Origin of the sequence: Anaerobiospirillum succiniciproducens DSM 6400 (assembly GCF_000482845.1) — a bacterium.
GTDB lineage: Bacteria > Pseudomonadota > Gammaproteobacteria > Enterobacterales > Succinivibrionaceae > Anaerobiospirillum > Anaerobiospirillum succiniciproducens.
Genome location: NZ_AXWV01000034.1, coordinates 1 through 42,503, shown reverse-complemented (window position 1 = coordinate 42,503; position 42,503 = coordinate 1). Strand labels below are relative to the sequence as shown.

General features: G+C 43.8%; 24 protein-coding genes and 1 tRNA gene. 18 read left to right on the top strand and 7 right to left on the bottom strand.

The window, feature by feature from the left end:
- Positions 1-1,095 precede the first annotated feature (1,095 nt).
- The 3 genes from H524_RS0106020 (at position 1,096) to H524_RS14535 (ending at position 6,724) form a co-directional block, all read left to right on the top strand.
- Positions 1,096-3,024 (top strand): aminopeptidase P family protein, encoded by a 1,929-nt coding sequence (locus tag H524_RS0106020; protein ID WP_027939571.1) that lies wholly within the window; start codon positions 1,096-1,098, stop codon positions 3,022-3,024.
- A 326-nt stretch (positions 3,025-3,350) separates the two neighbouring features.
- Positions 3,351-4,730, top strand: a complete 1,380-nt coding sequence (gene pssA / locus H524_RS0106015) for a CDP-diacylglycerol--serine O-phosphatidyltransferase (RefSeq protein ID WP_052338941.1) — start codon at positions 3,351-3,353, stop codon at positions 4,728-4,730.
- A 632-nt stretch (positions 4,731-5,362) separates the two neighbouring features.
- The gene (locus H524_RS14535; protein ID WP_052338940.1) at positions 5,363-6,724 is read left to right on the top strand and encodes an MFS transporter; all 1,362 of its coding nucleotides are present in this window, start codon (positions 5,363-5,365) and stop codon (positions 6,722-6,724) included.
- Between the two features lie 160 nt (positions 6,725-6,884).
- Here the strand turns inward: H524_RS14535 and H524_RS0105995 are convergent, their stop codons facing one another.
- Positions 6,885-7,826: a hypothetical protein gene (locus H524_RS0105995; protein WP_156907553.1), complete on the bottom strand. Its 942-nt coding sequence runs from the start codon at positions 7,824-7,826 to the stop codon at positions 6,885-6,887.
- Between the two features lie 380 nt (positions 7,827-8,206).
- Between H524_RS0105995 and H524_RS14530 the strand changes: the two genes are divergently transcribed.
- Positions 8,207-10,342 (top strand): ATP-dependent DNA helicase RecG, encoded by a 2,136-nt coding sequence (locus H524_RS14530; protein ID WP_044121601.1) that lies wholly within the window; start codon positions 8,207-8,209, stop codon positions 10,340-10,342.
- A gap of 254 nt (positions 10,343-10,596) precedes the next feature.
- A complete protein-coding gene (locus H524_RS0105985; RefSeq protein ID WP_044121600.1) occupies positions 10,597-14,208 on the top strand; it encodes a hypothetical protein in 3,612 nt (1,203 codons plus the stop codon).
- Positions 14,209-14,356: 148 nt separating this feature from the next.
- Here H524_RS0105985 and H524_RS14525 read toward each other — a convergent pair whose 3' ends face one another.
- The gene (locus H524_RS14525; RefSeq protein ID WP_052338938.1) at positions 14,357-15,331 is read right to left on the bottom strand and encodes a YihY family inner membrane protein; all 975 of its coding nucleotides are present in this window, start codon (positions 15,329-15,331) and stop codon (positions 14,357-14,359) included.
- 693 nt (positions 15,332-16,024) lie between these two features.
- Between H524_RS14525 and typA the strand changes: the two genes are divergently transcribed.
- From typA to H524_RS14505, 10 genes are all read left to right on the top strand, one after another.
- Positions 16,025-17,863: a translational GTPase TypA gene (gene typA / locus H524_RS0105975; RefSeq protein ID WP_027939567.1), complete on the top strand. Its 1,839-nt coding sequence runs from the start codon at positions 16,025-16,027 to the stop codon at positions 17,861-17,863.
- A gap of 1,070 nt (positions 17,864-18,933) precedes the next feature.
- The gene (gene glnL, locus H524_RS14520) at positions 18,934-20,055 is read left to right on the top strand and encodes a nitrogen regulation protein NR(II) (RefSeq protein ID WP_044121598.1); all 1,122 of its coding nucleotides are present in this window, start codon (positions 18,934-18,936) and stop codon (positions 20,053-20,055) included.
- A 389-nt stretch (positions 20,056-20,444) separates the two neighbouring features.
- Entirely contained in the window at positions 20,445-21,869 is a 1,425-nt protein-coding gene (locus tag H524_RS0105965) for a sigma 54-interacting transcriptional regulator (RefSeq protein WP_027939566.1), read from the top strand.
- 762 nt (positions 21,870-22,631) lie between these two features.
- Positions 22,632-23,249 carry a DUF3334 family protein gene (locus H524_RS14515; protein ID WP_052338937.1) on the top strand — a complete coding sequence of 206 codons (618 nt, stop codon included), beginning with the start codon at positions 22,632-22,634 and terminating at the stop codon, positions 23,247-23,249.
- A 301-nt stretch (positions 23,250-23,550) separates the two neighbouring features.
- Positions 23,551-24,210 (top strand): ribosome biogenesis GTP-binding protein YihA/YsxC, encoded by a 660-nt coding sequence (gene yihA, locus H524_RS0105955; RefSeq protein WP_027939565.1) that lies wholly within the window; start codon positions 23,551-23,553, stop codon positions 24,208-24,210.
- A 172-nt stretch (positions 24,211-24,382) separates the two neighbouring features.
- Positions 24,383-25,111, top strand: a complete 729-nt coding sequence (gene gmk / locus H524_RS14510; RefSeq protein WP_084281678.1) for a guanylate kinase — start codon at positions 24,383-24,385, stop codon at positions 25,109-25,111.
- Between the two features lie 554 nt (positions 25,112-25,665).
- Positions 25,666-25,953, top strand: coding sequence for a DNA-directed RNA polymerase subunit omega (rpoZ, locus tag H524_RS0105945; RefSeq protein WP_027939564.1), 288 nt, complete (start codon positions 25,666-25,668; stop codon positions 25,951-25,953).
- A gap of 777 nt (positions 25,954-26,730) precedes the next feature.
- Entirely contained in the window at positions 26,731-29,259 is a 2,529-nt protein-coding gene (spoT, locus tag H524_RS0105940) for a bifunctional GTP diphosphokinase/guanosine-3',5'-bis pyrophosphate 3'-pyrophosphohydrolase (RefSeq protein WP_245580445.1), read from the top strand.
- A 547-nt stretch (positions 29,260-29,806) separates the two neighbouring features.
- Positions 29,807-30,877: an alpha/beta fold hydrolase gene (locus H524_RS0105935; RefSeq protein ID WP_027939562.1), complete on the top strand. Its 1,071-nt coding sequence runs from the start codon at positions 29,807-29,809 to the stop codon at positions 30,875-30,877.
- Positions 30,878-31,173: 296 nt separating this feature from the next.
- Positions 31,174-32,355, top strand: a complete 1,182-nt coding sequence (locus H524_RS14505) for a CobW family GTP-binding protein (protein WP_044121597.1) — start codon at positions 31,174-31,176, stop codon at positions 32,353-32,355.
- A 299-nt stretch (positions 32,356-32,654) separates the two neighbouring features.
- On the opposite strand, the gene H524_RS0105925 is transcribed toward H524_RS14505, so the two are convergent.
- The 5 genes from H524_RS0105925 to H524_RS0105905 form a co-directional block, all read right to left on the bottom strand.
- Positions 32,655-33,035: a RidA family protein gene (locus H524_RS0105925; RefSeq protein ID WP_027939561.1), complete on the bottom strand. Its 381-nt coding sequence runs from the start codon at positions 33,033-33,035 to the stop codon at positions 32,655-32,657.
- A gap of 39 nt (positions 33,036-33,074) precedes the next feature.
- Positions 33,075-33,815, bottom strand: coding sequence for a helix-turn-helix transcriptional regulator (locus H524_RS14500; protein ID WP_052338936.1), 741 nt, complete (start codon positions 33,813-33,815; stop codon positions 33,075-33,077).
- Between the two features lie 1,279 nt (positions 33,816-35,094).
- On the bottom strand, positions 35,095-36,147 hold the full coding sequence (locus H524_RS0105915; protein WP_027939560.1) for an OmpA family protein: 1,053 nt from the start codon (positions 36,145-36,147) through the stop codon (positions 35,095-35,097).
- Positions 36,148-36,639: 492 nt separating this feature from the next.
- Positions 36,640-37,611, bottom strand: coding sequence for a trimeric intracellular cation channel family protein (locus tag H524_RS17020; RefSeq protein ID WP_084281676.1), 972 nt, complete (start codon positions 37,609-37,611; stop codon positions 36,640-36,642).
- Positions 37,612-38,251: 640 nt separating this feature from the next.
- Positions 38,252-38,327, bottom strand: a tRNA-Thr gene (locus tag H524_RS0105905).
- Between the two features lie 322 nt (positions 38,328-38,649).
- Here H524_RS0105905 and tusA point away from each other — a divergent pair.
- The 3 genes from tusA (at position 38,650) to glyS (ending at position 42,320) form a co-directional block, all read left to right on the top strand.
- Positions 38,650-38,886 carry a sulfurtransferase TusA gene (gene tusA, locus H524_RS0105900; protein WP_027939559.1) on the top strand — a complete coding sequence of 79 codons (237 nt, stop codon included), beginning with the start codon at positions 38,650-38,652 and terminating at the stop codon, positions 38,884-38,886.
- Between the two features lie 273 nt (positions 38,887-39,159).
- Positions 39,160-40,074, top strand: a complete 915-nt coding sequence (gene glyQ / locus H524_RS0105895; RefSeq protein WP_027939558.1) for a glycine--tRNA ligase subunit alpha — start codon at positions 39,160-39,162, stop codon at positions 40,072-40,074.
- A gap of 179 nt (positions 40,075-40,253) precedes the next feature.
- Positions 40,254-42,320: a glycine--tRNA ligase subunit beta gene (gene glyS, locus H524_RS0105890; RefSeq protein WP_027939557.1), complete on the top strand. Its 2,067-nt coding sequence runs from the start codon at positions 40,254-40,256 to the stop codon at positions 42,318-42,320.
- The last annotated feature ends 183 nt before the right edge of the window (positions 42,321-42,503 follow it).

Sequence of the window (42,503 nt, the reverse complement as noted above, 5' to 3'; positions counted from 1 at the left end):
CATACAAAATCTAGTGTAAAGAGCTAACAGCCCATACAAAACCTAGTGTATAGAGCCATCCACACGGTGCATTTAGCTTGTTGCAAGAATCCTTAACAAGCTAAATTTTCCATAGATTAACACCAAAGACTTAGTCTAGACAAAGACTCACGACAAATTTGCGGCACAGAACATCGGCCTTTGTACATATAAACCATCTGCAGCCTTTATTATATGCACAATGTTCTTTGCACTTAAAAGAAGGCTTTTGCAAGCTGATATTTAAATCATAAGTTAGCAAATTGGCTTACTTTCGGGCTTTGTGCTAAGATTGCGCTGTTTTGCCCATAGCAACTACTAACCTCAAGCGAAGCTTAGGCACTCTCTTAAGTGCTTCGTTTCAATCTGAGCTTTATAGTTGCTTAGCAAATAGTTTGCTGCTCTTATTTGCATGCAAAAGATGCTCTATACCTATGATTTTTTTACAATAAGGTAGATGCTTTTAGTGCAATTAAGATAATTTGGGAACATTCTAGGGATTAGCAGGGTCTTTTAGATAGGGTTACGGCACGTTAAACGTTGCCTCAATAAGTAATTTATCTTCACCATGTACAAAGTACCTTTGTGCTTTAAGGATTTAGCCCGCTACATTTCACTGGTCTACTAGCTTGCTAGCTTGGGTTAACCAAACTCATGTTGCTAATTGCCATTTTCCACTAGCTCATTTTGAGTATAGTCGCGGCATCAAGCAGCTTAAATTTATACATTAGCCTATCCTTCATACAGCCTATGCTTGAGTTTCTTAAGCTAATTTGAGGATAGGGCGATACCTTTTGACTTCTAGCTTGGACAACATGGCTAATGCGACTTATTAAGTTGCTACGCTCAGCGTGCGTAAATATAGTTGTGTACCCATAGCTAAGGGAATTCTAAGGCAAATGTAGTATCGTATTTAGGCTCTCAAGGCTCTATATATGCTCTCAGTTAATCGACTGTATAAGCTTGCTTAGGAGCCCCTTACATTTTGTCTATGTTGCATAGCATCTTGATGTGATGATATGAACGTCTTCTTTAAACTAGGCAGGATGTAGAAGATTAACAAGGATTTTTTTATATATGACTGACATTACTCAGGATGAGTCCTTAGATCTACTTGATGCATTAAAAGAGAAGCTCATTGAACACGAGCTCGATGCTATTCTCATCCCACATGATGATGAGTATCTCTCAGGAGATCTAACCCCTGACTGTGAGCGTATTGCCACCCTAACCGGTTTTACCGGATCTGCAGGTTATGTTTGCGTAACCGTAAAACAAAAGGGTGAGTTCCCTTTAGAAGCTACCAATCGCAAAGATGAAACGGTTCAGGTAAACATTGAACACGGCCAAGCTGTCTTTGTAGATGGCCGCTACAAGGTGCAGGTTAAAGAGCAAGTTGACGATGAGGTCTACGATACCTTTAACTTTGCTGAGGTAACTCCTTTTGACTACCTCATCGCTGTGTTACCAAAGAAAAGCCGTGTGGGTGTCGACCTCAAATGCATCAGCCGCACTTATCAGCAGAAGCTTGAAAAAGAGCTCAACATGGCTGGCATTGAGTTAGTGGCTACTGATGAAAACCTCTTTGATGTTATTTGGGAGGGTCGCCCTCATCCAGTGTGCTCAGCAGTTGAGCTCTATCCTGATGAGTACAACGGCTGCCCAAGTTTACAAAAGCGTAAGAACTTAGCTAAGGCCCTGAGAGATCGTGGTTTAGATGCCACTATCATTTCACGACCTGAGTCTGTTTGCTGGCTTTTAAACATCCGTGGCCGTGACCGCGATTACCTGCCAGTTATCAACTGTCGTTTAGTCGCTTATGCCAATGAGGCTATGGAGTGGTACTTAAACTTAGATCACCTTACTGACGAGATTCAGGCCAACTTAGAAGACCATATTGGCCACATCGATATCTTCCCTGAGGCAGGCTTTGACGATGTTTTAGAGCGTTTAAGCTCCTCAAACTGTAAGGTTTATGTGGATAGTGCTAGCACTAATGCCCATATTTTTGAGCAGCTTACCGTTAAGGGTGCTCAGGTAGTCGAAGGATTAGGTCTGTGCGAGATTCCAAAGGCTTGCAAAAACTCCATTGAGCTTGCCGGCGAGCATAAGGCCCACCTTAAGGATGGTGTAGCTTTATGCCGTTTCTTAGCTTGGCTTGATGACATCACTAAGGCTGACAATATCACCGATCTTGAGGCCTATCAGCGACGTATCGAAGACCTTGATGAGGCTGTTCTAGCAGAAAAGGCTGAGTACTTCCGTAAGATCGAGGGTGACTATATTGAGCCTTCCTTTGCGACCATTTCAGCTTTAGGCCCAAATGCCGCCATGTGTCACTACAACCATGCTGAGGTGTCAGAGGCACGTAAGTTTGGCAAGGATCCACTGTATTTAATTGACTCAGGTGCGCACTTTATTGAGGGTACTACCGATATTACACGTACTATCTTAGTTGGTCCGAACCTCACTGAGCATATGCAGACCTTGTATACCTTGGTATTAAAAGCTCACATTGCTCTGGCCTCTACTATCTTCCCTCATGGTACTTGCGGTATGCAGCTTGATGCGATCGCTCGTCGTCCGCTGTGGGAGCATGGCTATGACTATGAGCATGGCACTGGACATGGTGTAGGTCATCTGCTTGCTGTTCACGAGGGTCCTCACAACATCTCCACACGTAGCTCTACTGTACCTTTAGAAGTTGGTATGGTTGTCTCGATTGAGCCAGGCTACTACGAGACTGATGAGTTTGGTATTCGTCTTGAAAACCTCTATGAGGTAAGCCGCTGCAGCCAAGCTGGCTTTACCGATATGCTGTGTTTTGAGCCACTGACCTTAGTGCCTTTTGATACCCGTCTGATTATTCGTGAGATGCTCTCTCCTACCGAGCGTACTTGGTTAAATGAGTACCATCAAAACGTTCTGACCGTTATCAAGAACACTGCCACCACCCTCTCAGACCTTGAGGTAAGCTACTTAACCGAGGCTACTTGCGCGATCTAATAGCCACTAAGGATAGCAGCTAGGCCCATAAAAATAGGCTACATCCACCCTCACTTAAGAGGGTGATGCCACCCTCTTTAAGTGTCATGAGTGCCTAGTTGTAGGGTTATTGCCACCCTCTTAAAAGGGTGGCTAGAATACGCACCTGCATTTTTGTGAACGTGCATATCCTGCAAGCCTCTTCATAATGTGAAAAGAGCGATGGCAGTAGATATAGCTAGTGTTTGGCTATTGCATATATAATGGCCACAGTGTGGTGAAGATGGGCCTTACGGTGTGGGCTTGTTAATACTTTGTTTTAGCGCCTTTTGAGGTGAATTAATAAGATGTTTCTCTTTAAAAACAGTCTGCCAAATTCAATTTACAGCCAGACTCGTCTGCAGCAGATGCCGCAAATTGCGGTAAAAGCTTCAGGCTATAACATCCTCGAGCGGCCTGCAAACTTTCATCAGCGTGTCTTAGAACTGATTGCCTCAGCTAAGGTACGTATCATGATGACCATGCTTTATCTACAAGACGACGAAGCTGGTAGAGAGGTCATGGAAGCCCTGTATGAAGCTAAAAGACGTAATCCAAAGCTATATATTCGTGTCTACGTTGACTTTCACCGTGCACAGCGTGGCTTAATCGGAGCTACAGGAGATAGCCGCACCAATGCCGACATGTACCGTGACTTTGCACAGGATCAAGAGCTAGCCCCCCATGTCTATGGTGTACCAGTTAAACGTCGTGAAATCTTTGGCGTCATGCACCTTAAGGGCTTTGTCTTTGATGACACCGTACTCTACTCTGGTGCTTCTATTAACAATGTTTACGTTAACTATGCCAATCAAAAGTATCGTCTAGATCGCTACCACGAAATTCAATCCAAGGAATTAGCTAATTCCTTCTGCCGCTTCACTAATGAAGTGTTCCACATCAACTATGCAGTACAAGACTTCTCTCAAGGCAATATTCGTCCTGCCAAAGAGATGAAGAATGAAATTAAGATGCTACAGCGCTCTTTAACCAAAGCTCAATACACGGTTAAAGCAGCTCGAAAACTGCAAGATGATGAGGTCGGTATTACCCCACTGTCAGGTCTTAGCAAAAAGAACAATCAGCTCAACCGCTCTATTATTTGGGCACTTGATTCAGCTAGAAAGCACATCTTTATCTGCACTCCTTATTTCAACCCACCAAAGGAGCTACTTGAGCACTTAGAGATGGCGCTTGAACGTAATGTTGAGATCACTATTGTGGTTGGTGACAAGGTGGCAAATGACTTCTATATCTCACCAGATAAGCCATTTTCACCAATTGGAGCCATTCCATATGTCTATGAACAAAACTTAAAAGAGATGGTACAGCGCCATAAGCATCATATTGATGCTGGCAAGCTTAACATCCACTTGTGGCGAGACGGGATCAATACCTATCACCTCAAGGGTATGTTCATTGACCGCAATTTAGCTGTGATCACCGGTAATAACTTAAACCCACGTGCTTGGGCTTTAGACTTAGAAAACGGTTTATTTATCAACGATCCAAACCATCTTTTAAGTGAAAAGTTCATGCACGAAAAGCAGTATATTTTGCACCACACCACCAAGATTACCTCAGTAGATCAGCTCGACAGCTTTGATAGCTACCCTGAGCAGGTACAAAAGATCTTAAAGAAGGTGCGCCGCTTAAGAGCTTCATTCATCATCAAGAAGCTTCTCTAGGCTAAATGCTCATCTGCATCTTGAAGCCATGGTTGCCTTAGCTACCATGGCTTTATATTTCCCGCAGTGCCTTGCGATCTGGGCTTTAAATTTCCCGCAATGCCTTAGCAACCATGGCTTTATGTTGTCACCCAATGCCTTGCGATCTTGGCTTTAAACTGCCATCTATGCCTATCCACGCCTCAAAGCCAATTGCGCTCATCTTTTTAATGCACCTTACTTTGACTAAGCCATGGCTCAATTACGCAGAATCTCATTTGTCTTTGAGCTAAGAATGCCTTGTCTTTGCGCACTCCATGCAGATTTTCCAATAGTGTTAAGTAGGTTTTTGGAGTAGATCTCGTTTCTCACAACGGATATGACATTCAATCGCAACTAGCTTTCGACGTCTGCACTCAGATCTAAGATTAATCATACACAGTAGCAACAGCGCAACCTTCAACTTCCGTTAGACGATCGATCTTGCCCTTATCAATTCTCTAAGGCATTAGCTCTCATATGCGCCTAACCTAAGCTATCTTTAGTACGTGTCATGCACTAAAATTTTTAGAGCGTCCCAATACAGCATTTGTGACACTCTAGTACAAGCTGCGGTTGCATGCATTCAAACAAGATAGAACAAGGAGCTAACTATGCAAAATATGTCATGGAACTTAAGGCTTGGCCTCTACTCCTTTTGTATCTTCTTTACCTCCTCAAGCTATACCATGTGCGTGCCATTTTTACCGGTGTACTTGCTTGAGCTTGGCGCTCCTGAAGAGACTATTGAGCTGTGGTCGGCCTTAGTGTTTTCGTCATGTTTCTTAATTGCAGGCATCATGGCTCCGATCTGGGGAAAGATCTCAGATGTTAAGGGCAAAAAGAGTATGGCGCTCAGATCAGCTATCCTGCTCTTTATTAGCTATGGTGTGGGAGGCATTGTCACTGCGCCTATACAACTTTTAGGCATGCGTATCATTCAAGGCTTTGCTAACGGCTATTTGCCTGTCATTCTGTCAATGGTGTCTTCACAAAGCCCCAAAGAGAAAGTCGGTACCTCTCTTAGTTTTATTCAGTCATCCATGCTTGCTGGTACAGTATGCGGCCCACTCATTGGAGGTCTTTTAGCTGAAGCTTTTGGCTATCGAGCCTCATTCTTAATTGCCTCAGCATTCTTGGCATTTATCACTGTAGTTACTTACATCATTCCAGACTCAGGTGATAAGTCTGAGATTACTCAACAGCGAACCACCATCTTGCAGGATCTTAAGACCTGCTTTACTGACAAGGTCATTAGCGAGATTCTAGCTTTATATTTCATCTTCCATCTCATCATGATGGCCATTCAGCCGCTACTCTCGCTGTACGTAGGACAGCTTTTAGGCGGCTATAGCGATATCGCCATTTATGCTGGTATTGCCGTTTCTGTCCCTCCAATGGTAGGAGCTATAGCAGCTCCAATATGGGGATTTTTAGGTCAGCGTCATGGCTATTACAGATCAATGGCTGCAGCTTTTATGGGAGCTGGCTTCTTTCTTATCTTGCAGTCATTTGCCCCAACCTACACCGTCCTTATGATCTTAGCTGCCCTCATGGGACTGTTCATTGTAGGAGTTGTGCCAGCCTTAAATGCTTCTATCACCTTAGCAACTCCACCTGACTTTAAAGGCAGAGCTTTTGGTGCAGCTACTATGGCCACCCAATTTGGCTGTATGTTTGGCCCATTACTTGGCGCAGCGATCGCCAATCTTTTAGCCATACGCTATCAATTTGCTGTCTCAGGCACTTTGATGATTGTAATGAGTTTGTACACTGGCTATCGCTTCATCAAAAATCGCAAGGAGCGCATCGCTGCTACCGAGCATAAGGCCGAAGCCATGGCCAAAGACTATGACGAAACGATGTTCAATGACATTGACGGTTCTAGTCGCACAAATATTCTTGGCACACTAGGTGAGTATCATCCAAAAGAGTCAATTCAAAACTCTACAAATCCTAAGCAACCAAAGTCATGAGATGATTGCTGATGAATTGGGATCTGTACTGTTAATTGCTCCTAAGCGCCTTGCTAAAGTAATAAACGACATTAACACTTTGCTTTTACCTTCTTACAAAGAAGATGCGCTAACGATTTGAATGATCCCAAAGGTAAGTTTTAATGCAGTTTCCAGAGGCTTAATCGTTTATAAGCGACTCTAGCGTTACAGACGCATTCTCCTCTAATCTGTATTCTTCATCCTCAATTAAGTCACTAATGTTTATATAGTCAGCGTCTGATATTGCACAATTGATAATGTGGCCATAATAGTCAAGATCATCTAATGACTTACCCTTGAAGTATCTATCCTTGAACAAATCATACTTACCAGTGTAATCATAATTATTTACCAAGTAGACAAAATCTGTTGTACTTAATTGTTTTACTTTCTCAAAATCCTCTTTTGTTATGATGCACCATGCTGCCATAGCATGCTCTAAAGTCATAATAGTCTCTAGCTGAACATTGCCCTCATCAATCACCACAGGCTTAGCGGCTTTCTTATCCCAAAATCTATATGGAGGATTGATGCTATCCTCCACAATAGGGAAGCATATTTTAGTCTCAGTGCCTGAAAAGAAAGTCACAAATACCTGATCCTTAAAAGCTCCACTTGCGATTGAACGAATAGAGATTACGGTATCTGACAAACAATAGCCACCACTAGTTCCTAGTTGCAAAACCATAGCATAATCCTTGATTCCTGCGCTTTCTAAAGCCTGAGTCCATGCCACTTCTATTAATGAATCAAACCCTGAACTGTGATCCACCTGCAAACCATAAATGAATAAGGACTCGTAGCTTTTTTCACCAACTTCAACTAGCACACCATTTCTGCGTGACTTCACTTCTTCGTTGAAATATTCGCCATTAAAAGTGCCTCTAGCGACCATATTTAAAGGTGTATAAATAGTCTCATGCCAATTAAAGTCGTAAAGATCCATAGTGGAAACATTTGTATCACGAACTGGGTTTAACCTTAAGTGCTTATACCACCCTGCTATAGTGTTAAATCTAAGCTTGCTAAACAGCTTTTTCTGTTGCTCTTTAGTAGCATCAAAGAAAATTGCAATATTCATCGACATATTTCAACTAAATCCCTTTTTCACTTGAAAGCTAAGTGCGATCATACGAACTACTTCTAATTAACACTTAATCTTACATAAGATTAGCTTAAGTTGAGCCTGTATAGCAGATCAAGTCCAATAATACATGTTTAATGTATCTTCAAATATCATGTAAGCCTATGACAGCTAGTCCTATTGTTCGGCATTGTATAGGAATATAGCAGAGGGCAAAGTTCTAAAAACATCCGATGCTATAATGACCTATGCCTTGAGTGGCGATCTAGATTCTTTGCCATACAAGGAGCGCCTTACTAGCAGCACGGCCATCTAGCGTGAGCTTGAAAAGCTATGTGCATGGTTAGGCGATAATTGGTCAATGCGGAGCCGAGGCTATGCCAGGACAGGATGCACAATTTATAGCGACGCCACTGTCGAGCATCAATAGTGTTGCAACACAGACTATGGCTAAATTAGGTCGATTGGGCTTATCTAACATTTACGATTTGCTCATGAACCTACCTTTCCGCTATGAGGATCGCACCTATATTCGTTCAGTACAAAGCTCCCCTGAGGAGAATGTACCGTGCAATCTCTTGCTAACTATTACCTCAGCGCCACGTATCAAGCCAAAACTTACTGAGTTTTCCGCTCAAGATCATGAAGGCTCACATATCAAGATCATCTTCTTCCATGCAAGTAAGTATTTGCTACAAAAACTTACTGTAGGCACCACCGTACTTGCATGGGGTAGCGTACGTATGGACTTTTATGGTCCATCACCAAAGTACGTCATTACCCACCCAGAAGTTACTTTTATTGATAGCTCCGAAATCGAGCTCCCTGCTAGACTCTCGCCGGTTTATCATTTAACTGCAGGCATTACTCAATACCGCTTACGTGAGCTTACCCATTTAGCTTTAACTCTGTTAGCTCGCCACCCTCTTGAAGAGTATTTGCCCACCATGCTCAATCCATACGGCATGGACTTAACTCGTGCGCTCATGATTACCCATAATCCTGAGCCTAGAGAGGATCATGGTTTAGTTCTACTTGAAGCACTGCCTAGCTATCAGCGTATTTGCTACGAAGAGCTCGTGGCTTATAAGCTGAGTATTCTTGAGCTTAAAGCTCGCCAAGTAAGCAAAGCTGCTAAGAGCGTTGAACTTAATACTAAAAGCCATGAAAAGCTCTTAAAGAGCCTACCATTTACCCCAACTGATGCTCAAAGTCGTGTCTTTGATGAGATCATGGGTGACTGTAACAAGAACAAGGCAATGAGCCGCTTAGTTCACGGCGACGTAGGCTCGGGTAAAACCTTAGTCGCAGCTATGGTGATGGAGCAATTTGCTAGTGCCAATATGCAATGTGCTCTGCTTGCACCAACTGAGCTTTTGGCCAAACAACATCATCGCAAGATCTCTGAGCTCTTCGAGCCTATGGGCTTTGAAGTAGTCTGCGTGATTGGCTCTTTAAAGAAAAAAGAACGTGAGAGCGTCTTTGAAAAGGCTAAGTCAGGAAAGGCACTGATATTTGTTGGTACCCATGCGCTCTTCCAAAAGGACATAGTCTATAAGAACCTATCTTTAGTCATTGTCGATGAGCAACACCGCTTTGGTGTAGATCAACGAGAGGCATTGCTCAACAAGTCTCCTGAAGAATACGCAGCCCATGAGCTGCTCATGACAGCTACCCCGATTCCACGTTCATTACAACAAGCCCTCTATTCAGATACTGATGTATCCACCATTGACGTGCTTCCAGCGGGTCGTACCCCAATTACCACAGCCATCATTGGTCAAGATCGCATCGAGGAAGTGGCCGATCGTCTCAACCATCACTGTCATGAGGGCAATCAGGCCTATTGGGTATGCCCATTAGTTGAAGAAAATGAGCTTTTAGATGCCACTTCAGCTAAGAAGCGTCACAAAGAGCTTACCGAGCTACTGCCAGATCTGAAAATTGGACTTCTGCACGCTCAAATGAGCGAGAAGCAAAAGAACGAGACCATGGAGGCATTCATCTCAGGAGAGATCAATATTCTCGTCGCTACTACAATTGTGGAAGTTGGCGTGGATGTGCCAAATGCCACTGTAATCGTAATTGAAAACGCCGATCGTCTAGGTCTTGCACAGCTCCATCAGCTACGTGGTCGTGTAGGCCGAGGCTCTAAACCATCGTTCTGTTTATTACTCCACCAAAACAATACTCCAGCTAAAGATAATGAGCGTCGTGAGCGCGGCATTAAGCGTCTTGAGATCATGCGTAGTACCACCAATGGTTTTGCTATTGCTAATCAAGATCTTTTAATGCGTGGTCCTGGTGAGTTCTTTGGCACTAATCAGGCGGGTAAAGAAAACTTCCGTTTTGCCGATCTCAATCGAGATTACGATCTGATTGAAAATGCCACTCGCGCAGCATCTGCGATTTTCAATAACGATCCTGAGACTGCAGGCAACCTTATCATGCGCTGGTTCCCGCAAGTCTTAGATCTCGAAAACGGCCCTCTATCAGGTAAGGCAAAAAAATAGCGCCCGCCCATAAGTACTATTTAGCCATGATTTAAGCATGTAGATCATGGCTCAAACTACACTGTCTTAACGATCTTCAAGCGCTAATGAAGAAAAATAAGCCCTGAACATAAGTTTTTGATCACATCGGGGCTTGCATTAGGTACACTGTAGCGAAAGTATTGCAAGGCAAAACAATACCAGGCATTTTTGAATATCTGGTAATGCATTTTGCTTGTAATGTGGCATCTGTTAACAATCTACGGTGAATGAAGATGGTAGGCCTTTACCATAAAAGACGCGCTGAGCGTTCGCAAAGCAAAGTATTAAGCTGCATGATTCGCGCAGGCGCTGCTGCCGGTGCGTTCACTGTGGTTGGCTTTACCTTGGTCGCTATCTTCTTTAACGGTACAGCGATTAAAGGCCCTTTAGGCTCCTACCTGTCTAAGCAAACAGGTTTAGATGTCACTATTGAAGATGCCGAGTTCTCCCCTGTATACCCAGATGTTATCAAGCTCAACAACGTTAAGTTTGGCTCATCCACTGTAGGTGAACTGTACCTTGAGTACGATATTAGCTCTGCTTTGTCTGATGATGAGCTGAAGATCAACGATATCTACATCAACGATCTTAAGCTAAGCAAAGAAGATCTCGCCGCGCTCTCCTCGTCAAAAGCAGGCTATAAGTCTATTCGCGCTAATGCCGTTCGCTTCCATCACACTCCAATCAATACTCGCTTTTTGAAGACCAAGGATGCGACCATTCGCTTAAACCAGGTCTCCTTTAGCGACAAAGAAGGTCTTACCTTCAGATCAGGCTCCTTAGCCTCAGAAAAACTTAGCCTCTTTAAAGAGCAAGCTAAGAGCTTTGTGGTGGATTTTGAACAAGCACCAGATGGCATGCGCCTTAATAACTTTAGCGTACAAATGTATGGTGGCATCATCTCAGGTAAAGGCATGTACAACCAAAGCCTTGCCAATGCTAATAGCGCCAACGCCAATCAAGAGAACAAAGCTGATGGTGCTAACGGCACGCCGCAGGTTATCACCGATATCAAGCTTGATGAGCTCAGTCTTGCCAATGTCATCATCTACTCAGGCCTCACTAGCCCAGAGAACATCACTTTGACATCACAAAGCACTGTCTTAACCGATGTCATTCTCTCTGATGATGCTCCATCTGCCCGTAAGAGCAAGCCTCATAGCTCAAAGAACACTAATACTTTAGCAGCAGCTAAAGCAGCTGAAGATGCGCAAAATGCTGCAGACAAAGGTGGCAAGCAAGGCGCTAAGCAAAGCCATACTCCAAAAGCAGATGATGTGAACTTGAGTACTTATATTGTCCAAGGTATCAATGGCAATATTGAAGATCTCAAGATCACCTCTAATGGCATTCAAGGCACCTTTAACGGTAGCGCTGATGAAATCTCAATGCCTAATTTGCAAACCACTATGGAGAGCAATGAGGTAAGTGCTACTTTCTCCAAAGATGCTTTTACCTTTAAGTTGCAAGGTAATGTCTATGAGGGACGCTATCTTGCACAAGGTGAGCTTGACCATAAGAACAAAGAGCTCAACTTAGAAAAGCTCCTCATGAAAAAGGCCAAGCTAGCAATCAACACCCCACGCTTAAAGTTCTTAAGTGCAGGCCTTAACGAATACACCTTTAACCTCAAGCATGCTGGCTTTGAGTCTTTGGAGTTTTTGTCATACTTAAACTCACTGCCAATGTCGATCCAATCCATCACTGGCACTGCTGATAATCTTTCTATAAAGGGTCAAGCACAACAAAAAGACCAAGATGAGTTCTATCGTCTGCTCTCTAGCGTATCTGTCCTTAAAGACAATGTCTTTGCCAACACTGAGGCTAAAAAGGACAGTCAGGATAGTGCTGATGCGGATAAGACCGCTGTAGATAATAAGGTGGCTACAGCTGATGCTGTTGCAAAGAGCGCCAATACTGCCGCTATGGAGCTTGAGTTTAAGAACTTCTTATACTCCGATCTGCTAATTAGCAGCATGCACAGCAAGTGGCTCTTAGATGCAGATAAACTCTTAGTCGAAGTACCAAATGCCAAGTTCAAAGAATCATCAGCAGCTGCAGAGGCTCTCATTGCACTTAAGGCATTTGATAAGAGCCACCTTAAGCTCAATGCTCCTGACTTTGAGAGTGCAGACTTAAACTCCAACTTAGTAAGCCACATGCTTACTGGCAGGATGGATGTAAACTTAAGCTTAGAGTCTAAAGCCCAAGCTAAGACCTTTGAGAGCCTCATCAATGAAGCCAAAGGTAAGCTTAATGTTAACTCTGATGCCATGCTCATCTCAGACTTTGGCTTAGACCTCATTAACGGTGGTAAAGACAAGAACTACGAGCTGTCCTATACCGAGCTGCTCACTGGTGTACAAGGCGCTGTTGCCGGTATCTCCGCTCTTAAGAGCACCACCACCTTTAATCAAGGTGTAGCTCAAAATACTACCTCCATGGCTTTATCTACTGCCAACATGCGCTTATCAGTCAATGCAGACTATGAGCGTAATAAGATCTCAGGCAATAGCTTTTTCATCAGTCCTGCAAAGGATAGCTCTACTAAGGTAACCATCTTAGGTGATCTCGATGAACCACGCTTTGCAATTATCCCATTACGTCGTGGAGAGCAGCGCCCTGGTTTATATCTGCCTCAGTACGATGAGAACGCTAAGGCTAAAGAGCAGACTGATGCAGCTGCCGTCCTTAATGGCAAGGTAAAGATTGAAGAGCCGCAAAAGTCTGATGATGATAAGGACAAGCTACAAGAAACTAGTCATGATCCAAAGGTAAGTAGCGCTGCAGACTCTAGCTCACTATCTGACAAATCAAGCAGCACTGACAAAAAAGAAGAGTTAAAGCCTCAAGAGGATAAATCTAATGAGGCATCTTCAAGGCAAGACAATAGCGATGAGAGCTCAAACTCATCAAATGATAGTGCAGCGGAGGATGACAAGAGTGCTCAGCTAATAGATCAGGCAGCTAAGGATAAGAGCAAAGATGAAAAGCCTGGCGATAACAGAGCTCCTAAAACAGACAGCGCTCAAGAGCCAAAGGCAACACAAGATAGTAATGCCACTAAGTCAGATACTCACGATGAAGGCAATACATCATCAGCTAAAGTGAGTTCCGATGGCTCTGAGTCTTCAGACAAAGCTCCAGATAAAAAGACAGATACCAGCACTGACCGAGCTTTTGAGGCAACAGATAGTAAGTCCTCTGATAAGGACCAAGACTCTAGCGTCAAGACAAAAGATTCTTCAGCAAAAGACACTCCTGACTCCACTCAAGCCGCCTCATCTTTATCAGGTGATCCTACCGAAAACCTCTCCACTTCTCCTGCTCAAACCTCCTCAGTTTCCGACCAAAAGTCCACCAAGACAAATACCGCTGTAATTAACTCTACCCAAACCAGCGCCCCAGCCAAGGACGCAGACAGCACTGTAGCACCCAAAGACCAGGAAGAGACTAGTGCAGATGCTGCTAATGCTCAAGCCCAAGCCCAAGATACTAACCCACAAAGCGATGCAGAGGCTGTAGCTACCGAGATAGGTGAAGACAGTGCAAAGGCTGAAACTGTAGCTGCAGTGCCAGGTGAAGACACTGCAAAGGCTGAAACTACAAGTGAGGCAAGTGAGGTAGCTAAGGACGATGCACAATCTAAGAAGAGTGAGGCTGTAGCTGCTAGTGATAATAGTGCAGGAGGAGATGAGCCTAAGCAGACTGCCAATAAGAGCAATGAAGCAATAAGCGCTGAAGCTCAAGCTCAGGCAGATAAGACTGAGACCGATCTTCTCAAGAACGTACTTATAGACAGCTTCTTTGATAGCGAAGAGGGTGAAGAAGAGCTGATCTTCTAATTATCGACTTGCTAGACAAGGCCATGCTTAGAGCATGGCCTTGTACTTTTTAAGCTTAGGCAGGAGCGTGCGCAGTGTATCGTATGTTGGATATTGCCCGCTTGTAAGATTGGAAAAGAGCAGTGTTTAGATATGTAGCGTTGGTTTGCTATTTTTTATGCTCGACAGCGTTGTCGCGACGGACTGGAGATACATGAACCTTGATAGCTGAACGAGGAGCTGGCTCTTTTTCATAGGCAAGAGCATCGGAAATAATCTGCTCAGGCTTCTTAGTATCCTTACCCATAGTGTCAACTATGGAGTGAATCATTGATGGTACTTCTTTAGAGTGCTCAGAGCGAGCAATACCCAGAACAGCTGTAAGCTCAGCTCCTAAAAGCACCAGCCACCAGTTGATATAAATCCAAATCATCAGTACAGGCAGTGCAGCTAAAGCGCCATAGATAGCTTCATAATCTGAGAAATTGATAATAAAGGCGGCAAATACACGCTTAGAGATTTCAAATAAGAGAGCAACCACAACGGCACTTAATAAAGCATCGCGTGATTTAACGCGAGCTACTGGCAAGACTGTATAAAGAACAAAGATTAAGGCAGCTTGCACGAAGAAAGGCAGTACATATAAGACTGTGCGTACAGCTGTGGCCATCTCCATGTCCTGAAAAATCTGCAAAGCCACGATACTAGAGGTAGCCCAAACCGTAATACCCATAGCAAGAGGGCCCACTGTCAGCAAGGTCCAATAAATAGCGAAAGTAATGATCTTACGACGTTGAGAACCACGCCAAATACGGTTGATAGCCTTATCAATGGCTCGAATGAGCATCATACTGACGATAAACAGCACTAGAAGACCGGTTACCGTCATAGAACCTGCATGATCTACAAACTTTTGCAGTGACCCCATGATAGCGTCGGCAAACACAGGAACAAAATTATCCTGAATAAAGCTCATCATTGATTCTTTGACTGGCTCAAAGGATGGAACCATAGCAAAGATTGACAAGATGATAGTTAATGCAGGAACTAACGCTAGTATTGAGGTATAAGCAAGCGCTGCAGCTTCAATACCAATACCATCACGTTTGATACGCCGTATAAAATACTTTATAAGCTCCAACATTTACTTACTCCAGCTTAATGATTGTTCTGTATCTTAATTTTCTAAGCCCAATCTTGGGCCAGTAATCTGTAATTGTATTCGATCTTGATAATTGTGTATGCGCTTTGATGCAATCTGTAAGCCTTATATGTTTTAGTAGCTCTGTATAGTCGTTTTAGAGCACAAGTGTTGCTGTGAGGCCTGCCTCTTATGAGAAAGGCTTGCAATTAGAGTGAACCTCTTGCTAACAAAGATGATGTTTATCGTATTGATGACAGTTAACTCTAGTAAAAAGAGAAATTTTAAAATGCACACCGTTCTAGAGATTTTTGCGCTAAAATAGCGGGGCCGTTTTTTCAAGCTTACAAGTAACAAAGCGCGAAAGAGATCGCAAAATTGACTTTAGGTGCAGATTCGACACTGATAGATATGTCAGCTGAGCCTTAGCTAGAGACTATGCTCTTAGCTTAAAGTTTAGTTTTCTATGCACGTAAGAACAGTATTATCTTTTAGCTAACATCATTTCTTTTGTTCCTAAGGTAACGCCTTAGCAATCTTACAGACCATGATAGTAATGCTAAAGATCCTGTACCTTACAGTGCTCTACAGAGATGTTCTAGGCTCTGGTTCTTGTAGATTTTAAATGCACTGCCAAGTGCAGTTCATGCTCTTAAATACCCGTATAGCTCGGTATTCCACAATAGGTATTTCTCCATGGATGTTCAAAAGATCCGTAACATTGCCATCATTGCCCACGTTGATCATGGCAAGACTACTCTCGTAGACAAGTTATTGCGTCAATCAGGCACCCTTGATCGTAATGAAAGCGCTCAAGAGCGTGTGATGGACTCAAATGCCATTGAAAAAGAGCGTGGCATTACCATCCTTTCTAAGAATACCGCCATCAACTGGCAGGACTACCGCATCAACATCGTTGACACCCCAGGACACGCTGACTTTGGTGGTGAGGTTGAGCGCGTTATGTCCATGGTTGACTCAGTACTGCTGCTCGTTGACGCTGTAGATGGCCCAATGCCACAAACCCGCTTCGTAACTCAGAAGGCTTTTGCTCGTGGTCTGCGCCCAATCGTTGTAATTAACAAGTGCGATCGTCCAGGTGCACGTCCTGACTGGGTTATTGATCAGGTATTCGATCTGTTCGACAACTTAGGTGCAACCGATGAGCAGCTCGACTTCCCTGTTATTTATGCATCCGCATTATCAGGCTGGGCTTCTTTAGATCCAGAGAACCATGGCGACACCATGGAGCCTTTATTCAATGCCATCATTGAAAAGGTAAGCCCACCACAGGCTGATCCAGCAGGTCAGCTGCAAATGCAGATCTCATCATTAGACTTCACCTCATACGTCGGTGTTATCGGTGTTGGTCGTATCACCCGTGGTAGCGTTAAGACCAATCAGCCTGTAACCATCGTTGGTGCTGATGGCTCCACCCGTCAAGGTAAGATAGGTCAGGTTTTAGGTTACTTAGGTCTGCACCGTTCTGAGGTAGCTGAGGCTGGTGCTGGCGACATTATCGCTATTACTGGTTTAGGCGAGCTTAAGATTTCTGACACCATTTGCTCTCCACAAGCTGTTGAGGCTCTGCCTCCTTTATCTGTTGACGAGCCAACTGTGTCCATGACCTTCTGTGTTAACACCTCACCATTTGCAGGTAAGGAAGGCAAGTTCGTTACTTCACGTAACATTGAAGAGCGCTTACGTACTGAGCTGGTACACAACGTAGCTCTGCGCGTTGAGAACACTGATGACGCTGACAAGTTCCGTGTATCAGGCCGTGGTGAGCTGCACTTATCTGTTTTAATTGAGCAGATGCGTCGTGAGGGCTACGAGCTTGGCGTATCCCGTCCTGAAGTTATTCTTCACAAGGATGAGAACGGCAAGACCTTAGAGCCATACGAGGTATTAACCTTAGACCTCGAAGAAGGTGATCAGGGTGGCGTAATGGAAGAGCTCGGCCGTCGTAAGGGTGAGCTTAAGAACATGAGCCCAGATGGTAAGGGCCGTGTACGTTTAGACTACCGCATCCCAGCTCGTGGTCTTATCGGCTTCCAGAGCTTATACATGACCTTAACCTCTGGTACTGGTCTTATGTACCACACCTTCGACAGCTATGACGAGTATGTAGGTGGCTCTATCGGTGAGCGTGCTAACGGTGTTCTGATTTCTAACGACACTGGTAAGGCCGTTCCATACGCTTTATGGTTCTTACAAGAGCGTGGCCGTCTGTTCGTAGACGCAGGTGAAGAGGTTTACGAGGGTCAGGTTATCGGTCTGCACGTTCGCTCCAACGACTTAACCGTTAACTGCTTAAAGACCAAGAAGCTCACCAACGTTCGTGCAGCAGGTTCCGATGACAACATCATCTTAACTCCTGCTGTTCACATGAGCTTAGAGCAGGCATTAGAGTTCATTAACGAGGACGAGCTCGTTGAGGTTACTCCTAAGTCCATCCGTATCCGTAAGAAGTTCTTATCTGAGCTTGAGCGTGTACGTGCATTCCGTGCAGCTGGCGGTAAGGCTGAGAAGTAATCTCCCTTAACACAAAGCATCTTAGCTATCTCTAGCTAAGACACTTGCTCTAAAAAGCCCTCGCAAGTCTTACTTGCGGGGGCTTTTTTGTTTTGGTGCGATGTAGAGTGACAATGCTCACCTTTGGATCTAATGTTAAGAAATGGTTCTTTCAATGCAGAAACATGTGCTTGCATACGCCCTACATGAGTGCATGTAAAATATGCCTCAAAGCAGCTTAATATTCTATATTTGGCTTATAATTAAGGAATTGCAGTATTTTTTCGATTTTTTCTGCAAAAACATGTGTTCCTTTATGGGGAAATACGCGATGTGCTGAGCACTATATATGTGCAAATGAGAGATTTATACCATTTTTAAACATAGGCGCTCTAAAATGGATCACAAATCAAGGGCATATCACACTTTTTTTCTGTCAATGCACTGTAGAGTATCACTATTAGTTTGACACAAACTTACTGTGTAATGCTGTTGCTCTGTTTTTACTCATTAGCGCGCTTAAGTAGTAGTGCTTAAGCATAAGAAAGCCCTAAAGTTGAGCATTCTTATCTTGTTAGTGGGTTTTAGAACATCTTACTTCACTCAACTTAGCTCATCTATGAAATTAGATATAGTTGGGCTAAAGATAATATATGGACACTACATTTTGCAGTGTACATACAATAGTTAAAGATGCTCAGTACTAACTACTGTGCCCCATTTTGAGTGCTCGTAGTTTAGGTACTACATAAGGACATTGGTTAACTTGATTAAGTGCCAGCGTAAATCTCCATTAGTTATAAGAGATACGGGTACTTTCTCAGTTGGCAAACTCAAGATACATGGGACGTTATATCCCCAAAGAGCATATTAGAGCTTAAGGCCTGTGTCTCGTAGACCAAACGAAGCTACAAGTACCAGGCTAAGGCGCTACCTAATTTAGGTAATGGCCATTCGATCATAAAAAGATCCCTTGGTTAAGGCCTCATAAGCGAGTCTTAAGTTAGCTCAAATGCTTAAAGCAAACAGTATCACATTGTTCTATTGGATTTACTTTAGGCCTTTGTCAGGCTCAACTAAAGGTAGCTGCCATGCAATGCGACTCTAAAACCATTATCGAGAGTATCTCCACCTCAATATTGGTGATCGACTCTCAGTTAAAGGTTGCTTATGCCAACACTGCGGCCGAGCAGTTGTTTTCCATGTCTCGTACCAAGCTGCAGGGAATTAAGCTGCTTGATCTTATTGATAGCAATGAGAAGAGCTTGATTGAGTCCCTTCAGAACGCGAATTCACCATCTTTTCAAGGATTCACTGCTACTGATATCACTTTCACTCCAGAACACCAAAATCGCTTCCATGCCGACGTGTATATCTCACCATATACCGGCAGAGCACGTGGTCTGATGGTAGAAATTCACCGTCTTGATTATCAGCAAAAACTCAATGATGACCTGCAGCGCCGCAATCAACATATTGCAGCCCGCGATCTCATTAGAAACCTTGCTCATGAGATCAAGAACCCATTAGGTGGCATCCGTGGCGCAGCACAGCTTCTAGAGATGACCTACTCTAAAGACAATGATCTTAAGGAGTACACCAAGGTCATCATTGAGCAGTCAGACCGTCTTAAGGCATTAGTAGATCGTCTATTAGGCCCACAGCGACCAAATCCTCGCACCATGGCTAACATCCACTATGTCATTGAGAAAGTGCTGTCTTTAGAAAGCATGGCCACTAAGGGCACATGCCGCTTTGAAAAAGATTACGACCCATCGCTGCCAGAGCTGCTACTTGATGTAGATGCCATGCAGCAGGTCATGATTAACATCATTAGTAATGCCGTACAGGCATTAACTGAGGCCAATACTGTCTATCCGTCAGTTAAGATCCGCACCCGCGCTTTAATGGGAGCTTTAGTCAATGGCATTAAGTATTCAATGTCCATTGAGGTAGCCATTATCGATAACGGTCCTGGTATCCCGCCTCAGATTAAGGACATGTTGTTCTACCCAATGATTACCTCCCGTTCTGAGGGTCATGGATTAGGTTTATCCATTGCTCAGAATATTGTGGAGCATCATCGCGGCACTATTGAGTGCGAGAGCGAACCAGGGTGCACCGTGTTCAAGATCATTCTGCCTATCACCAATGACAACAATAACGCCAGTCAGTCTATGCACTCTGGTGTGATTCACAATTTGATGAATTAAGCATTCATTGAAGTTGTCACAAAAGACCACCACTTAGTGGTCCTAGGCAAGGATAAACAATAGCTTTAGATTTTTGACTAAAGCTATTGATAACAAAGATTTCATTAGGCCACTGTCTCTTTAGGAAAGCTTTTACTAGCTTTGCATAATGCAGCGGCTAACAACGACTACCAAAAGGTAGCTTGCGACCTATTTAGATTGCTTGTACTTGCTCTTATTGGCCGTACTCTGGGACGCACTACCTTAGGCTTAGGCCATAGCGTTTTACCACCCTTTACCTTTAAGGGATGGCAACGATTCTTTGCACATAGTGCAATAAGTTTATCGTAGCCAAACTTGTAATACCGTAGGTGACGCCTTAGCCGCAGACAACACAGCTTGAGGTTTTTATGGATCCGCTAATTTGGGTTATTGATGACGATGACTCCATCCGCTTCGTCTTCGATCGCGCTCTTGATGTCAACCAAATCAATCACCGTCTCTTTAGCAACGGTATTGAGGCTCTAGAGGCTCTTAAAAATGAGATTCCTGATGTAATCGTATCTGACATTAACATGCCAGGCGGTATCGATGGCTTATCTTTAATCAAGAGAGTCCATGAAGTCGATCCAAACATCCCATTCATCATCATTACCGCTAACTCTGACTTAAGCGCCGCTATCGATTCTTATGAGCACGGTTCTTTTGAGTACCTGCCTAAGCCATTTGATATTGAGCAGGCAGTTAAGGTTATCAGACGTGCTGCTGTACACCGTGTTAATCAGACCCGTAAGAAGGAAGAGAATCCAGCTCCTGCAACTGAAGGCGAGGATGTCGAGATTATCGGTAAGAGCCCTGCCATGCAGGAAGTATTCAAGTTCATCGGCCGTTTATCTAAGACTGATGTACCTGTATTCATCTTTGGCGAGAGCGGCACTGGCCGTGAAATCGTAGCTCAGGCACTGCACAACCACTCAGAGCGCTGCGATAAGGGTCGCTTTGTTTCTGTGAACATCTCATCACTGCCTCAAGAGACTGTTGAGCATGAGCTGTTCTCTAATGAAAATGGTGCTGTATGTGCTATTGAGCGAGCTAACAACGGTACTCTGTTCATCAATGAAATTGGTGACATGCCAATGGATGCACAGACTCGCTTAGTCACCGTTATCCGCGATCATGAGTATATGCCACTTGGCTTTAGCGCCACCCGTAAGGCTGACGTACGTGTGATTGCCTCTAGCTCTCACAACTTAGAAGAGTTAGTTAAAAATGGTAAGTTCCGTGCAGATCTGTACTACCGCCTCAATGTCATTCACATCAATATGCCACCACTGCGTGAGCGTAACAATGACATCCCAATGCTCGCTAAGCACTTCTTAGCCCAAGCTGCCCTTGAGAACAATCAAGAGCCTAAGAAGCTGACCTCTGAGGTATTAGTTTTCTTATGCCGTCAGCCATGGCCAGGCAACGTAAGACAGCTTAAGAACCTGTGTAAGTACTTAACCATCATGGTTACTGGTCGTGATATTCAGATGACCGACCTGCCATCAGAGTTTATGCAGGCTCGCAATCAGCAAGCTAAGATTACTACCTCCATCACTGGTACTTCTAAGGAACCTACCTCATGGCAAGAGCAGCTTAGAAATTGGGTAGATGGTCGTCTTCGCGCTGGTGAGCATGACATTCTTTCTGAGGCCACCCCTGAGTTTGAGCGTGTCATGTTAGAGGCTGCTTTAGCCTTTACTAGCAACCACAAGCAAGAGTCAGCTAAGCTCTTAGGTTGGGGCCGTAACACCCTGACCCGTAAGCTCAAAGAGCTCAACATCAATAGCTAAGCATCTTAAAACTCAGCCCATCGCCTAGCGATAAGCTGATTTGAGACTTGCGCCTGACAACGTCCGTCCTGCCTTGCAGCACGGACGTTGTCGTTTTCAGCAATCCTGAATGCAAATACTCCACATCTTAGGGCCCTCATCGCAAGGCAATCGAACCGAAGCTCCCTACATCGCAAGGTAATCGCACCTAAACGCCAATCATGACAATACAGCGCACCATGTGGCCCTTCTTAGCAAGGCTATCGCCTAGTAGCGCCCGCACTGATGGAGAAAAATAAGGCTATGCTTAGTTAAGACCATGCCTTTTCACAACGACATATCCTTATACCCCTCTGACAATTAAAATAGGTAGATAATCTGTAGCATCTGTAAACTAGCATAGTTGCCAAGCTCATGTACAAGCCACTTTGGCTAACATATTACACAGATGGCTAGCTAGTCACTTGTCATAAACTTGTATTAATCGGCGTCATAAACTTGTATTTGTGCCATTTTTCGTTAGAATGTGGCCATAGATTGTTATATCTAGTAAATACTTTTCGATCCTGTATCTATGCAGTTTCTGTAAGTTTGCTGCACAATAATCTCTAATGAGTCAGCGATGACTCAGATAGCAGATACAGCACATGCCGCCTCTATGCCAAACAAGCATCAAGTGAGTTCTTTTAGATAAGATTACTATTAGGCGTGTGATACGACAGGTCTCTTCTGTCATAGGGTTTTGTAAGCTTATAAGCTTGATTTTGTGAGACAGCCAGTTAAATGTTAATTTCAAAGCATCAGGTTATCACCTGCGACGACATCCTCTTATCCTTATGTGATAGTGTTACCGAAGTTTTAAGTTCTGCTACCGGTGATAAGGTTTCTTTCACCCCAATGATCCAGAAGATCAACAACACCACCTTACGTCCAGATATCGGTACTTTTGTTCTGTTCACTGGCACCTTCTCAGGCATGGTGGTTTTAAACTTCAGCAAAGAGACTGCCATGGAGTTATATAGCTCCTACATGAAGCGCATGGGCTTAGGTGATGCAGACTTAGTTAAGAACTACACCTCTGATGAAGTTTCTAACACCTTAGGCGAGCTCATGAATCAGATGGTTGGTAACTTCACTGCCAAGATGAGCACCTCCTTAAATGGTCACATCAATCAGTCACAGCCTAAGATGTTAGCCCTGCCTCACCAGGTTGAGATTAACATCAACATGACCTTAGACCACCCAGAGGTTTCTCGTATTACTTTCTTCACCGAGTCTAACAACGCTTTCTACCTTGAGCTTGCTATGGACCACACCGAGTTCAAGCTTGTTCGCGATCTTGATCCTAAGGAGCGTGAGTTAACTCCTGAGGAGATCATGGCTCAGGCTGGTATCGTTTAAGATACCCACCTTTAGATAAGCTAACGCCTCAAGCACAGCTTTAAACGCTGTAAACCCAGGCACTTATCTTTTAGCTTGAGGCCACAGCAGTCTTAAGCATTATCGACAACGCCGCACTTTAGCGGCGTTGTTCGTTTTTGCACGCTATAATCTATAGCCATTGCATCGCTATGCTTGCTTTGTAGCATCTTGTCTTTGATAAGCTATTTTTGCTTTGTTGCGATGTTTTTACCCAAAATGGGCTCGAAAAGCGTATACTTATGCGATTTTTCTAGTTTTCTAAGTTTTCAGGAGTAAGGCTATGGCTGAAGAAGCCCTCGATTTTAGAAAGACTCGCTTTATCACCAGTGCCCCTGATATAAAGCATTTACCAAAGGATCTTGGTGTTGAGATCGCCTTTGCTGGCCGCTCCAACTCCGGCAAGTCCTCTGCTATCAATGCTATTTGCGATCAAAAGCACTTAGCCAAAACCTCACGTACCCCAGGACGTACCCGTCTTATCAACCTCTTCCAGGTTGCACCAGGTCGTACCTTAGTTGATCTGCCAGGCTATGGCTATGCTGCAGTGTCTCGCTCCATGAAGATCGAGTGGCAAAAGTCCATGTCTGAGTACCTACAAAAGCGTCAGGCTTTACGCGGTCTCGTAGTCACTATGGATATTCGTCATCCACTTAAAGATCACGATCGCTTAGTGATTGACTGGTCTATTGCAGCCAACATCCCAGCGCTGATTTTGCTAACTAAGGCAGACAAGCTTGGAGTTAACCGCCGTAAAGAGGCAGTTGGTGAGGTTAAGCACCTGTTATCTGAGTTTGGTGGCAACTTCACTGTAGTTGCATTCTCTGCTTGGGAAAAGATCGGTCTTGATGAGATCCACTCCATCCTCAACAACTGGTTTACTATCCTTTACGATCCTGAGGAAATGGCTGAAGCTTCTGCTGATGCTGCCGATGGTGAGTAATTGACCTTTTCAGTTAAGCAGATCTTAAAATAGCTGCTAGCTTACAAGTGCATGCTCAATAAGCATGCATCTTAAAAACAATTGCTACTCATTAAAGAGCAATCTTAGCTACACTAAAGCTATTTTTATAACCGCTCTTTTGTTTCTTAATTCCTATCTTGGATGTAACGTTATGGCACAAGGAACTCTCTTCATCGTATCCGCTCCAAGCGGTGCTGGTAAGTCTTCTCTTATCAATGCTCTGTTAAAGAAGTTCAATACTGACGACTCAATGCGTCTGTCCATCTCTCACACTACCCGTGAACCACGCCCAGGTGAGGTTGATCATGAGAGCTATCACTTTGTATCCGTAGAGGAATTTGAATCCCTCATTGATCGCGGTGCTTTCTTTGAGCATGCTAAGGTGTTTGATAACTACTACGGCACCTCCAAAGAAATCGTGATGGATTGGATCAATGATGGAAAGGACGTGTTCTTTGACATCGACTGGCAGGGAGCCCGTCTTATCAAAGAGCAGATGCCTCAGGCAGTTAAGATCTTTATCATGCCGCCATCATTAAACACCTTACAAGAGCGTCTTATTAAGCGCGGTCAGGATACTCCTGAGGTGATTCGTAAGCGTATGGCTAAGGCCATGTCAGAGATCTCTCATTATGATGAGTACGACTACGTAATCATCAATGATGACTTTGATGAGAGCTTAATCAATCTGCGCAGCATTATTCTGAGCAAGCGTTGCAGCCTTAACAATGTTCAGACTAACAATAAAGAGCTCTTTGAAGATATGAAGCGTCAGGAACAAGAATACGAAGCAGCTTGGATGCCTTGTGCTAGCGCATTCCAAGAAGCTTTTGCCAAGGCTAAGGCTGAGGCTGCCGAGAAAGAAGCTACTAGCAAGTAATAACAAAGAGCAAGTTCTTGCTCTTTTATGCCCATAGCTATGGTCTTTCGTGTTTCAAGGTGCTGTATTTAATGTGCCCTTACGATAAGATCGCTATGGACCATGATCTGATCGCATCAGTAATGCACTTTTAGGTAGAATTTTTGTTAGAATAGAGAGCTTTGTGCATAATAGTGATTAATATGCACTTAGCACGCTATATGCGTTAATACCCAGAATTCATATAACTGCATTAGAGAACATAGGCCCACTACGGTTTTTTAAGCTGATTAGCCATAGGAAAAACCGCTCGTTGCAGTTTATGCCTTGAAGATCAAAAGCACTTAGCTTTTGTCTCTCACCTAGCTTATTAAGCTAGCCCAACAAGGCACTGTGTGCCCGATCTACGATACTCATTACGTGCAGTACATGCGCCTATGCATGCTCCTTGATATATCGATTTGATGAGTTTTCAGTTGCCCTTAGCAGCTTAACGTAGAGCATTGGCACTAAAAGATTTTTGTTGATTCACTGTCTGATCATTGCGATTAGACGCATCAGTTGAGGTAATCATCATGGCTAGAGTTACAGTTGAAGATGCTGTGGCTAAAGTTGGCAACCGCTTTGACTTAGTTCTCATTGCTGCACGTCGTGCTCGTCAGATTTCAATGAACGGCAGCAAGCCTTTAGTAGATGAGGAAAAGGATAAGCCTACCGTTATCGCTCTGCGCGAGATCGAGGCTGGCTTAATCTCTGAGGACTTCCTCGACAAGCAGGATCGTAAGGACTTCATGCGTGATAGCAGCGTTTTACCTGCTGATAACGAGTTCGCTCCTATCGACGGCGTTGAGATGTTCAACTAAGCATTAATGCTTTATTGATAGGCTTGTTTTTTACTGCTAGTGAACTTCTAAAGTAGCTAACTTTATCCTCAAGCCTATTTTTATCACTGCAAGATCACAGCTGTGCTCATGTAAATGAGCTTATGGCTCTATACAAGTAAGCTTATTAAATGAGTGAAGGCTTAAACATCTAAATGGTGTTTAGAGCTAACTTGTCTGACAATAGCAAAATGCTTAAGCGCATTTTTCTTGTATGACAGCATTGCGATGGTGCAAAGATCATAAGAGCTCTGAACAGAGTAGATGCGTATCTTTTTCAGTGATACTTTCTAAGCCAAGTGCAAACTATTAAGGATCTATGCATAAGAAAACATGTAGTTTTCGATGTTAGATGCCTTATGTTTCACTGCGGTGATGTTTTAAAAAAGAACCGATTTACTTGATGTTAAACACATTGAGTATCGGTTTTTTTCGTTTTGAGAGGTTGTGAAATCCAAAACGGGACATTGCAAAGCCATTGTCATCTGTTTTTGTAGTACACTTGAATGTCATATAGTGTTAACACACCCACGATCATTAGTTTATATCTTATACCCATCTAAGGATCTTGATGGTCATAAGCTATGGTGGTGACAACGACCTCATTACATACGTAAAACACTTAATCTTAATGCCTTGCAACTAAAGCTTAGATTCATATGCTTTAAAGCTCATCGTTGCTACTTTCTCTTAGCTAGTGTTTACGTAACTTAGTATCAGGATCTTCAGGCAACTTGTCGGCTTTGGTAAGGAGAATATATGGATAGCAAGACTGATATGCAATCTTCACATTCAGCTCCCCTTGCCGCATCGTCAGACAGCAAGGCATCTGTAGAGGGTATGTTACGTACTAACACCTCTCCTACAGGCCGTAATACCATGACTGGCTCATTATCTGTAGTCAGCACTGGCCCTGTAAGCACTGCCATTACTGCCACTAGTCCAACTGCATTATTGCATCAAGCATTCTTAGGCACTACTGCCTCTGATTTACAAGATTCTGTCGATGTTGATATCGACAACATCGTCCCGCTTAAAAAGCAAGGCAAGCTCAACTCTATGAGCGTTAATGCCCGTGATAATGGTGGCTTTAACGAAAGCATGGAGCTCTCTGAGCAGATCGCTCAGGACATGGCCAATCAGGTTAACCATATCCCTGCTGAGCCAAGTGCTGATGCTGTTGCCTCTGTAAACTTCCATTACTATCTTCCTTTGCATAATCTTGCATCCTCTTATCTATCAGCCGAAGCTATGGAAATGGTAGATAAGGCTTTCGTGATTGCAGATAAGGCACACGCCCCACAAAAGCGTGCCTCAGGTGAACCTTACATTATTCACCCGATCGCTGTAGCAACAATCATTGCGCAAATGCACTTAGATAAAGAGTCCATTGCAGCGGCCTTATTACACGATACCGTTGAGGATACATGCGTTACTCCAGAGGACATCAAACGTGAGTTTGGTGATGTGGTTGAAGATCTGGTAAACGGTGTAACTAAGCTCGATAAACTGCGCTTCCATGACTATCGTGAAGCCCAAGTTGAGAACTTTAGAAAGATGATCCTCGCGATGACTCGAGATATTCGTGTCATCTTGATCAAACTGGCTGACCGTACCCACAATATGAGAACCCTTGGTTCTCTGCGTCCAGATAAGCGCAAGCGTATTGCGCGTGAAACCTTAGAGATTTTTGCCCCTATTGCTAATCGTCTGGGTATTTCAGATATCAAGATCGAGCTTGAAGAGCTTGGTATTGCTGCTTTATATCCAATGCGTTACCGCGTGCTTAAAGCCGCTGTAACCAGAGCTCGTAACAATAGAAAGGAAGTTATCAACAATATCCTTGAGTCTATCAACAAGCGTCTTAACGAAGTTGGTATTGAGGCTCGAGTCTTAGGACGTGAAAAGCGTATCTACTCCATTTACAAGAAGATGGTGAAAAAGGAGCTGCAGTTCCGTGAGATCATGGACGTCTATGCATTCCGCGTCATCTTAAAGGATGTAGATACTTGTTACCGCGTCTTAGGTCAGATGCATAATCTGTATAAGCCACGCCCTTCAGGTTTTAAAGACTATATTGCCATTCCAAAGATCAATGGCTATCAGTCACTGCACACCTCCTTAGTCGGTCCTCATGGTGTGCCTATCGAAATTCAGATCCGTACTGAATTTATGGATCAGATGGCAGCACGAGGCGTAGCAGCTCACTGGTCATATAAAGAAAACGGCTCCGAACCTACTTCTACTACAGCGCAAAAGAATGCTCAGCAGTGGATTAAAAACATCATTGATCTGCAGCAAAGCGCCTCTAACTCCATGGAGTTTATTGAAGCGGTTAAGACAGACCTCTTCCCAGACTCCATCTTCGTCTTTACTCCAGATGGCAAGATTTTCGATCTGCCAGCCGGCTCAACTCCAGTGGACTTTGCCTACGCACTGCATACCGACATTGGCCAGCACTGTATCGGTGCTCGCGTCAACCATCGTATGTTCCCACTGAGCCGTCCGCTGCAATCTGGTCAGTCTGTAGAGATCATTACCTCACAAAATGCTGAGCCTAGTGCTATGTGGCTCACTTCTGTAGTGACCCCTCGCGCCCGCTCAAAGATCAGACAGTACTTAAAGGGACTCAAGCGCCAAGAGTGTGTCCTGATTGGTCGTCGTCTCATGCAGAATGTGCTTAAGGATGTGCATTTAGATGATATTCCTCAAGAGGTAATGAATGTAGTTCTTAAAGAATTCAAGCAGCCAGATCTCAACAGCCTTCTTATTGATGTGGCTTTAGGTAACATCCTTGCGGTGGTTGTAGCCAATAAGTTCAAGTCAGATCAATCTGACTCCGATAGCGGCAAGCCAATCTTAGGTACTGGAGGTCTTCCATATACCTTTGCTCAGTGCTGTATGCCTATTCCTGGTGATGAGATCATTGGCCACATTACTGCAAAGGGCCTCGTGATCCATAATGCCAATTGCTCTAACGTACGTGATGCAAACAAGGATCCTGAGAAGTTCATCAAGGTTGAATGGGATACCGTGGTTACCGCTAACCTCGACTTCCAAACCGGTCTGCGTATTGAGCTTGAAAACCGCCAAGGCATCTTAAGCGAGATCTCAAATGCTGTAGATATTGCAGGATCACAGATTGATGCCATTAACTCCGAGACTAAGGACGACGGCACCTACCTTATCAATCTCACTGTTACCGTACGCGATCGTTTACACCTTGCTGGCATCATGCGCCGCATCAAGACCGTACCTAACATCAAGAAGATCGCCCGTCGCCGCTAATACCCCCTTATATCCTCGCTGCAGCACCACAGCTACAGATACTTAGCTGCAGCACCACAGCTACAGGTACTTAGCTGTAGCACTCTAGCTGCAGGAACTTAGCTGCAGCTGTATCGCTGCAGCCATACAGCGCTGCTAACTTCCTTAGTTAAGATCATTGCTTTGTAAAAGATAAAAGAACGATCAATTCGATATAGTGATTGCTTTTAAGCCTAAAGATCGCGGCCGTGGGTTTATCTTTTGCTCTAATGTATGTGAACAGGGCTTAGCTTTTGCTATTTCTTTGCTAGATCATGCCTATTGCTATAGCGCAATTGTGCATTTTGCATTACATTAGATGATGTAAGCTCATGCAACTGATGCATGCTTACACCTTAAGCTATTTTTAGTTGTTGCAGCAATGCAGATCGCTTCGTTACCACACTATCTTTTTTATAAAAGATCGTGCTTATATAATCTGCAGTTGCTCGTATGCACGACAGCGTCCATGGATTCATCGCCATGGTCGCAAGGGACGTGTTCTCAGGACTTAACGAGGAGAGGGACCATGATCAATTTTCAAAACATTGGCAGTGAAGCTTTTTTATCCGAAAACCTCTCAGAGATCGAGAAGTTTTATGAGACTGATATCAAGCATCACAGAATCCATGCATCAGGTAATCTCTTCTTAAGTGCCATCGAGCTCCCTGCTCCTGAAGGTACTAGCGGCGTATCTGCCGATGATTCTTCTAATACCTTAGTTATCATTGCAGGACGTGCTGAAAGCGAGCATAAATATGCTGAGCTCTTATACAGCCTCAAGGATACTGGTATCCGCGTGATCGTGGCTTTTGTACGTGGTCAAGGTAAGTCTACTCCAGTGCTCTATGACTCCAACAAATGCCATGTCGAGCGCTTCTTACACTACCGTGCGGACTTTGAGAATATCTTGAGCTACTTAGACGTAGGCCCTAACTTCAAGCTTTTAGGCTTCTCTTTAGGTGGTCTGATTGCTCTTGAGTTCTGCTTCAATACCAATTATCCACACAAGCCAAAGTCTTTAGTACTGATTGCTCCTTTCCTCGGCATCAACTTCTTACTGCCTCCAAAGGTGGTCTATCCTATCTTAAAGACCCTGTGTAACTTCAGACCTTTTGCTCTGTCCTACACTACTTTTGGCAAAGAGTATGAGCGTATTCCTTTTGAAGAGAACATTCACTCTCACAGCCAATTACGCTACAAGATCTATCATGACTACTATGTCAAAAACCCAGAGTTAGCTCTTGCAGGACCTACCTACAAGTTTGTCCGTTGCTGTATGCAAGCTCAGCTGCGTTTAAACCGCATCAAGTGCAACTTTGATTTCCCAACTCTGTGCATGTCAGCTGGCGCAGATATGGTTGTTTCTACTACTGCAGCTAAGGAGTTCTGCGAGCATCATAAGAATGATCGTGTACCACCTAAGTTTGAGATCATCCCTCATGCTTACCACGACATCCTGAATGAGGCAGATAACTACCGTAACCCATCCTTGATTAAGGCTTTAAACTTCCTGTTCAATGGCACAACTGAGCCTGATGCAGAGGCCTTAATGGCACATACTCAATCAGAGCCTTTAGACGCTCCGATTGAGTCTTAGCTACCTTGATAGCTAGTCTTAATACTATTTTGCTGTTAATTGCTCTAGCTTGCTTGCAATAGAGCCTCTACGAGCTAGCAACCCTTTTAAAAAAGGCCTGAAAGTGATATTTTCAGGCCTTTTTATTTGTTTGAGAGTACAATCTAATCGGTGACGATAACTTTAGTTGCTGTGCACATACGATAACTTTTGTCCCTTTGTGCAAATAGGCAAACCTAAGCTTGCTGATATAATCAGCTCTTTAGGAAAAGCAGCTATCGTGCTTAGACCTCAATACCCATAACCGGAGATACGACATGTCAGATACAATAGAAGTTGATAACAGAATCCCTGTAAACATCATCACCGGTTTCCTTGGTAGCGGTAAAACCACCCTGCTAAACCAATGGGTCAACACCGAAGAGTTTAAAGACACTTTAGTGCTCATCAATGAATTTGGCGACGTTGGCTTAGACCACGAGCTCGTACAGGCTGTCGACGATACCGTTGTACTGCTTGGTTCTGGCTGTATTTGCTGCACCTTACAAGGTGAATTAGTTCAGTCCTTAGCTACTAACTTCATCAAGGCTCAAGAAGGTGATATTCCAAAGTTCAATCGTGTTCTGATTGAAACTACCGGTCTTGCCGATCCATCAGGTGTAATCGGCACCATCAATAACGATGAGTTCTGCATGGAGACTTTCCGCTACGACGGTACTATCACCGTGCTTGATGGTCAGTTTGTTCGTGAGCAGCTGCAAAAGCAGTATGAAGCAGTAAAGCAGATTGCGCTTGCAGATATCATTTTAGTCTCTAAGACTGACCTTATCGATGCCGATGAGATTGAGGCTATTAGTGAGGTAGCACGCTCTATCAATGGTTCTGCCCCAATCCACCCTATGATTAAGGGCCACATTACCCCTAAGATCATCCACGAAATTGGCCCGTACAAGGCTTTTGAAAACAAGGATGCATCCGAGGTCAAAGCTTGGCTCGACATTAAGGCACCTGCTCCAGGTTCCAATTTAGCCTCCCCAATTCGTCCTGCTGAGGCTAAATTTGATGCCGCTGTTGCTAAGCCAAAGATCATTGCTCACACCAATATCGAAAGTTTTGCTATCGAACGTGATAAGCCTATTAACTCACTGACTTTACTTGCTGCTGTTAACTTAGTGCAGCAACAGTATGGCGACTCTATTCTGCGTCTTAAGGGTATCTTAGATATCGAAGGCCAGGATAAGCCTGTCATTATCCACGGTGTACAAGGTCAGCTCTATCCAGTGGCTCAGCTTGATTCATGGCCAGAGGGTAAGAAGACCTCTAAGCTCGTATTCATCGTACGTGCTACCGTGATTGAGCAGATCAAACACATCTTCACTCAGGCTATAGACAATCCTGATGAGTCCACTATCGACTACTACCGTCAGATCATCAATGCTGCTGACAGTGGCTATGTTGAAGAGGAAATCGACTTAAGCGATACCTATTCTGACAAGTAGACTACAGGCCTCGTTTAGCCGCTACTAGAGCTCTATGAGCGCCCTAACAGGCTTGCTCTATGTGTGGCCAAACAGTTCTGCTCTATATGCAGCCAAACAGTCTAGCTCTATGTGCGGCCTAAGCCGCACTAGGCAAAAAAAACGCGCTATGCTCTTTCGAGGATAGCGCGTTTTTTTAATCACACATTAAAGAAACTTGCCTTCACCACCTGCCTAACATTTAAGTAGGCATGGACGGGCTCAAAAGAGCCTTAGCTACGCTACAGCCAAGTTGCTATAGCATTATTGGTAATCTTTGATTAGCGCACTGCGGTGCAATCGATAAGCACCTTTGCACCTTTTGGTAAACGGCTTACTTCTACACAGCAGCGTGCTGGATAAGGCTGAATGAAGTAACGCTTATAAACGCTGTTAACGGTATCAAAATCGTCCATATTAGTGATGAAAACCGTGGTCTTAACCACGTTATCCATGTGCAGACCTGCAGCTTCTAAAAGATGCTTAATGTTAATTAAACAGCGGGCAGCTTGCTCAATAACAGTCTCCGGCATGGAGCCATTTTCATCAATAGGAAGTTGACCTGAAAGGTATATAGTTCCATTAGCGTCTAAAGCACAGCTATAAGGACCAATAGCTGGCGGGGCCTTATCAGATTTTACAGGCTTGAACTTGGTTGACATAAAACTCCTTAACAGGTGCAACACCTTGTGCGTTTAAAACTACTTTTCGTCTACCTCATCAAAATCATCATAGCCTAAAAAGTCATCTTCAACAGCACCATTTTCAGTACTATTAAGTTCATTTTGTGACTGATTCTTCTTTATTGTTCTTAAATGCAAGTAAATTGCATCACGAGAGACGCCCAATAACTCTGAAATGATCTGAACTGAATTACGTAAGTTGAATAATCCAGCATCATTTAACTTACTGATAATCACCTTGTTCTTTTGACGCTGATTAATCTGATCGTCTGCCATTACCTCGTCACGGATCTTATTTACCGAGTTGGTTAACAGATCATTTAAGTCAGTAGCAAAGTACTCGTGATTGCCTTTACCTGCATCGATAGACTCAAAGTCGTTGAACATGAGATTGTAGGCTCTGCGCATTGGTGTTTGCAGGTCTACGTTAATGCACAGTAAACCAATGGCCTTACCCTTAGGGTTGGTGATGACATTGGTAATAGACTTCATCTCATGACCGTCGCGAGAAATGGTTCTATAAGGCCCATAGGAGGTCTTACCGGTTCTCTCGAACTCTTCAATAATTCTTAAAGCCTTATCGGTAACTGGAGAACCAATTGCGCGACCAGTTTTCTCGCCGTTATGAATGTAAATAATTGATTTTTCTAAATTGTGCAGCGAATGCAGCACAACTTCTACACTGTCTCTGAAGATCTGTCCGAGCATATCTACAATCAACTTGTATTGATTGAGGATTATTTCATTACCTTTACTCATTTGTGATACTCCAAAGACCGCAACTTACGCTCTTTTTTAACTAAGTTAACATAACAGCAATACTATGTTAGTCCTATCATGTACTAGGTTGAATTTTAGATAGAGTTGTTCAGGCCCTAAGTACACAAGAGCTTCGCGCTAGTTGATGTTTGTGATTGCCACTACTACGAGATAACTATACCTAGATTAGGCTGCAAAAGTTCATAGGATGTATGTATATGTGAGTTCACTCAAATATAATTGAGCCAAATCACAATATAATTTACATTTTTGCATATAGTCAAATGCGCATAAGATCAGATGCAGCCTAGTGTTGCGCGATTTGGCCAACTAAAATTTAACTCAACTTTTAATGGAATTTTTGATCCCTAAAAATTTGAGCTAAATTAGTTTTAATACAAATTTTTATACAGTAATTTTGAGCGAAAATAGTTAATTAAAAACCATCTAGTAGCCTATTAAACATTACAATGGCTTACATACAGCTAAACGGCTCGCTCATACCCTCTCAAGCTGCTCTAAAACTCGATAAATCTTACGATCGTAAATTTGATCGAGACATAAACCAAAACCAACAAATAAGCCCCTTAGACCCCATTAAAGTCTAGCAAGATCGCTACTTGATGATATTTTCTACCGATCAAATTATTATTCTTAATTATTTAGCAAACTAGAAAAGACTACAAGCCGCCACTCCCACACTCCAACTCTACCAACAAGACCACCACATAACTCACCAAATTAGAAGGTCACCAGCAGTTCTAGAGTAGATATAATCAAAATTCTAGAGAAGTTTATCCATCGTAAGGCAAAGCCCAAATAAATACATAACACCTTTCACAAAAGATGATCTAAATATACGTTCACCACCCTCCTTCACACGGGTCAAAATGACATAAATATGCCTTTTTCATAGGGTGCTAGAGAGGGTGGCAAAGAGGGTCAAGACACCCTATGGTATAGGGTTAGATAACATGCCAAACACCCACCAACATACCCAAATAACACTTAAACTGCACTACAAATATGGAGGCTTTTATAAAGTTAGCAGCCATCCTATAGAGTGTCTTTTGAAGGGATGAAGTAGCGCCTCAGACAGGGTTAGAAAATGCAGATCTGGGCTTCGAAGCTTGGACCACCACTCCCTTGAAAATAGCAAATTGCAATCAAAGTAAATATTGGGCAATAAAAAACCCCTGCAACCACGAGGGCTGTAGGGGTCTTTTTTAAGGCAACAACGAACAATCACTGCTGCCTAACTGAGATAGTAGCAAGTAGATTACTTAACTACAGTGGTGGTCTCAGTGGTGGTGTTAGAACCAGTTACGTTAACAACAACGCGACGATCTGGTGATAAGCACTTGATGAGCTCGTTACGTGATAAGCCATCACACTCAGTGCCAGTTACAGGCTCTGAAGAACCAACACCATTAGAAACGATAGCCTGAGCTGGTACGCCTAAAGCAACTAACTCGTCAGCAACAGCCTTAGCACGCTGCTCAGATAACTTCTGGTTGTAAGCTGCACGACCGATACGATCAGTGTGGCCAGTTACAACGTACTGAGCGTCAGCAAGCTTGCTCTCGTTAGCAGCGGTAACAACCTGAGCAACAGCATCCTTACCCTCAGGGCTTACCTTGCTTGAGTCGAAGGTAAAGAGGGTGTTAGCGTCTAAGGTGTAGGTGTTAGTAACGGTATTGGTTACAGTCTCTTCAACCTTAGGAGCTTCTGCAGGAGCTGCTGCAGGAGCGGAACGGCCCCAAACGTAGTTCAGACCGATGTAAGCCATGTCCATATCGAAGCCGATACCGGTGGTGTCTGCCTTATTGTCGTATACGTCAAAGTAACGATCGTAGCCAACACGCACGTCAAGGCTTGGGGAGAGGTCAACAGAAACGCCAACACCTACTAATGGAGCAAACTTGCTGTCGCTGCCTGAACCCATAGCGTACATACCGCCGCCACGTAAGAAGATGTCAGCGCCAGTCTCGTTTAATGGGAAAGCGAAACGAACAGCCAGCTCTGGGCCGTGTACGTTTACATCCTTGTACTCAGTGGTGCCAACGCGCTGAGCCTTGATACCATTGATGTGCTTGTAACCGCCCTCAAGGCCGAACCATGGGGTGAAGTTGTAACCAGCGTAGATACCAGGTGCAAAGCCGTCAGTGTTGTTTGACTGGTAGATGTCACCAGCTGATGGGGTATCCCAGTCAGCATTTACGTAGCCAGCCTGAACACCAATGTAACCAGTGTTGCCAACAGCAGCACTTGCGGTACCAGCAGCTGCTAATAAAGCAGCAGCAACAGATAAAGATAAGAAATTCTTCTTCATGATTTTTGATCCCCCGCAAAGGTAAAGACACACTACCTGTACTGAAAATCAGTGATAAAACCCTACGGAAATGGTTTTCCAGGTAAAGGTCCTAAGAGAGTGATAGCAAACAAAGAGGCTACCACTTACTCGTAACTCTAAATAGCTTGAAGTCGCTGCAAAAGTCCTCTTTTGCAGACCGTGATTGTGTCTGAACATTTGCTTCTACATCAGTAGTAAAGACACTTAGTATTTCGGCATCCGACAGCGTAGCCACCTTAGGCTAAACAGGGATCTCAGACATATACAAAAACGGATTTTTTCGGGCTCCATGGCCTTTACAAGCTATATTATTTACATCTATAAGTGTTTTGCAAGTAATTTCGCTTGATGAACAGCACTAATAAGAGTGCAAGGAACTGTGCTATTTCAAAACACTCTATATCTCATTTACTTTCATTATAACAGCACAATCTAAGGCCAATCTTAGCTAAATCTTGAATCACATAGATCTTAGCGATCTTTACCCTCTTCTTTAAGATCACGGCCTTTTGCTGATCTTGCCTCTTTTACATCGAGCCTAGCAAACTCATCTGATGCTTTATCATCCTCTAAACTTGATGTTTCTGCCTCTTGTCCATGTGCATCAGCTGCGTTATTAGCGCTTGCTATCGTCTTTGAACTAGCATTTGTAGCGTTAGCTACCATCTTGGAACTAGCATCTGCAGCTACTTGAGCGTCACTCTCTGCTCCATTAGAAGAATTGACTTCAATACGTGAAGTCCCCTGTGAGCCCTTACCGTCTACAGCATGCACTACGGCCTTGCCAGCAATCTTGGCTTTTTGTTCAGCAACTTCATCTTGAGGCAGAAAGCTAAATACGGGTAGAGCAAGATGGTAGCGAATTGCGATTAGACGGGTAATAAATCCAGAAACCAGACAGATGATGATGTTAACGTTTTCATTGATATAGAAGAACCTGTCTGAAATGAAGTCTATGGCTACAAACATTACGCCAATGAGCAATGAAATACTTGCGTAGAGTTCTTTTTGAAAGACTAGAGGGATACGGGCGCAAAAGATATCTCGTAAGATACCGCCAAATACGCCGGTAACTACTGCGCCGATAAGAGCAATCGAGCCGCTAGCATGGTACTCCATACCAATGCGTGCGCCTATAACAGAGAACACAGCCAAACCCAATGCATCAAGAACCAAGAAAGTTCTTTCAAAACGGCTAAAGAAATAAGGCATGCGAGTAGTAATCAAAGCTGCAGCACAAACAATGAATAGATAGTGTGGATTAGCTACCCAAGTTAAAGGATAGTGACCAAAAAGCATGTCACGTACTGAACCGCCGCCAATGGCTGTAGCGCAGGCAATAAACATGACGCCAAACAGATCCATTTTGCGTTTACCAGCAGCTAAAGCACCAGTGATACCTTCAGCAGTGATACCAATTATGTACAAAACGATTAAAAACATGTCACTAACCTGGAAGTACGCAGCCGCATGCTCATCATCTTGTCCTAAGAACCTGTTAGGGCCGCAAAAACTGACAAAAAAACTCTTAGTTAGACTACAAAAAACTCCGCCACAGCACTTATACAAGCTGTTCTCTTCCAAACACATCTAGAAAATGTAAAGCTTAAAGAGCAAGTCTTCTTGATGGTTTTTGCCGCTATTGTACCTAGTTGATGTGGCTTTACTAAGACGACCCTCACATGATGGGCAAAATTATCAGGCAAGTGTGAAATATGAGATCTGGAATCATATACACGGCAATATGTATAACCACAGCAATATCTCTAACCATGCCAAACAAAACACAAAAACCGATCTGTCTGCACTACTCTTGAAAAGACCACATATGCTCTATGCATGAAGCAAGATCTTCTTTACGAAGCACTATTTCAAAATGGTTAGTACAATTGATATGAGCGAAAGCTTAAAGAGAGGACGTGAATACGAAGTGAGATTAAGAAGAGAACAAAGATAAACAGCGACATCATCAATAAAACGCCGACTTACGTCGCCAAAAGGCTTATTTGTCGCATTTTGCAATGTTTACTAGATACAACATTACAAACATAAAAAAACAGGCTTAAGCCTGCTTCTTTATGGATGGTGCTGGTTGTAGGTCTCGAACCCACGACCCCCTGTTTACAAAACAGGTGCTCTACCAACTGAGCTAAACCAGCAAAACCGCAGCCATTATAGCAATAACTTTTTAAACGTCAACAGTCGAACTTAAAAATTTTTCAGCATATTCGCAAGCAAAGAGCCATCCCCAAGAATCTATGCATATGTACAGCCACAAAATAACGATATATATCGCGTGCGTGCATAATAATCTCGAGCTGGAACCTCAAAATATCCAATGCCTACTTAATTTCAAATACCACTCAAAACTAAGGCACCAAAACCATAGACCCGATCACTATATAGAAATGCATTGGCGATAGATCATAGGGTGTTGTACAGTACTAAACTTAGCCTACAAATCTAATTGAGGATTTTGTTATGGAAAACGAATCAGTCATAACCGTAGATGGTAGTGGTCTTACCTGCCCTGAACCTTTAATGCTGCTACGTAAATGTGTACGTAGCTGTGAAAAAGGTCAGCTAATTGAACTCATTTCTGAAGACCCTGTCTCTTTAAGAGATGTTCCAGCCTACTGCGAGTTTATGAATCATGAACTCGTAGCGATGCCTGATGAGGAACATCCAGCTCGCTATTTGATTCGTAAAGGCGGTTAACCACCTAAGCGCACATACAAAACTTCATATTTATCGTATTTTACGAAGAATAATCGGCAAAGATTCATTGCCTAAACTATTGATGCATTTGTAGCTGTTAAGACACATAGCAGGACTAGATTGCTTAATAGAGGTGCTCATTGAGCGCCTTTGGCTTTAGTAAGCCCTTTTGAGCGGCTTTTCTGATAGAATATATGCCGTTTTCGGTGACCTGACCTACATTAGGCTAGGCTAGGCACAGGCAGATTTAAAATTAGTGGTCGGACTTTAACAATGTCTAATACATATGATCTACAAACCTTCCAAGGTTTGATCTTCACTTTACAAGATTACTGGATGCGTCACGGATGCATGGTTGCACAGCCTTTTGACTTAGAGGTAGGTGCAGGTACTTCACACCCAATGACCTTCCTGCGTTCCTTAGGCCCAGAGCCAATCTCCTGCTGCTATGTTCAGCCTTCACGTCGTCCAACCGACGGCCGTTATGGTGAGAACCCTAACCGTTTACAACACTACTATCAGTTCCAGGTTATCTTAAAGCCATCCCCTGATAACATTCAGGATCTTTACTTAGGTTCCTTAAAGGAGCTTGGCTTTGACCCAACCGTAAATGACATCCGCTTCGTTGAGGACAACTGGGAAAACCCTACCTTAGGTGCATGGGGTCTTGGTTGGGAAGTTTGGCTCAACGGCATGGAAGTTTCACAGTTTACTTACTTCCAGCAGGTTGGTGGCTTATCTTGCTACCCAGTAACTGGCGAGCTGACCTATGGTTTAGAGCGTCTTGCCATGTACATTCAGGGCGTTAACTCCATTTACGACCTAGTTTGGGCAAAGACTGCTAACGGCGTTGTTACCTACGGCGATATCTATCATCAGAACGAAGTTGAGCAGTCTGCTTATAACTTCGAATATGCTGATACTGATTTCTTATTCAAGATGTTCGAGCAGATGGAACAAGAGAGCTCCAACCTCTTAAATCTTGAGAAGCCTCTCCCACTGCCAGCTTACGAGCGCATCTTAAAGGCAGCTCACTGCTTTAACCTTCTCGATGCCCGTCATGCTATCTCCGTAACTGAGAGACAGCGTTACATTCTGCGCATCCGCACCTTGTCCAAAGCTGTTGCTGAAGCCTACTACAAATCTCGTGAAGATCTTGGCTTCCCTATGTGCAAGCGCGGTAACTAATCACCGCCTAAAGGTCTCCTGATTGAGGCAATCAAATTACCTTGCACTCAGGATAGTAACAAAGCATCAGCAACTGAACATGAGTGTTGCCTTTCATCGAGTAGTACTCGCTAGAAACAATATGGATGATGCTCTAACACTCAACATTGTTTAGTTGCCCTGTAAATAACAGGTTCAAAATGGAAAAGTTAAACTTACTTTTAGAATTAGGTACTGAAGAGTTACCTCCAAAGGCTCTGCGTAAGCTTGCAGAGTCTTTACACGAGAATTTTGTAAAGCAGCTGCAGACTGAAGGCTTAGGCTTTTCTGCCTCTAAGTGGTACGCCACTCCACGTCGTTTAGGCTTAATCATCTCTGCTTTAGATGTAAAGCAGGCTGATCGTGAGGTTGAGGTAAAAGGTCCAGCTATCAAGGCTGCTTTCGACGCTGACGGTAACCCAACCAAGGCCGCCTCTGGCTGGGCTGCTGCCAACGGCATCAAGGTTGAAGATGCACAGCGCTTAAAGACCGACAAGGGTGAGTGGTTATATATCAAGACCACCAAACAAGGCACTGAGACTAAGAGCTTAGTTCGCGACATGTTCGACAAGTCCTTAGCAGCTCTGCCAATCCCTAAGCTCATGCACTGGGGCGATAAGAAAGACGAATTCGTTCGTCCAGTACACACTCTGTGCATGATGTTCGGCGATGAAATCATTGACGGTGAAATCTTAGGTGTAAAATCCTCCAACCTCATCAAGGGCCACCGTTTCATGGGTTCTCAAGAACTCACTATTAAGAATGCAGATACCTACGTTGAGCAGCTGCGCAATGAGGGTGCTGTAATCGCTGATTTTGAAGAACGTAAGGCTGACATCAAAGCTCAGGTAGAGAAGCTTGCTGCATCTGTAAACGGTGAGGCTGATCTTGATGATGCTCTGCTTGAGGAAGTTACCTCTTTAGTTGAGAACCCACATGTATTCTTAGCTTCATTTGAAGAGAGATTCTTAGAGGTTCCTTCTGAGGCTCTGGTATACACCATGAAGGGTGACCAGAAGTACTTCCCAATCTACGACAAGAACGGCAAATTACTGCCTAAGTTTGCTTTCGTATCCAACATCAACCCAAGCGACACCACCGCTCTTATCTCTGGTAACGAGCGTGTAGTACGCCCTCGTCTGTCTGATGCTGAGTTCTTCTTCAAGACCGATCGCAAGCAGTCTTTAGAGTCTTTCTACCCACGTCTTGAAACTATCGTTTACCAGCAGGATATCGGTACTATCGCTTACCGTTCATCCGTAGTAGGCAAGATCGCTGCAGCTATCGCTCCTAATGTTGGCGCTGATGTAGCTTTATGTGAGCGTGCTGCTCGTTTAGCTAAGTGCGACCTTGCATCTACTCTGGTTACTGAGTTCACTGATACTCAGGGCATCATGGGTATGCATTACGCTGAGCTTGATGGTGAAGATAAGGATGTTGCAGCTGCTATCTTTGAGCAGTACTGCCCACGCTTTGCTGGCGACCAAATCCCAACCCGTCCAGTACAGATTTCTGTAAGCTTAGCTGAGAAGTTAGCAACCTTAATCGGCATTATGGGCATCAACCTCATGCCAAAGGGTGACAAGGATCCATTCGGTCTGCGTCGTGCTGCCATCGGTGTAATTCGTATCGTTATTGAGAATAAGCTCGACCTTAACCTCGTTGAAATCATCAACAAGGGTGTTGAGTTCTTCGGCGACAAGTTAAAGTCAAAAGAGACCGCAACTAACGTAAGCGACTACATCTTTGCTCGTCTCAAGGCTTACTACCAGGATCAGGGTATTGGCGCTGAAATCTTCCAGGCTGTACTCTCAACCTCCCCTGTATCACTGCTCGACTTTGATAAGCGTGTTAAGGCTGTGGTTAACTTCAAGCAGCTCAAGGAAGCTGAAGACTTAGCAGCAGCATACAAGCGTGTTAACAACATCCAGTCTAAGTCTGGTCGCGTAACCGATGCTATCAATGATGCTCTGCTCAGCGATGAGGCTGAGAAGCAGTTAGTTCAGCACATCCGCGCTATCGAGCCAGCTATCAACGAGCTGTACAACGAAGGCCACTACGACAAGGCTATGACCAAGCTTGCTGAGCTGCGTGATGATGTAGATAACTTCTTCGAGAAGGTTATGGTTAACGACAAGGATGAGGCTGTTAAGAACAACCGCTTAGCTATCCTCAATCAGTTAAGCCTGCTCTTCTCTAAGACTGCAGACATCTCTGTGCTCTACTAATAGAGCAGTTCATAACTAATTCGACCGCACAAAGGCGAGCCAAAGGCTCGCCTTTTTCATATACCAAAACCATTGCTCCACGCCAAAACTAAAATGTTCCACGTGGAACATTAATTCCTTTAGTTGCTATCTTTGCTTCACTAGCTTCAAATCACAACTAAACCTTAACCAAAAAGATCAGCC

Bases quoted from the DNA above. Each gene is read 5' to 3' on its own strand.
- tusA (WP_027939559.1), top strand. From the start codon at position 38,650: ATGGAAAACGAATCAGTCATAACCGTAGATGGTAGTGGTCTTACCTGC.
- H524_RS14530 (WP_044121601.1), top strand. From the start codon at position 8,207: ATGCCAGGACAGGATGCACAATTTATAGCGACGCCACTGTCGAGCATC.
- spoT (WP_245580445.1), top strand. From the start codon at position 26,731: ATGGATAGCAAGACTGATATGCAATCTTCACATTCAGCTCCCCTTGCC.
- gmk (WP_084281678.1), top strand. From the start codon at position 24,383: ATGGCACAAGGAACTCTCTTCATCGTATCCGCTCCAAGCGGTGCTGGT.
- H524_RS0105915 (WP_027939560.1), bottom strand. From the start codon at position 36,147: ATGAAGAAGAATTTCTTATCTTTATCTGTTGCTGCTGCTTTATTAGCA.
- yihA (WP_027939565.1), top strand. From the start codon at position 23,551: ATGGCTGAAGAAGCCCTCGATTTTAGAAAGACTCGCTTTATCACCAGT.
- pssA (WP_052338941.1), top strand. From the start codon at position 3,351: ATGTTTCTCTTTAAAAACAGTCTGCCAAATTCAATTTACAGCCAGACT.
- H524_RS0105935 (WP_027939562.1), top strand. From the start codon at position 29,807: ATGATCAATTTTCAAAACATTGGCAGTGAAGCTTTTTTATCCGAAAAC.
- rpoZ (WP_027939564.1), top strand. From the start codon at position 25,666: ATGGCTAGAGTTACAGTTGAAGATGCTGTGGCTAAAGTTGGCAACCGC.
- H524_RS0106020 (WP_027939571.1), top strand. From the start codon at position 1,096: ATGACTGACATTACTCAGGATGAGTCCTTAGATCTACTTGATGCATTA.
- H524_RS14500 (WP_052338936.1), bottom strand. From the start codon at position 33,815: ATGAGTAAAGGTAATGAAATAATCCTCAATCAATACAAGTTGATTGTA.
- H524_RS14525 (WP_052338938.1), bottom strand. From the start codon at position 15,331: ATGTTGGAGCTTATAAAGTATTTTATACGGCGTATCAAACGTGATGGT.
- H524_RS0105965 (WP_027939566.1), top strand. From the start codon at position 20,445: ATGGATCCGCTAATTTGGGTTATTGATGACGATGACTCCATCCGCTTC.
- H524_RS14535 (WP_052338940.1), top strand. From the start codon at position 5,363: ATGCAAAATATGTCATGGAACTTAAGGCTTGGCCTCTACTCCTTTTGT.
- H524_RS14505 (WP_044121597.1), top strand. From the start codon at position 31,174: ATGTCAGATACAATAGAAGTTGATAACAGAATCCCTGTAAACATCATC.
- H524_RS0105925 (WP_027939561.1), bottom strand. From the start codon at position 33,035: ATGTCAACCAAGTTCAAGCCTGTAAAATCTGATAAGGCCCCGCCAGCT.
- typA (WP_027939567.1), top strand. From the start codon at position 16,025: ATGGATGTTCAAAAGATCCGTAACATTGCCATCATTGCCCACGTTGAT.
- H524_RS0105995 (WP_156907553.1), bottom strand. From the start codon at position 7,826: ATGAATATTGCAATTTTCTTTGATGCTACTAAAGAGCAACAGAAAAAG.
- glnL (WP_044121598.1), top strand. From the start codon at position 18,934: ATGCAATGCGACTCTAAAACCATTATCGAGAGTATCTCCACCTCAATA.
- glyS (WP_027939557.1), top strand. From the start codon at position 40,254: ATGGAAAAGTTAAACTTACTTTTAGAATTAGGTACTGAAGAGTTACCT.
- H524_RS0105985 (WP_044121600.1), top strand. From the start codon at position 10,597: ATGGTAGGCCTTTACCATAAAAGACGCGCTGAGCGTTCGCAAAGCAAA.
- glyQ (WP_027939558.1), top strand. From the start codon at position 39,160: ATGTCTAATACATATGATCTACAAACCTTCCAAGGTTTGATCTTCACT.
- H524_RS14515 (WP_052338937.1), top strand. From the start codon at position 22,632: ATGTTAATTTCAAAGCATCAGGTTATCACCTGCGACGACATCCTCTTA.
- H524_RS17020 (WP_084281676.1), bottom strand. From the start codon at position 37,611: ATGTTTTTAATCGTTTTGTACATAATTGGTATCACTGCTGAAGGTATC.